Here is a 56471-nt window from a genome sequence, read left to right as displayed (position 1 = left end):
CACGGTGCAGGCGACTCATCACGGTCCCGATGGGGGTGTTCATCATGTCGGCGATCTCCTGGTAGGAGAAGCCCTCGACGTCGGCGAGGTACACCGCGAGGCGGAAGTCCTCGGGCAGCGCCTGCAGCGCGTCCTTCACGGTGCTGTCGGGCAGGTGGTCGATGGCCTCGGCCTCGGCCGATCGGCTCGACGAGGCCGTGGTCGACTCGGCGCCGCCGAGCTGCCAGTCCTCCAGGTCGTCGATGGTGCCCTGGTACGGCTCGCGCTGCTTCTTGCGGTACGTGTTGATGAAGGTGTTCGTGAGGATGCGGTACAGCCAGGCCTTCAGGTTCGTGCCCTGCGTGAACTGCGCGAAGGCCGCGTACGCCTTGACGAACGTCTCCTGGACGAGGTCCTGCGCGTCGGCGGGATTCTTCGTCATGCGCAGCGCGGCCGCGTACAGCTGGTCGAGGAAGGGCAGCGCCTGCTCCTCGAAGAGCTCGCCGAGGGGGCGGTGCTCGTCGGTCGCGGAGGCGTCCATCTGGTCGGCAGTCATCACCGGCCATCCTAGGCCGTCGGGTCGGACCCCCGCCCCGGAGGCGACCGGGCGTTCCAGGACCGCGGACGTCACACGCACCATCTCCTTCTGTCGGCCGAGCGCTACTGTTGGTAACCGATGCAGATCTCGAGGTATTCCGCACCGGAGTTCGATCCGTACGGCGACAACCGCCAGACCGAGACGGACGACGGATGGCTCGCGCCGGTCGCGACCGCACCGCTCGACGCCGTGCTGGCTCTGCCCGGCTCGAAGTCGCTCACCAATCGCGAGCTCGTGCTCGCCGCCCTGGCCGACGGACCCTCGCGCCTGCGCGCGCCGCTCTGGTCCCGCGACAGCGAGTTGATGGTCGAGGCCCTGCGCGCGCTCGGCACCCGGTTCGAGCGGGTCGCCGGCGAGGGTGCCTTCGGCGACGACCTCGTCGTGACGCCCGCCCAGGAGCTCACCGGATCCACCACGATCGACTGCGGTCTCGCCGGCACCGTGATGCGATTCCTGCCGCCGGTGGCCGCCCTCGCACTCGGCCCGACGACCTTCGACGGCGACGAGTACGCGCGCAAGCGCCCGATGTCGGGCGTCATCGACGGCCTGCACGGCCTCGGCGTCGACCTCGATGACGACCGGCGCGGCACGCTCCCGTTCACCGTGCACGGCACCGGCCGCGTCCCGGGCGGCACGCTCGAGATCGACGCGTCGGCCTCGAGCCAGTTCGTGTCGGCGCTGCTGCTCTCGGCCGCGCGCTTCGACCACGGACTCGACCTGCGCCACACGGGCGACCGCGTGCCGAGCGCTCCGCACATCGAGATGACCATCGCGACCCTCGGGGCGCGCGGCGTCGACGTCGCGACGCCAGAGCCCGGGCGCTGGGTGGTCTCCCCCGGCCCGATCCGCGCGATCGACGTCGACATCGAACCCGATCTCTCGAACGCCGCGCCGTTCCTGATCGCCGCGCTCGTCGCCGGCGGCCGCGTGTCGATCACGGGCTGGCCTGATCGAACCACGCAGGTCGGGGCCCAGCTGGCCGACCTCCTGCCGCGATTCGGCGCGACGGTCGAGCGCTCGGGCGACCGGGTCACGGTGCGCGGGCCCGAACGCGGCACCGACGGCGGCCGGGGCATCCGCGGCGTCGACCTCGACCTCTCGGAGGCCGGCGAGCTGGCGCCGAACCTCGTCGCACTGGCGGCCCTGGCCGACACCCCGAGCACGATCACGGGCATCGGGCACATCCGCCACCACGAGACCGACCGGCTGGCGGCGCTCGCGACCGAGATCAACGGGCTCGGCGGCCGCGTGACCGAGCTCGACGACGGCCTGCGCATCGAACCTGCGACGCTCCACGGCGGGCCCTGGCGAGCCTACGCCGACCACCGGATGGCGACATCGGGCGCGATCATCGGCCTCGCGGTACCCGGCGTGGTCGTGGATGACATCGGCACGACCTCGAAGACCCTCCCCCAGTTCCCGGAACTCTGGGAGCGACTGCGGGCATGAGCTGGTGGGAGACGGACGACGACGAGGACGAGCCCGAGTACGACGAGGCCGACGTCCGGGTCCGGCCCAGTCGCCGCGGCAGCCGCCCGCGCACGAAGACGCGCCCCGAGCACGCCGACGCCGTCCCCGGCTCGGTGCTGGGCGTCGACCGCGGCCGCTACGCCGTGCTCGTCGACGAGGGCGGCCCCGACGAACGCGAGGTCGTCGCGGCCCGCGCGAGCGAACTGCGCCGCAAGTCGGTCGTCACCGGCGACCGGGTGGACCTCGTCGGCGACACCACCGGCGAGCCCGGCACCCTCTCGCGCATCGTGCGCGTCGGCGAACGGACGACCCTGCTGCGCCGCAGCGCCGACGACACCGACGAGGTCGAACGGGTCATCGTCGCGAATGCCGACCAGATGCTGATCGTCATCGCGGCCGCGAACCCCGAGCCGCGCACGCGCCTGGTCGACCGGTACCTGGTCGCGGCCTACGACGCCGGCATCGAGCCGCTGCTGTGCGTCACGAAGACCGACCTCGCCGACCCCGCACCCTTCCTCGAGAACTTCGCGGGCCTCGACATCCCGGTCTTCCTCAGCGGACGCGAACGGATGCCGCTCGAATCCATCGTCGAACGCCTCGTCGACCACCGCACCGTGTTCGTCGGCCACTCGGGCGTCGGCAAGTCGACGCTCGTCAACGCGCTGGTCCCCGACGCCCATCGCGCGACCGGCGTCGTCAACGCCGTCACCGGCCGCGGACGCCACACGTCGTCGTCGACGGTCTCGCTCCGCCTCGAATCGGACGACCGCCACGGCTGGGTGATCGACACGCCGGGCGTCCGCTCGTTCGGGCTCGGGCACATCGACCCCGCGAACATCCTGCGCGCCTTCACCGACCTGGCGGCGGTCGCCGAGCGGTGCCCGCGGGGCTGCACGCACCTGCCGGATGCCCCCGACTGCGCGATCGTCGAAGCCGTGGCGGCCGGGGAGCTCGGCGACATCGGGCGGGCACGCCTCGACTCGCTGCAGCGCCTGCTCGCGACCTTCGCGCCGAGCATCGGCTCGGGTGCCGCGGGCGAAGCGGGCGCGTGAGCGAGGCATCCGGCGAACGTGCCTACGATTGAAGGCATGACCGACGCACGACTGGCCTCAGGCGACCTCGCCCCCGACTTCACGCTCCTCGACCAGGACGGCACCCCCGTCACGCTGTCGGAGCTGCGCGGCGGCACCGTGGTCCTGTACTTCTACCCCGAGGCCATGACGCCCGGCTGCACGACCGAGGCGTGCGACTTCCGCGACAGCCTGAACTCGTTCGCGAGCGCCGGCATCCGCGTGCTCGGCGTCTCGAAGGACGACACCGAGAAGCTGAAGCGCTTCGCCGAGCGCGACCACCTCAACTTCACGCTGCTCTCCGACGCCGACCTCGCGGTGCAGCAGGCCTACGGCGTCTGGGGCGAGAAGTCCCTCTACGGCAAGATCGTGGTCGGATCGATCCGCTCGACCTTCATCGTGGGCGAGGACGGCCGCATCGAGAAGGCCCTGTACAACGTGAAGGCCACCGGCCACGTCGCGCGGCTGCGCCGCGAGCTCGGGCTCGACTGACGCGGACCGCTCGGAGTAGCTACGCCGCCGGGCGGTCGGGCGAGAACGCCGCTCGCACCGGCGGCCACAGCAGGATGCCGATCACGGCGAGCGCCGGGATCAGCAGCGCCCAACCGACGTCGGGCCGCGCGAACAGCCCCTGGAACGCCCCCACCGCGATCGAGATCTGCAGGATCTGCCAGACGATCGCCGCCGACCGCGACCAGTGCGCGCGCCGGAGCGACGCGACCGCGACCGCGACCGTCCAGACCGCGGCGATGACGGCGATCACGATGAGGGCGATCGCCGTCGCGTACGACGAGGGCGCGAGCGCGAGCAGGTCGACGACGAGCCATCCGACGATGGCGACCATCATCGCGGCCTCGAGGAACAGCACCGTGCTGAGCACCATGAGCGCGACTCGGGGGTCGGCCTGCTCGGTGGGGGGCACCGGCCCCGAACCGTTCGTTCCAGGTGCGCCCGGGTCGTGGTCGTCGCGTCGATTCACAGCGTTATCCCATGCACGACTATTGATTCGCCTTCCGCGCTATGCCACCATTTATGAGGCCGAATTGATGCTCACAGGGACGTGAGCCGATCAGTTCCTGATCCTACTTCCCGAGATTCGGCTTTCCCCCCGCAGTCCGGCCGATCTCGGCCCGTGCGCACGCGTGCGCACACTGCGATCCGAAGTTAGCAAGGAGCATCTCCATGGATTGGCGCGACAAAGCCGCCTGCCTGACGGCCGACCCCGAACTGTTCTTCCCGGTCGGCAACACCGGTCCGGCCGTCGACCAGATCGAGAAGGCGAAGGCCGTGTGCGCGCGCTGCACCGTCACGGAGATCTGCCTGCAGTACGCCCTCGAGACCGGCCAGGATTCGGGCGTCTGGGGCGGCCTCAGCGAAGACGAGCGCCGCGCCCTCAAGCGCCGCGCCGCCCGCGCTCGCCGCGCCGGCTGACGAACCACTGACGACGGATGCCTCGCCCCGGGGCATCCGTCGTTCCATGTCCGGCGGCGGGCGGTCGAGCGGGCGTCGGCCCGCTACGGCGAGCGCCGGCCCCCTACGGCGAGCGTCGGCCCGCTACGGCGGGCGTCGGCCCGGCTCAGACCTCGGCGATCCAGCGCAGCGGGATCTCGACGGTCACCTCGGTGCCGCTGCCGACGAGGGTGTGCCAGTCGATGGTGCCGCCGAGCTCGCCCTGGATGAGCGTGCGGACGATCTGCGTGCCCAGCCCCTCGCCGACCTTCCCCTCGGGAAGACCCGACCCCGTGTCGCGCACCCGCACCGTCAGCATCTCGGCCGATCGCGAGGCGTGCACCTCGACGTCGCCCTCCTGGCCGGCGAGCCCGTGCTCGACCGCGTTCGTCACGAGCTCGGTGAGCGCGAGGGCCAGCGGCGTCGCGTACTCGCTCGGCAGCACCCCGAAGGTGCCCGTCTTCTTCGGATGGGCCGTCGTGTTGTGGGCCGCGGCGACCTCGGCCACCAGCAGCAGCACGCGGTCGAAGACCTCGTCGAAGTCGACGTTCTGGGCGACGCCCGTCGACAGCGTGTCGTGCACGACCGCGATCGCGCCGACCCGGCGCATCGCCTGGGTGAGCGCCTCGCGCGCCTCGTCGGAGTGCGTGCGCCGCGCCTGGATGCGCAGCAGCGAGGCGACGGTCTGCAGGTTGTTCTTGACGCGGTGGTGGATCTCGCGGATCGTCGCGTCCTTCGTGATGAGCTCCTGCTCCTGGTGGCGGAGTTCGGTGACGTCGCGGATCAGCACGATCGCGCCGATGCGCTCACCACGGTGGCGGATCGGGATGGCCCGCAACGACACCGTCACGCCCCGCGAGTCGACCTCGGTGCGCCACGGCGCCCGACCCGTGACGACCAACGGCAGCGACTCGTCGACGACGAGCTTGCCCGCGAGCAGGCGAGTGGTCACCTCGGCCAGCGACTGGCCCTCGAGCTCGTCGTCGAACCCCATGCGGTTGAACGCCGAGAGCGCGTTGGGGCTCGCGAAGGTGGTCACGCCGTCGACGTCGAGCCGGATCAGGCCGTCGTTGGCCCGCGGCGCACCGCGACGAGGGCCGGTGGGCGCGCCGAGGTCGGGGAAGTCCCCCGAGGCGATCATCTGGAACAGCTCGCTCGCGCAGTCGTTGAACGTCAATTCCTGGCGGCTCGGCGTGCGCGTCGCGCTGAGGTTGGTGTGGCGGGTGATGACGGCGACCGGCTCGGGCACGAGGTCGGTGCCCGTCGAGGCGACCCGACGCATGACGGGCACGGCCCGCATGCGCGTGGGCATCTCCTCGTACCAGTCGGGTGAGGAGGAGTCGACGATGCGGGCGGTCTCGAACGCCTCCGACACGAGGTCGCGCCACTGCGGCTTGATGGCCTGGCCGATGAAGTCGCGGTAGAAGAGCGTCGCCGCGCTCGACGGGCGCGCGTGCGCGACCGCCACGAACTCCTCCTGCGCCGACGGCACCCAGAGCACGATGTCGGCGAAGGCGAGGTCGGCGAGCAACTGCAGGTCGCCGACGAGCATGTGCAGCCAGTCGACGTCGGCCTGACTGCTGCGGCCCTGGGCGAGGACGAGTTCACTGAGGGTCGACACGCCCTCCAGCGTAGTGCCGGGCGGCGGTCATGACGCCGCAGCGCGGGGCGCCCTCGCGGTGAGCAGCGCACGCGCCGCTCGCGAGCGGCCGCGCGGCTCGGCGACGGGTGCGTAGCGGGTGAGCGCGAAGTCGCGGATCGCGGTGCGCAGCGGCGACCGCGGAGCGGCATCGCGGAGGGTCCGGGCGGTGAGGATCGCGGCATCCGCCGCGCGGCCGTCGTGCGGGAGCATCGTGACATCGGCGATGCCCGCGAAACGCCGCATGGTCTGGCGGATCTGCGCGTGCGCGTCGATGCCCAGCGCGCTGCTGCGCACCCGGTTCGCGACGACGTCGACCCGCTCGGCGTCGACGTGCTCGATCAGCTCGGCGTGCCCGCGCAGCAGGCGCGAGAGCCCCACGGGGTCTGCCACGCCCACGGCGACGACGCGGTCGGCGGCGGCCAGGGTGGCGAACGTGGCGGCGTTGCGCCTCGGCGCGAACTGGTCGCTCGTGAGCTCCTCGTCGCGCTCGAGGCTGAAGCCCGTGTCGACGACGACGTACTCGGCCCACGCGCGCAGGCCGGCGAGTGCGGCGGTCACGCGCGACTCCGAGAGCTCGGGCCAGCGGCTGGGCCCCACGAGTCCGGACAGCACGTCGAACGACGCGCGCGGCGAGGAGTAGCGCTGGGCGAGGCGCTCGATCTCGGTGCGGTCGAGCCCGTCGGCCCCGGCGAGCCGGCAGGCCGCCGCGAAGCCCGGTGCCTCGTCGAGCAGGCCCAGCGTTGCGGCGATCGCCCCGCCGTACGGGTCGGCGTCGACGAGCACGACGCGATGACCGGCCGCGGCCAGCTCGGCCGCCAGGTTGACCGACACGAGGGTGCGGCCGGGCGCCCCGCCCGGCCCCCACACCGCGATGACCGACACGGACGGCTCGCCGGACGCTCGGCTTGCTCCGCCGCGGGAGGCCCCGTCGGCGATGCCGCTGCCGGCATCGCCGACCCGCGACGGCACGGGCACCCCGCCTGAGACGAGCCGCTCGACGTCGGACCACGCCGAGTCCGCCGGGAGCACCTCGTGCAGGCCGATGCGGGACGCGAGCGCGCGCTCGCGGTCGTCGGACGCGAGCGCGATCAATCGGATGCCTCGGACGTCGCAGGCCTGCAGCAGCTCGGGGCTCAGCGTGCCGCGACCGGCGCCCACGATCACGAGGTCGGGCGCCAGCCGGTCGAGGCTCTCGACGACGTCGCGCCAGCCGACGAGTCGCGCGAGGATCGTGTGGCCCGCCTCGACCATGTCGGCGAGCAGCCGGTCTTCGGTTCCGGTGTCGAGTGCCAGGGCGAGGCGCGCCATCAGTCGGTGCGCTCCGTACGGGCGCCGACCAGGTCGAGCGCGCCGCCCGCGGCCAGCGCCTGGAGCACGCCGGCCACCTTCTCGCGCGGTACGAGCAGCTCGACCGAGACGCCGCCGTCGGCCACGACGCCGTCGGCCTCGATCACGCCGCGGATCTCGGCGTCGGACACCAGCACCGCGGGTGGCTCGTAGCCGCCGCGCTCGATCGGCTTCGCCGACCACAGGTCGACCCGTGCCCCCGCGCCCACGCCGCTCGGGAGCGGTGCGCGCAGGGGCACGACGACGACGGCGGAGTCGTCGTCGGCCCGGTGGGCGATCGCGGCGAGCGGCACGAGCTCGCCAGCGCCGATCGTGCGCGCGGCGACCACGCCGTCGTCGGGGAGGTCGCCCGCGACGAGGTACCGGTCGGCGGCGTCGCCGAGGCGCACGGAGGCGATCGCGAGGTCGGATGCCTCGATCCTGGCCCCGGTCGGCACCGTCTCCTGCACGACGTAGACCTCGGTGGCGGTGTCGAGGCCGGTCACCAGCGCCCAGACGCCGACCGTGGATCCGGCGATCAGGACGAGGCCGATCGCCAGTCTGGGGTCGAAGCGGACGGCCCCGCGGTCGCGGCGGTCCTCACGTGCCATGGTGCTCCCTTCACGGCCGTCGGCCGACGGCCGTACCCCGGCCGGAGACCATCGTCACCCGTTGCCGAGAGGTTGCCGGGAAGTTATCCACACGCGCCGGCCGGCCGGCCGCAGGCCTCGATAATCGAGGCATGACCAATCCCGGTTCGGGCGAGATCGGCCGATTCCTCTCCGTCGCCGACGCCGCCGAGTTGCTCTCGGTCGACGTCGCGGCGGTCGACGGCCTGATCCGGTCCGGCGAGCTCCCGGCGATCCGGGTCGGGCGCTCCGGTCCGTGGCGCATCGAGCGCACGCAGATCGAACTGTGGATCCAGGAGCGCTACGAAGACACCCGCCGTCATGCCGCGTGGCAGGAGGGCGAGTTCTCGTCGACGCTCGACCTCTCCCCCGCCGGGGTGGTCTCCCCGCTCCGCCCGGTCGACTGAGCGCGTCCCGCGCGCCCCGGTCGATCGGTCAGTCGAAGGTGACAAGGCGGATCGCGTCCAGGGCGACGATCCGGTAGCCCTGCAGGTCGACGTCGCGTCTCGCGACGCCCGGCTCGTGCAGGGCGAGGTCGACGTGATCGCGGGCCACGCGGTCGAGGGTCCCGGTGAGCTCCCCATCGTCGGTGGAGACCGCGACGGGCGCCCGGCGCCGCGCGAGGTCGCGCAGCACGAACGCCAGCGGGATGCGATCGGCGACCGCAGAGGATGCCTCGGCCGCGGGTTCCAGGCTCCGGTCGAGCTGGTCGCGGCCGGGCAGGATCGCCGTGACGGCCGCGAGGGGCACGACGCACCGGGGTGCCGTCCGGTGGCCGACGAGCTCCGCGCTCATCCAATCTCGGCCGAACGAGACCGGACGCGCCTGCACGAGGGTGCCGCCGCGCAGCAGGAGGCGCACCGCCTCGGGGCCGCCGGCGAGCGCTCGAAGGCGGTCGCGCAGCGTCAGCCGGCTGAGGCGCAACCGTTCCTCCTCGAGGGCGAGCGCGCGCTCCTCGGCCTGCTGCTCCTGGTCGAGCTGCCACCCGAGATCGTCGAACAGCAGGTCCCAGCGCATGCAGTGACGCTAGTCGGGCTCTCACGCGCGAGCGGGACGTTCTCCACAGTCGTCGAAAATGCTTGACACGGAAACGGAGTCGAGAATAGCTTTCCTCACAGGATCACCCGAGTCCCCCACTTCGGGGGTGATCCCGCGGGCCCGAACCCCCGCGTCCTCCCCCTACAGGAGCAAGACGATGACCGCTGCCCCCGCCGCCCTCTCCGAGCGCCTCGCGAGCGCCCCGCGCTACCGCGTCGACGACGACGAGTACTTCGCGCGGCAGCGCACGTCGCGCAGCGACCTGCCCGATCCCGACGCGCTGCTGAGCAGCCTCACGCACTGCGTGCTCGAGGCGCTGGCCGGCGCGCGAGACCTCGAACAGGTCGCCCGCTGGGTGACCGACGACGTGTACCGAGGCCTGCAGAAGCGCGTCGTCCTCGCCGCCCGTGCGCGCCGCGCCCGTGGGGTCAGCCCGCAGCGCCCGGTGTTCAACGTCGGCAACATCCACCGCACCGAGCCGGCCGACGGCATCGTCGAAGCGGTGGTCATGGTGCACCAGCGGCATCGCTCGCGCGCCGTGGCGATCCGGCTCGAGGGGCTCGACTCGCGCTGGCGCGCGAGCGCCATCACCGTTCTCTGAAGAGCCGGTGCCGGGCCCTGACCCGAAGTCCCGGCACGCGCTCCGAAACGCCAGAAGCCGCACCGCCCGACGGCGGTGCGGCTTCTGGCGCGACCGGGCTCAGCGGCCGCCGCGCTCCTGCGCGCGCCGCGCGGCCCGGTTCTGCGGCTCCTGGGCACCCTGCACGTCGGCGGCCTTGCCGAAGGCGCCGCGCTGGGCCGGTGCGGCGGGCTCCTGCGGGGCCTGCTGCTGCGCGACCGCGCGGCGGGCGCGCTGGGTCGCCGCCTGCTGCACCTGGCCGCGCTGGTTGCGCACCTCGACGCCGCCCGAGTCGCTCGGAGCCGAGTAGCTCAGCTTGTCGTCGGGTGCCGACTGGCGGTTCAGTCCCTTCGCCTCGATCGTGGGCGAGGCACCGCCGGTGGGCGCGACCTCGACCTCGAGGTTGAACAGGAAGCCGACCGTCTCCTCGCGGATCGAGCCCATCATCTGCTGGAACATGGCGTAGCCCTCGCGCTGGTACTCGACCAGCGGGTCGCGCTGCGCCATCGCCCGGAGGCCGATGCCGTCCTTCAGGTAGTCCATCTCGTAGAGGTGGTCGCGCCAGCGGCGGTCGATCACCGAGAGCACCACCCGGCGCTCGAGCTCGCGCATCGCGGGGCTGCCGAGCTGCTCCTCGCGTCGCTGGTACGCGAGCTTCGCGTCCGACAGGATCTCGCGGCGGATGAAGTCGCGGTTCACGCGGCCCTTCTCGCCGGCCTCCGCGACGACCTCGTCGATCGTGATGCCGATCGGGTAGAGCGTCTTGAGCTCGGTCCAGAGCGCGTCGAAGTCCCACTCGTCGGGGTTGCCCTCGGCCGTGTGCTCGTCGAGGACCTCGTCGATCACGTCCTCGAGGAACTTCTGCGTGCGCTCGTGCAGGTCGTCGCCCTCGAGGATGTGCCGGCGGTCGGTGTAGATGGCCTCGCGCTGGCGGTTCAGGACGTCGTCGTACTTCAACACGTTCTTGCGGATCTCGGCGTTGCGCGCTTCGACCTGCGACTGCGCCGAGCGGATGGCGCGGGTCACGACCTTGGACTCGATGGCGACGTCATCGGGGACGCCGCGCGCCATGAGGCTCTCGGCTGCGCCGGCGTTGAACAGTCGCATCAGGTCGTCGGTGAGCGAGAGGTAGAACCGGCTCTCGCCGGGGTCGCCCTGACGGCCCGAGCGGCCGCGCAGCTGGTTGTCGATGCGGCGGGACTCGTGCCGCTCGGTGCCGAGCACGTAGAGCCCGCCGGCAGCGGCCACCTTCTCGGCCTCGACGGCCACCTCGGCCTTGACGGCCTCGAACACGGCGTCCCAGGCGGCCTCGTACTCCTCGGGGGTGTCGACCGGCGAGAGACCCTTCTCGTGCATGCGCTGCACCGCGATGAACTCGGCATTGCCGCCGAGCATGATGTCGGTGCCGCGGCCGGCCATGTTCGTCGCGACCGTGACGGCGCCGAACCGGCCCGCCTGCGCGACGATCGCCGCCTCACGGGCGTGGTTCTTCGCGTTCAGCACCTCGTGCCGCACGCCCTTCTTGGCGAGCAGGCGCGAGAGGTACTCGCTCTTCTCCACGCTCGTCGTACCGACGAGCACGGGCTGGCCCTTGGCGTGCCGCTCGACGATGTCCTCCACGACCTGCGCGAACTTCGACTCCTCGTTCTTGTAGACGAGGTCGGGCTGGTCGAGGCGGATCATCGGCCGGTTCGTCGGGATGGCCACCACGCCGAGCTTGTAGGTCGCCATGAACTCGGCGGCCTCGGTCTCGGCAGTACCGGTCATGCCCGACAGCTTGTCGTAGAGGCGGAAGTAGTTCTGGAGGGTGACCGTGGCGAGGGTCTGGTTCTCGGCCTTGACCTGCACGCCCTCCTTCGCCTCGATCGCCTGGTGGATGCCCTCGTTGTACCGGCGGCCTACGAGGATGCGACCCGTGTGCTCGTCGACGATGAGCACCTCGCCGTTCATCACGACGTAGTCCTTGTCGCGCTTGAACAGGGCGTTCGCCTTGATCGAATTGTTCAGGAACGAGATCAGCGGCGTGTTCGCCGACTCGTAGAGGTTGTCGATGCCGAGGTAGTCCTCGACCTTGGCGATGCCGGGCTCGAGCACGCCGACCGTGCGCTTCTTCTCATCGACCTCGAAGTCCTCGCCGGGCACGAGCCGCTGCGCGAGACGCGCGAACTCCGTGAACCAGCGGTTGGCCTCGCCGGAGGCCGGGCCCGAGATGATCAGCGGCGTGCGTGCCTCGTCGATCAGGATCGAGTCGACCTCGTCGACGATGGCGAAGTGGTGGCCGCGCTGCACCATGTCGGCGGACTGCCACGCCATGTTGTCGCGCAGGTAGTCGAAGCCGAACTCGTTGTTCGTGCCGTAGGTGATGTCGGCCGCGTACTGCTCGCGTCGCTGCGCGGGGGTCTGCCCGGCGACGATGCATCCGGTCGTCATGCCGAGCGCTCGGAACACGCGACCCATGAGCTCCGACTGGTAGCTCGCGAGGAAGTCGTTGACCGTGATCACGTGCACGCCGCGGCTGGTGAGCGCGTTCAGGTACGCCGCCGTGGTCGCCACGAGGGTCTTGCCCTCACCGGTGCGCATCTCGGCGATGTTGCCGAGGTGCAGGGCCGCACCGCCCATCAGCTGGACGTCGAAGTGCCGCAGGCCGATCGTGCGCCGGCTGGCCTCGCGCACGGCGGCGAACGCCTCGGGCAGCAGGTCGTCGAGGGATTCGCCGTTCGCGTAGCGCTCGCGCAGCTCGACGGTCTCGTGCTTGAGTTCCTCGTCGGTGAGTCCCTCGAAGTCGTCCTCGAGCGCGTTGATGGCCTTGGCGTAGTTCTCGAGCCGCTTCAGGGTTCGGCCCTCGCCGACGCGGAGGACCTTTTCCAGAATCGAAGCCACGAATGCTCTCCTGTCATCGTCGGGCGCGCAGGCCTCGGGGTGAGCCGGGCACGCCGCATGCCGCCTGTGCAGACGGTCATAGTAGCCATGCTAGTGGCCCGTTCGCTGACAGAAGCCCCGGCGGGGACATCCGCGGATGCCGCCGCCGGGGCCCGGTCTGATGCGTCGGGTTCGTCGTCGCGCCGACAGGGCGGTCCGCCCGCCCGCGTTCGTCAGGCGCTGACGCGCTCGCGCTCGGGCGTCGCGTCGCCTGCGGTCTCGCCGTGCTCGTCGAGGCCGATGAGCCCGTAGTCCCAGCCCTTCCGGCGGTAGACCACGCTCGGGCGACCGGTCTCCTGGTCGACGAACAGGTAGAAGTCGTGGCCGACGAGCTCCATGAAGTAGAGCGCGTCGTCGACGGTCATGGGCGTCGAGGCGAACACCTTGCGCCGGATCACGACCGGGCAGTAGACATCGTCCTCCTCGTGCGCGGGCTCCTCCACGACCGGGATGCTTCCGGTGCGGACGGCCTCGAGCACGTCGACCCCGGCGGCCTGCACGCCGACACCGCTGAAGCCGTCGTCGGCGGCCTCGCGCAGCGAGGTGGGCCGGCGGGAGCCGCCGCGGTGGACCTTGCGCCGGTCCTTGGCCCGGCGGACGCGCTCGAGCAGTCGGCCGAGCGCGACATCGAACGCCGCGTACTTGTCGGAGCCGTCGGCTTCGGCGCGTACGACCGGCCCGCGTCCGACGAGGGTCAACTCGACGCGGTCGGGCCCGGGGTTGCCGTTCTTCTCACTGTGACGCGAGAGCTTCACGTCGAAGGAGATCGCGCGTTCGTTGAGATGGCTGACCTTCTCGGCCTTCTCGGCGACGTAGGCGCGGAATCGGTCGGTCACCCCGATGTTGCGTCCGACGATGTTCACTTCCATGACGACCTCCATCCACCGGCGTGTCACCCGGATCAGAAGGGTGGATCGACCACGCCTGTCCTGACACCGTACGCCCCTCACCCCGAGAAGTCACGGAGTGTTTCCCGCGTCTTCGGCGAGTCGCATCCGAGCCGGCGGTGCCGGTTCCTCCGCCTCGGGAAACCGGCGCGGGGTCTGCGCCAGCACGGCGGCGCCGACGACCTCGGCGCCCGCGGCGCGGAGCGCGCGGGCCGCCTCGGCGAGGGTCGCGCCGGTGGTCAGCACGTCGTCGACGAGCAGGAACCGGCGCCCTTCGAGCGGATGCCGCGCCGCGAGCCCGCCGGCCGCGTTCGCCCGTCGCGCCTCGATGCCCAGCGCCGACTGGTCGACCCGGGTGCGGGCGAGCCGCAGCGCGGGCGTCGCGCGGAGGCCCGCCGCCGCGAGGAGCCTCGGCACCGGCCGGTAGCCCCTCGCCCGCACCGATGCGGCCGTCGACGGGATGGCGCAGAGGTCGACGGGCGGGTCGGCGCCGGCGTGCGCGGTGAGCGAGCCGCGGGTGATCGCCTCCGCCATCGCCTCGCGTACCGCGGCCAGCAACGCGCCGGCGAGCGCGGGGAAGGCGTCGGTGCGGCCGCCGTCCTTCGCCGCGCCGATCACGTGTGCGACGGCACCGCCGTACTCGAGGCCCGCCCAGACCCGGAGCCCCGATCGCTCGACCACGTGCGGGGCGGGGGCGAGCAGCACGCGGCAGTCGTCGCAGACCGGCCGATCGGCGCGACCGCAGCCCGTACAGGTCACCGGGAGCACGAGCGCGAGCGCATCGCGAACCGCCTCGGCCGCGACGGCGGCCGCGACGGCGACGGGACCGGATCCGGCGACGAAGGGCCCGAACGCGAGCGGTGGCATCCCTCCATCGTCGAGGCCGCGTCGGTGCCGTTGCTTCGCGTCCGGGGCATCCGTGGAACGCGTGAGCCCCGGGGCGTCGGTGCAGGAGCGGTCAGCGGGGCTGCTGCGACGCGAGGAGCTGGATGCCGCCGCGCTGCGCCTGCCAGCCCTGGCCCGACCGCGTCACCAGGTTGCCGTCCGCCGTGCGGACGCGCAGGTCGCCGACGCTGTTGCCGCCGCTGAGCTCGACCCCGCCGACCGGGCCGGTGCGCCCGGTGTCGGGCACGCCGCCGATCGTCTGGAGGATCAGGCGCGTGCCCTCGCCGACGGCGGTGAGCGACGCGACCTGGCGGTCGTCGATCCACGCGATGTCCTGCGGCACGCCGTCGACGGACGCCAGCTCGAGCGTCACCTGGCCGAGCTCGACGGGCACGCCGTCGTCGTCCCGCACGATCGACGCGGCGACGAAGCGGGTACGGTCGCCATCGGCGAGCAGCGCGATCACGCGCGTGGTGTCGCGCGAGATCTCGAGCGCCGCGATCTGCGTGCCGGTCCAGGGCACCGCGAACGGCACCGACGCGGTGCCGTCGGGCGTGAAGACCGTCAGCTCGTCGGGCGAGCCGCGGGGAACCGACCAGACCATGCCGTAGCCGTCGATCGCCGGCACGATGAGGCCGTCGCGCGGGTCGAGCGCCGCGGTCTCCTCACCCGCGGTCACGANCCGACCAGACCATGCCGTAGCCGTCGATCGCCGGCACGATGAGGCCGTCGCGCGGGTCGAGCGCCGCGGTCTCCTCACCCGCGGTCACGAGCGCCACCCCGTCGGCGGCGCGCACGGCGACCTGCTCGCCGCCCGGGCCGACCGCTGCGCCGGTCGGCGCGAGGGCGGCGACCTGCTCCGACACGCCCTCGATCGGCGTGATCGTCTCGCCCGACACGCCGAGGTGGCCGAACGTCTCGCCGTCGAAGACCACGGGCCGGGCGGGCACGAGCGGGTCGATCTCGGGCGGGTCGGGCACCGCATCGACGCCCTGCGGGACACCGTTCACCGCGAGGTCGACGCCGCCGATGCCGTTCACGCCGATGAGGCTCTGCTCGAGCTGGAACTGCATGAGCTGCACGGCCCTCGCCTGCTCGGTGGAGACGCCCGTGAGGTCGACGGCAGCATCACCGTCGGCGACCGGCACGGCGTCGGCCGCGAGTTCGGCGCCTTCGGGGAACGCGGAGGCCACGCCCGGATCGAGCCATTCGGCGGGGCCGGCGAGCAGCGCCCGCACGATCTTGGTCTGCACCGCCTCGCCGCCGGCGAACCAGCGCACGTCGGGTACGGCGTACCGCTCGGTGGGGTCGAGGAAGGTCAGGTCGTGGGCGCGGAAGACGCGGGCGAAGTTCGAGGCGTCGATCAGGATGCCCTGCGGTGCCGACGCGATGCGCCACTCGCCGTCGACCTGCGCGAACGTGTACTCGAGCGTGACCGGGGCGCTCGAGGAGGCGATCGCGTACTGGCCGTTCGGGCCGAGCTCGGCCGCCGGCGCGACGTCGACGCGCATCGTCTCGGCTCCGGTCGCCTCGTAGTCGCGTGAGGCGAGCTGGTCGATGGTCGCCCCGTCGTCGGCGCGCCACTCGGCGGCGAACTCGGGCGTGAGGAACTCGCGGGCGACCCCGTAGTTGCTGCGGGCATCGGTCGCGGCGTCGATGAAGCCGCGCAGGATCTGCTCCTGCGACTCGCCGCCCTGCGGACCCGAGGCACGCAGCTCGCGATCGAGGGGCTCGGACCGCGCCGGAGCCTCGCCGCGGTGCACGGTGCCGGAGTCGGGGATGCTCGCGCACGCGGCGAGCGCGGCGACCGCCGCCACTGCGACCGCCGTGATCCGAAGCGCCCTACGCATCGCGCACCTCCATGCTGCGGGTGTCGGCGGGGACGGCGGGTTCGGCCGGTCCGCTCGCGTCTGGGTCGGCGGGGGGCAGCGGCAGCGGCGAACCGGTCACCGCGACGCCCGCCACCCGGGGCAGCGTGAGCCGGAAGACGCTGCCGATGCCCGGCTGCGACCATACGTCGAGGGAGCCGCCGTGGGCCACCGCGTCCTCGAGGGAGATCGCGAGGCCGAGGCCCGTGCCGCCGATCGTGCGCATGCGGCTCGGGTCCGCGCGCCAGAACCGGTCGAACACGCGCTCGACCTCCTCCTCGGTCATGCCGAGCCCGTAGTCGCGCACGCTGAGCGCGACGGCCTGCGCATCGCTGTCGACCGAGACCACGATGGGCCGCCCTTCGCCGTGCTCGATCGCATTGCCGAGGAGGTTGCGCACGATGCGGCGGACCCGGCGCGGATCCACGTCGCACTCGAGGTGACCGCCCGGCGCCACGAGACGCAGTTCGCTGCCGCGCTCGCTGGCCAGCTGGTGCATCGACTCGATCGCGTCGCCGGCGAGGTGCACGAGGTTGGTCGGCTCGGTCGCGAGTTCGACGGATCCGGCGTCGTACCGGCTGATCTCGAGGAGGTCGGCGAGCAGGTGCTCGAACCGTACGGTCTGGGTGTGCAGCAGCTCCACGGTGCGCGAGGTCGGACCCTCGAACTCCTCGCGCTGGCCGTAGAGGACATCGCCGGCCAGCCGGATCGTGGTGAGCGGCGTGCGGAGCTCGTGCGAGACGTCCGACACGAAGCGCTGCTGCATGACCGACAGCTCGGCGAGCTCGCGGATGCGCGCCTGGAGCGTGTCGGCCATGCCGTTGAAGCTCGCCGCGAGGGTGGCGAGCTCGTCTTCGCCCTTCTCGGGCATGCGGACGCCGAGGTCGCCGGCGGCCAGCCGGCGGCTCGTCGCGGCCACGGTGCGCACCGGCTCGATCACCCAGCGCACGACGAGCAGCGTGATGGCGCCGAGCAGCACGAGCAGCGCGACCGCTCCCGCGATGCCGACGGCCTGCATGAACGCGAGGGTCGCGTCGGCGTCGGCGAAGCTGTACGCGATGTACAGCTCGTACGTGCCGGCGCTCGGGACCTCGAGGTCAGTGCCGACCACCACGCCGGGCTCGTCGCCGTCGCTCGTCGGCAGCGGCACCGACTGCCAGTACTGCTCGCCCGGGTTCGCCTGCACGCTCGCGCGCAGGTCGTCGCTCACGAGGCCCGACATCGACCTCGACAGCTGGTCCTGCGGCGCGTTCTCGTTCGCGGGCTGGCCGGGTTCCCGGAACACCGCGATCGTGCCGCTGCCGGACACGGTTCCGACGGTGTTGAAGACCTGGTCCATCACCAGCTGCAACGCCGCCTGGTCGGAGGCATCCGAGGCGTCGACCAGGTTCTGCGCGGACTCGGCGGCGTCGGCGGACTCGGCCAGTGCGCGGTCGAGGCCCGACTGGAACAGGTTGGATGCCACGCTGAACGTGATGTAGACCCCGATCACGAGGATCGCGAGCCCCGACAGGCTGATGGTGAGCACGACCGTGCGGAACTGCAGCGAGCGACGCCACAGCGCGGCGACGCGCTCCCGTGCGGCGACGATGCGACCACGGATGCCCCGTCCGGCGGTGCCGGCGGGAGTCGGGGTCGGCTCACCCGCCATCGGGGGACCCTAGGTCGTCGCGCCGGCGCGGTAGCCGACGCCGCGCACGGTCTGCACGATGCGCGGGTTGTCGGGGTCGTGCTCGACCTTCGCGCGCAGCCGCTGCACGTGGACGTTGACGAGCCGCGTGTCGGCCTTGTAGTGGTAGCCCCAGACCTGCTCGAGCAGCATCTCGCGCGTGAAGACCTGCTGCGGCTTCGAGGCGAGCGCGAGCAGCAGGTCGAACTCGAGCGGGGTGAGGTTGATGCGCTCATCGCCGCGACGCACCTCGTGACCGGCGGCGTCGATCACCAGGTCGCCGATCGAGATGGTCTCGACGAGCGACTCGGGCGCCGGACGCAGCCGCGTGCGGATGCGCGCCACCAGCTCCTTCGGGTTGAACGGCTTCACCATGTAGTCGTCGGCACCCGACTCGAGGCCCTTGACCACGTCGGCCGTGTCGGACTTCGCGGTGAGCATGATGATGGGCGTACCCGACTCGGCGCGGATGCGACCGCAGACCTCGATGCCGTCGACACCGGGCAGCATGAGGTCGAGCAGCACGAGGTCGGGCTTCGTGTCGCGGAAGGCCTGGAGCGCCGAGGCGCCGTCGGCGCAGAAGGCGGGGTCGAAGCCCTCGGTGCGCAGGACGATGCCGATCATCTCGGCGAGGGCCGTGTCGTCGTCGACGACGAGTACGCGTGCGGTCATGGGTTCGTTCCCGTTCCTGGCCGCGCGGGCGCGGCGGTGCTGATCGGCACCAGCGTAGCCGTTCGGGCCCGTGAGTCGGCCGAAAGCCCACAGCCCGCGGTGGAGAGCCCGACAGCGGGCGGGCGCGATGTGCGAGCATGGGGACCTGCGGCGGAAGGAGTGGACGGCGAGTGTCCGATCGAGCTTGGCAGGCCCCCGATGCGGCCGGCGCGCCGCCCGCCGTCCCGCCGGTGGCGCCCCCCGTCGGCCCGCCCGGAGCCCAGCCTCCCGGCCCGCCGCCCGGCTGGGCGGCCCCTCCCCCCGGTCCGCCCCCTGGCTGGGCCTCGGCTCCTCCGGGCCCGCCGCCCGGGTGGGCGCCGCCGCCCAAGCCCGGACTCATCCCGCTCCGCCCGCTCTCGTTCGGCACGCTGCTGTGGGCGCCCTTCCGCACGCTGCGCCGCAACCCGGCCGCGACCTTCGGCAGCGGCCTCGTCGTACAGCTCGCCTCGCTGCTCGTCTCCGCCGCCGTCATGGTGCCGTTCTTCGTCTTCGTGCTCTCGCGCACGACGCAGGCCACCTTCGAGAACCAAGACGAGATCCTCACCGGCGGCATCGCGGCGTTCCTCCTCGCGATGCTGGTGCCGACGCTGGTGGGCATGGTGCTGGGCGCGTTCCTGCAGGGCGTCATGGTCGTCGAGGTCGCGACCGGCACGCTCGGCGAGCGTCTCCGCTTCGGCGCGCTCTGGCGACGCGCGGCGACGCGCATCTGGCCGCTCCTCGGCTGGACGGCGATGCTCGGCCTCGGCGCCGCGCTGCTGGTGGTGCTCGGCATCGGCGCCGTGCTGTTCGGTCTCGCGGTCGGCGGCCCGGTCGGCGCGCTCGTCGCCGGGCTCCTCGTGTTCGTCGGCGCCCTCGGGGTCGGCGCCCTCTGGGTCTGGATCGGCACGAAGGTCGCGCTGGTGCCGAGCGTGATCGTGCTCGAGCGACGGGGCATCCGCGACGCCGTCCGCCGATCGTGGCAGCTGACCGACGGGGCCTTCTGGCGGACGTTCGGCACGCTCGCCCTCGTCACGGTGATCCTCACCTTCGCGGCCCAGGTCGTGACCCAGCCGTTCTCACTCGTCGGCGGCATCCTCGCGGGCCTGCTCGACCCCACCGGCAGCTCCGACACGGCGATGGTGGTGCTCATCGTGGTGTACGCGATCACGATCCTGCTGACGCTGCTGATCGGCGCGATCACCGCCGTCGTGCAGGCGGCCCTGGTCGCCGTCATCACGATCGACCTGCGCATGCGCAAGGAGGGTCTCGACCTCGACCTGCAGCGACACGTCGAGCTGCGCGATGCCGGCCGGCCGGTGGGCGATCCGTACGCGCCGCCCCCCGGGGCCCCCGCTCCGGCCGTGGCGCCGACCCGGCCGCCCGGCGCCACGGTGTGACGGCGTGATCGCCGTCGCCGACATCCCCGTCGAGCCCGACGCGCCCGAGGCGCGCCGTTGGGTGCTCGAGGAGCTGTCGCGTCCCGAGTACCGCGAGGCCGAGCCCACCTGGTTCGACCGGCTCGCGGTTGCGGTGCGCGACTGGCTCGCCGACCTCTTGAGCGGCAGCGGCGGCCTCTCGGGCGACGTCGTGCTGGCACTCGTCGTCGTGCTCGTGATCGCCGCCGTCGTCGTGGGGCTGCTGGTCTTCGGCGTGCCGCGGCTGCGTCGCAGACGCCGTGCGTCCGCCACTCCCCTGTTCGACGACGGCGACACGCGCACGCTCGCCGAGCTGCGCCGCGCCGCCGATGCCGCCGCGGCCGCGGGCCGGTACGACCTCGCCGTCGAAGAGCGGTTCCGGGCCATCGTGCGCGCGCTCGCCGACCGCGAGCTCCTCAGGCCGAGCCCCGGTACGACCGCCCACGGCTTCGCGCGCTCGGCGACGACCGCCTTCCCGACGTTCTCGGACCGCCTGGCCGACGCGGCCGACGCGTTCGACGCCGTGCGCTACCTCGGACGGGCCGGCACGGCCGACGAAGCGAGCCGGCTCGCTTCGCTCGACCGCGACCTCGGGGCCGCGGCTCCAGCGACTCCCGCCGGGCTCGCCGGGCTCGCCCGCGAAGCCGCCGGTCCCGCCGACGGCGACACCGCCGTCGAACGCACCGGAGCGCCGGCATGAGCGCGACGGCGACCGCGAGCAACCGAGCGCCCGCGACGGCCCCGGCGGTCGCCCGCACGCCGACCCTCGGCGCTCGCCTGCGGCGCGGTCGCACCTGGCTCGTCATCGCGCTGGTCATGCTCGCCGGCGGCGGCCTCCTGCTCGTCCTCCGCGGGTTCGGCGGTGCCGTGGCGGGCGTGCCGGTCGGTCCCGCCGATGCCTCGCCGGTCGGCTCGAAGGCGCTCGTGCAGGTCCTGCGCGCGCAGGGCGTCGAGGTCGTGGAGGCGCGCACCCTCGGGCAGGCGATCGACGCGGGCGGCGCCGACACCACGGTGCTCCTGCACGACGCCCAGGGCCTGCTCGGCGACGACGACCTCCGCGACCTCGCGGCGGCGACCGACCGGCTCGTCGTGGCCGCACCCGACTTCGCGTCGCTCGACGCGCTCGCACCGGGCGTCCGCCACGCGGGCGCGGCACCGGGCGCCCTCGACCGCCCCGGCTGCGACCTGCCCGCGGCGCAGCGCGCCGGCGAGCTCTCGCCCGGGCAGCGCCTCTTCACGATCGACGATGACGCCGCCGGCGACGGCTGGGTCGGATGCTTCGCCGACGAGCAGTTCGGATTCGCCGTCGCGGCCGGCCCGTCGCCCGAGGGTGCCGAGCTCGCGCTCGTGGGCTCGGTCACGCCCTTCCAGAACCAGTCCATCGACGAGTCGGGCAACGCGGCCCTGGCCCTCGGGCTGCTCGGAGCGGAACCGCGCCTCGTCTGGTACCTGCCGGGGCCCGCCGACGCGCCGGCCGGGGGCCCGACGCTGGGCGAGCTCACGCCGGGCTGGGTCAGCCCGGTGCTCGTCCTCGCCGCCCTCGTCACCGTCGTCGCCGGGCTGTGGCGCGGACGACGCCTCGGGCGCCTCGTCGTCGAAGACCTTCCGGTCCACGTGCCGGCCGGTGAGACGGCCGCCGGGCGCGCCCGGCTCTACGCGGGAGCCGCTTCGCGGCAGCACGCGCTCGACCAGATCCGCGTCGCCACCATCCGCAGGCTCGCGACGGCCCTGCGGCTTCCGGCCGCGGCATCCGTCGACGACGTGATCGGAGCGACGGCGACGGCGCTGCGCACCGACCCGATCGCCGTCCGCCGGCTCCTCGTCGACGAGGACCCCCTCGGCGACGCGCGATTCGTCGACCTCGCGCGCGACCTCGACCGGCTCGAACGCGACGTGCGCGCGATCTCACGGCCCGCGCACCCCGAGCACCCAGAGCACCCCGAGGCGCTCGACCGCCTCGACCGACCCGACCCCCCAGGAAGGCGACCATGACCGACCAGATCCCGACCGACGACGAGCTCCGGGCCGCCCTCGACCGCGTGCGCACCGAGGTGGGCAAGGCGGTCGTCGGGCAGGAGGGTGCCGTCACGGGCCTCATCATCGCCCTGCTCGCGCACGGCCACGTCCTCCTCGAGGGCGTGCCCGGCGTGGCGAAGACGCTGCTCGTGCGCACCCTCAGCCGGACCCTGCGGCTCGAGACGCACCGCGTGCAGTTCACGCCCGACCTGATGCCCGGCGACGTGACGGGCTCGCTCGCGTACGACCCGCGCACGGGCGAGTTCGCGTTCCGCGAGGGGCCGGTCTTCACGAACATCCTGCTCGCCGACGAGATCAACCGGACCCCGCCGAAGACGCAGTCGGCCCTGCTCGAGGCGATGGAGGAACGCCAGGTCTCGGCCGACGGCGTGACGATGCCGCTGCCCGACCCGTTCCTCGTCGCGGCGACGCAGAACCCGATCGAGTACGAGGGCACGTACTCGCTGCCCGAGGCGCAGCTCGACCGCTTCCTGCTCAAGCTCGTCCTCGACGTCCCCGAGCGATCGGCCGAGGTCTCGATGCTTCGCCGGCACGCCGACGGGTTCGACCCGCACGACCTCGCCGCGGCGGGCGTGACGCCCGTGATCGGCGCCAGCGAGCTCGCGGCCGCACGGGCCGCGGCCGCCCGGGTCGGCGTCTCCGACGACGTGCTGGCCTATCTCGTCGATCTCGCGCGCGCGACCCGGGTGAGCCCCTCGCTCCGGCTCGGCGTCAGCCCCCGCGGCGTCGCCGGGCTGCTCACCGCGTCGAAGGCGTGGGCGTGGCTCACGGGCTACGACTCGGTGATCCCCGACCACGTGCAGGCCATGCTGCTGCCCGTCTGGCGGCACCGCGTGCAGCTGCGGCCCGAGGCCGAGCTCGAGGGCGTCTCGGTCGACCAGGTGCTGCGCGGCATCATGCAGCAGGTGCAGGTGCCGCTCTGACATGGCGGTCTCCGGTCGATTCGTCTGGCTCGTCGCGGCGGGCGTCATCCCCGTCGTGCTCGCGGGCCTCGCCGACGCGGGCGCTGCCTGGCTCGCGCTCGTGGGCTGGCTGCTCATCGCCGTCGGCATCGCGAGCGTCGATCTCTCGCTCGCGGCGTCGCCGCGCCGGGTCGCGCTCGCTCGCGAGCTCCCCGAGCGGGTTCGGCTCGGGGAGACGGTCGAGTCGTCGCTGATCGTGCAGAACCTCGGCCCGCGCCTGCTGCGCGCCGTCGTGCGCGATGCCTGGCAGCCGTCGGCGGGGGCATCCCGCAACGCTCGCGGGCATCTCGAGGTGCCACCCGGCGAACGACGGCGGATGACCCTCAGCCTGACGCCGCGCCGACGCGGCGACCGCCGCGTCGCCGACGTCACGATCCGCGCGGCCGGTCCGCTGGGACTCTGGGCGAGGCAGGCCACGCTGGCCGCACCGGGGCGGCTGCGCGTCCTGCCGCCGTTCGACTCGCGCGTGCACCTGCCGTCTCGGCTCACCCGGCTGCGCGAGCTCGACGGCCGCACGCCCCTGCTCGTTCGCGGCCAGGGCAGCGAGTTCGACACCATCCGCGAGTACGTGCGCGGCGACGACGTGCGCTCGATCGACTGGCGGGCGACCGCCCGCCGCCCCGACCCCGAGGCTCCGGGCTCGGCCCGGCTCATGGTGCGCACGTGGCGACCCGAGCGCGATCGCCGCATCGTCATCGTGGTCGACACGTCGCGCACGGCCGCCGCGCGCATCGCCGACGAGCCGCGGCTCGATACGGCGTTCGAGGCGTCGCTGCTGCTGGCGGCCCTGGCGTCCCACGCGGGCGACCGCGTCGACTTCCTCGCCTTCGACCGGCGGGTGCGCGGCCTCGTGCACGGCGCGACCTCGGGCGACCTGCTCGCGCGCATGGTCGACGCGATGGCGACGATCGACGCCGAGCTGATCGAGGCGGACTGGGCCTCGGTGCCCGGCCAGGTCCGCCGCCTGACGGCGCACCGCGCGCTCGTCGTGCTGCTGACCGGCGCCGACTCCCCCGGCACGGCGCGCGGGCTCCTCGCGATGCTGCCGCAGCTGACGACACGGCACTCGGTGATCGTCGCCTCGGTCGCCGATCCCGACCTGGTCGCGGCGACCCGCGAACGCGGCGGCCTCGACGAGGCCTACCGTGCGGCAGCCGCCGAGCGGGCTCTGCTGGACACCACTCGGTTGGCCGATGCGGTGCGTCGCCTCGGCGCCGAGGTCGTCACCGCGCCGCCCGCCGCGCTGCCGCCGGCGCTCGCCGATCGCTACCTCGAGCTGAAGGCCGCCGGGCGGCTCTGAGGGCGCCGCGCGCGGCTCGCGCTGCGATCCAGCGGGCCTCGCCCCCGACTCATCCCGCGACGATGCGCCGCGCGCCGGCGTCGATCGCCTCGAGGTCGCCGGTCGCGCCGTCGGCAGCGGCCCGGCGGCCGAGCACGAGCATGTAGGCCAGCAGCGCGGCCAGCGCGAGCACGCCGATGCCGATCTTCACCGGCCACGGCCACGGCGCGGGCGTCACGAACGCCTCGATGAGCCCGGCGATGAACAGGAAGAACACGAGCCCGATGGCGACCCCGAATAGCGCCCGGGCGTCTTCGGCGAGCGCTTCGCCGCGGGTCCGCGCGCCCGGCGCGACCCAGCTCCAGAAGATGCGCAACCCGCCGGCCGCGGCGATGAAGACGCAGGTCAGCTCGAGCAGCCCGTGCGGGGCGATGTGCAGGAAGAACGCGTCGGCCTCGTCGTAGGCGATCATGACCGCCGCGCTCGTGCCCACGTTGATCGCGTTCTGCAGGATGACGTACGGCACCCACACGCCGGTGATGCCGAAGGCGATGCACTGCGCGGCGATCCAGGCGTTGTTGGTCCAGACCGATCCGGCGAACGACGCGGCCGGATGCTCCGAGTAGTACGCGACGAAACCCTCCTCGGCGATCTGGCGGAGCTCGGCCTCGGTGCCCAGGTTCGCGAGGGCGCGCGGATCGCCGGCGAGCCACCACGCCACGAGCGACGCCACGGCGACCGTGGCGACGGCGACGGCGAGCGTCAGCCAGCGCAGCCGGTACATCGCCGCGGGCAGCGAGCGCACCGCGAAGCGCGTGAACTGCGCGAGCGGATTCTCGGGAGCCCCGGTGAACCGCAGCCTCGCGCGGGCGAGCGAGATGGAGAGGCGGTCGCCGAGCGCCGACGAACCCGCGGTCGCCTGGATGAGCGAGAGATCGGATGCCGCGGCCTGGTACCGCTCGATGAGTTCGTCGGCTTCGGCGCCCGACAGCCGGCCGGTCGACCGCGCGAGCTCGTCGAGCCGGCGCCATTCGTCGTGGCGGGAGGTGGCGAGGGCGTCGAGGTCCATATCTGCTTGAATACTAGCCATGTCCGAGCCCTGGTCCGCCGACCGGTTCGCGCCCGCGGGCGCCGACGATCCCCTCGTCACCGGTGAGGCCGTCGCGCTCGACGTGCGCCCGGCGAGCGCCCTGATCCGCGCGGGCGGCACGGCGATCGACGTGATCGTGAGCGTGGTGCTCCTGGTCGGCGTCGTTCTCGCGATCAACGGCCTCCGGCTCGACGAGGCGGCGTGGCGCGCGGTCGGCATCTCGGCGCTCGTGGTGGTGCTCGTCGTCGTGCCGACCACCGTCGAGACCGCTTCGCGCGGACGCTCGCTGGGCAAGCTCGCGCTGGGGCTCCGGGTGGTCCGCGACGACGGCGGGGCGATCGGGCTGCGCCACGCGTTCGTGCGCGCGCTCACGGGCGTGCTCGAGATCTACCTCACGTTCGGCGGCCTGGCCGCACTCGTGGGGTTCCTGAATCCGTCGTCGAAGCGACTCGGCGATCTCCTCGCGGGCACGCACGCCCAGGTCGAGCGCGCGCCGCGCGTGCCCACGCAGGCCTTCGGCGTGCCCACGGCGCTGCTCGGCTGGGCGACGGTCGCCGACGTGGGCCGACTGCCCGACACGCTCGAGCGCCGGGTCGCGTCGTTCTTCGCCAACGTGGGCCACCTCGTGCCGGCGAGCCGGGCCCGAGTCGCGGCATCCCTCGCCGCCGAGGTCGCGCCGTACGTCGAGCCGGTGCCCGACGCTCCGGCCGAACTCTTCCTCGCGGGCGTGGTCGCGCTGCGGCGCGAACGCGACCTCGCCGCCCTGCGGCTCGAGCGCGAGCGCCTCGACGCGCTCGCGCCCGTGCTCGACGGCACCCCGGTCGGCTTCCCGCGTCGCTGAACCGACCGGCGGGATGCCCCGGGGCGGCGCCCGTCAGTACCGGTAGTGGTCGACCTTGTAGGGCCCGGCGACCGGCACGCCGATGTAGGCGGCCTGCTCGGGGGTGAGCTCGGTCAGCTCGACGCCCAGCGCATCGAGGTGCAGTCGCGCGACCTTCTCGTCGAGGTGCTTGGGCAGGACGTAGACGCCGACCGGGTACGACTCGGGCCGGGTCCACAGCTCGATCTGGGCGAGCACCTGGTTGGTGAACGAGTTCGACATCACGAACGAGGGATGCCCCGTCGCATTGCCGAGGTTCATCAGGCGGCCCTCGCTCAGCACGAGCACGCTGCGGCCGGTCGGCAGGCGCCACTCGTGCACCTGCGGCTTGATCTCGATGCGCTCGGCGCCCTCGAGGGATTCGAGGCCGGCCATGTCGATCTCGTTGTCGAAGTGGCCGACGTTGGCGACGATCGCGAGATGCTTGAGCCCGAGCAGGTGCTCGAGGCGCACGACGTCCTTGTTGCCGGTGCCCGTGACGAGGATGTCGACTTCGCCGATGACCGACTCGAGGCGCGAGACCTGGTAGCCGTCCATCGCGGCCTGGAGCGCGCAGATCGGGTCGACCTCCGAGACGATCACCCGCGCGCCCTGGCCGCGCAGCGCCTCGGCGGCACCCTTGCCCACGTCGCCGTACCCGCAGACGAACGCGACCTTGCCGCCCATCAGCACGTCGGTCGCGCGGTTGAGTCCGTCGGGCAGCGAGTGTCGGATGCCGTACTTGTTGTCGAACTTCGACTTGGTGACCGAGTCGTTGACGTTGATCGCCGGGAACTGCAGGCCACCCTCGGCGTGCAGTTCGTAGAGGCGGTGCACGCCCGTGGTGGTCTCCTCGGTGACGCCGCGGATCTCGGCGGCGATGCGGGTCCAGCGGTCGGCGCTCAGCTCGAGGGACCGGCGGAGCGTGTCGAGCACCACGCGGTACTCGTGGCTCGCGTCGGCCGGCGTCTCGGGGACCTGTCCGGCGGCCTCGAAGCGCGCGCCCTCGTGGACGAGCAGCGTCGCGTCGCCGCCGTCGTCGAGGATCATGTTGGGCCCGGTCCAGTCGGCACCGGCCGCGGCGGCCTCGGCCGACCAGTCGAAGATGCGGTCGGTGCACCACCAGTACTCCTCGAGCGACTCGCCCTTCCAGGCGAACACCGGAACCCCGCGCGGCTCGTCGACCGTGCCGTCGGGACCCACGACGATCGCGGCAGCGGCCTCGTCCTGGGTGGAGAAGATGTTGCAGCTCGCCCAGCGCACCTGCGCGCCGAGCGCGACGAGGGTCTCGATGAGCACGGCCGTCTGCACGGTCATGTGCAGGCTGCCGGCGATGCGGGCGCCGGCGAGCGGCTGGGACGCCCCGAACTCATCGCGCAGTGCCATGAGGCCCGGCATCTCGTTCTCGGCGAGACGGAGCTGATGGCGACCCGCCTCGGCGAGGGCGAGGTCGGCGACCTTGAACGGGAGGGCGGTGGTCTCGGCGAGGGTCATGTGGCAATCATCGCAGACCGCACCCGGCTGACCCAGCGGAGGCCCTCGGCCTAGCCGCGGATGAGCGCGAGCACCTCGTCGCGGATGCGCTCCATGGTCGGGGCGTCGGCGCCCTCGACGTTCAGCCGGAGCAGCGGCTCGGTGTTGGAGGGCCGCACGTTGAACCACCAGAACGGCTCGTTCTCGGCGGTGACGCCCGTGACGGTGAGGCCGTCGAACTCGTCGAAGTCGGCGCGACCGGTGAACGCCTCGACGATGCGCGTGTACGCCGAGGGCACGTCGTCGACCGTCGAGTTGATCTCGCCCGACATCGCGTACGGCGTGAACCGCGCGGCGAGCTCCGACAGCGGCGCCTCCTGCGAGCCGAACTCGGCGAGCACGTGCATCGCGGCGAGCATGCCGTTGTCGGCGCCCCAGAAGTCGCGGAAGTAGTAGTGCGCCGAGTGCTCGCCGCCGAAGACGGCGCCGGTCTCGGCCATGCGGTCCTTGATGAGCGAGTGGCCCACGCGCGTGCGCACGGGCGTCGCCCCCGCGCCCGCGATCGTCTCGGGGACGACCCACGAGGTGATCAGGTTGTGGATGACGTCGACGTCGGTCTCGCCGGCAGCGTGCACGCGCGCGATCTCGCGCAGGGCGACGATCGCGGCCACGGCCGAGGGGTTCACGGCTCCCCCGCGCTCGTCGACGACGAAGCACCGATCGGCATCGCCATCGAACGCGAGGCCGAGGTCGGCGCCGTGTTCGACCACGGCGCGCTGGAGGTCGACCAGGTTCGCGGGCTCGAGCGGGTTGGCCTCGTGGTTCGGGAACGTGCCGTCGAGCTCGAAGTAGAGGGGCACGATCTCGAGCGGCAGCGCGGGTAGCCCCGCGGCCTCGCCGAGCACGGCCGGAACCGTGAGGCCGCCCATGCCGTTGCCGGCGTCGACGACGACCTTGAGCGGCCGGATGCCGGCGAGGTCGACGAGCGAGCGCAGGTACGCCGCGTAGTCGGCGAGCACGTCGGCGTTCGTCACCGTGCCGGGCTCGGCGACGGTTTCGATGCCGTGCTCGAGGAAGGCGGCGGCACGGTCGCGGATGCTCGCGAGGCCGGTGTCGAGCGAGATCCCCTGGGCCCCGGCGCGCGAGAACTTGATGCCGTTGTACGCGGCCGGGTTGTGGCTCGCCGTGAACATGGCGGCGGGCGCGTCGAGCGAGCCCGACGCGAAGTAGCTCTCGTCGGTCGAGCACAGGCCGATGGCGACGACGTCGGCGCCGCGCGCGGTCGCGCCGCGCGCGAAGGCGGCTGCGAAGCCCGGCGACGAGTCGCGCATGTCGTGGCCGACGACGACCCGGCCGCCCGCGGCCCCGACCTCGTCGACGAAGCCTGCCCCGAGCGCCTCGACGACCGATTCGGTCAGGCCCTCGCCCACGATGCCGCGGACGTCGTAGGCCTTGACGATGGCGTCGAGTGAGGCGGAATGCGGGGTCGAGCTCGGCGAATTCACGCCTTGAAACCTACCTCACCGAGCGGCAGGTGCCGCACGACCTGCCAGCCCCGCGGCGCCGAGGTGCGTTCGGCATGGCGCGCGCAGAGGTCGTACCCGTGGGGCTCGCGGCGCGGCGCGAGGGGGCCGAGCACGGCGAGCGAATCGGCGTAGTCGTAGGTGAGCGTCGCGACCGCCTCGGCGGTGCATGCGATTCGCGAACAACGTCTCATGGCAGGAACAGACTAGCGACGAGCGTGGACATTACGATGGATCGCATGCCCCGCCCACGCCGTGTCGCGTCCACGCCGAGGTCGCCGCGGCGACTCGCCCGAGATCGGCACGGTCGCGGGCTCCGCTCGCCCGTCACCGGGCCGCACCTGCCGCTGCTGCGCACGCGCATCGACGAGTTCGACCTGACGATCGCGACGACCGCGTCGTACCTGCGCAGCCTCTGGCCCGAACTCGAGGACGCCGTCTTCGAGGTCGCGCAGGGGCCGGCCGAGGCCATCCACGACGACCACGTCGACCGGTGGAAGGTCTACCACGACGAGCGTCGCATCATCTTCTACCGGCTGCCGATCGTGCGGTTCCTCCGACTGCAGGAGGGCGAGGAGCGCGACGAGAAGCTGCTCGTCGAGTCGTGCGTCTACCGCGCCGTCGCCGACCTGCTGGGCAAGGATCCCTGGGAGCTCTCGCCCGGTCGGTACCGGCACCTCTGACGGGCGACCGCGCGGCGGCTCAGTTCGGGAAGACGCGGATCGGCGCGTCCTGCGGCCCCGGCGGCTCCACGGGAGCAGCCGCGATCGTGCGGCCGCCGTCGTACACGACAGACGCGTGCAGCCCGTCGGCGTCGCGGATGACGGCGCCGTCGTCGCCGTCCAGTTCGACGGATGTCGCGCCGCCCGCATCGACCTCCACCTCGCGCTCCGAGCCCGCGAGGTCGAGGATGGCCGTGACCGGGGCATCCGTCGGATTCGACAGGTGCAGCACGGGTGACGCGGCATCCGCGATCGCGACCGCGATCTCGCCGGCCAGCGGCGACGACGCCGGGAACCAGGCGAAGTCGCCGGGCTCGCCGAGCGATTGCGTGTCGCCCGTCGCCGGCACGGGCGCGACGCTCGTGCGCGCCGCCGCGACCACCGGGACATCCGATTCGACGTCGAGCGTGTAGGTGCCCGCGCGCAACTCGCCCAGCGGAACGTCGGTGACCTCGCCCGGGATGAGCTCGGCGTCGATCGTGGTGCCCGCTCCGCCCTGCCCGGGGACGACGCCCACGGTGACCTCAGCGGGCTCGTCGCCCGGCACGAAGAGGCGCAGCACCGGGAACCCGTCGCCGTCGAGGTGGTCCTCGTCGACGGCGACGCCGCCCGACTCCGCGACGAGCACGCCCGTGATGTGCTGCGTCTGCGCGGGCGCGGCCGTCGCGCCGACGAGGTCGACTCCGGCCGGCAGCAGCCCGTCGATCGCGGTCTGCTGGAGGCTCGCGGCGATGCGGCCGCCGGTCGCGACGACGTGCACGACGGGCGACGCGAGGTTCGGGGCGAGCCCCGCGAGCGACACGACCCGCTGCTCGAACGGCGGCACCTGGATGCCCAGTGCCGACGGCGCGTCGACGGCTCCGGCCTCACCGGAGACCCGGAGGTCGACCGTCGCCGCGACGTCGGTCGGGTTCGCGAGCAGCACGAGCGTCGTGCGTCCGAGTGCCGTGGACCCGCCGACGAGCCACGACTCGGCCACGGCGTCGCGGCACGCGGCGACCGCGAGGCCCGCGATCGTCTCGGTCTCGGCCTCCTGCGACTGCGCGCCGGCGAGCAGCCCGGCCGCGACCTCGCCCGGTTCGGCGACGAGGGCCACGGCCTGGCCGTCGGAGCCCGCCTCGCGATTGGCGGGGTTCTCGAGCGGCGCCTCCTCGACGAGTGCGCTCGGCGGTTCGGCCACGGTCACGAGGTCGGCTGAGCCGAAGGAGGTCGCGTTCGTCGCCGCGGCCGCGTCGTCGGCGAGTTCGAGCAGCGGCCCCGGGCACACGCGCACCTGCCGGCTCTCCGCCGGCTCCACGACGACGGATGCCGCGTCGGCACGGTACTCGGGCCAGGGGGCCTGCAGGCCGGCGAAGACGAGGACGCCGCCCGCCGCGAGCGCGCCGACCGCGGCGAGGGTGCGCAGTCCAGCGCCGATGAGTGGTCGTCTAGCCACGGTCGTCTCCCTTCGGGGCTTCGGGGGCTTCGGGCTCGGATGGATCGGATCGATCGGAGGCGTCCGGTTCCGCCGGCGCGTCCAGCTCCTCGGCGGGCCCATCCGGCTCCGCCGGCGCATCCGGCTCCTCGGCGGGCCCATCCGGCTCGAGTGGTTCCTCCACCGGCGCATCCGGCTCGGTGGGAGCATCGGCGGCGCCCGGCGGAACCTCGACCACCGTGCGCCGACGCGGGCGCCGCGGACGACGCGTGCGGGGCTCGCGGACCGCACGTCGGTCGGCCTCGCGCCCGACACCCGCGGGGATCGACAGCAGGAGCGCTGCGCCGAGCACGACGAGTTGCACCACGGTCCACACGACGGTGGCCGACCCGCCGGCGTCGGCGGGGATCGCCGCGGCGGGTGCCGGCGACGGCGCGTCCCGGAACCGCCACAGCGTGCCGAATGCGGTCTCGGCCACCGGTGTCAGCGCGGCGTTGCCGTCGAGCGCGGCGCGGGCCCGCTCGGCGGTCGCCGCCGCGCGGCGTCCGTCCGACTCGTCGCCGGGGGCGAGCAGCACGAACGTCGTGCCGAACTCCGTCACGGCGGCCTCGGCGTCGAATCCGCTCCGCGAGGCGAGGTTGCCGGCGAGCTCGGCGAGCCGCTCCTCGTCGTCGGTGAGGCCGCGTCGCGTCGCGTCGAGCGTCGACGCGTCGTCGAGGGTCGTTCCGGCGCCGTGCTCGAGCCACGCCCGGAGGCTTCCGTCCTCGAGCGGCGCGAGGCGCAGCGTGGCCACCCGTGGGTCGTCGTCGGCCTCGGCGACGACGACGGCCGGCAGTTCGCGCTCGGCTGCAGGCCCCACCGGCACGCGACCGCTCACGAGGGAGGCGGCGAGCGGCAGCACCAGCACGACCGCCGCGATCCAGGCGATCGCGCCGACGCCGGCCGCCCCGCGGCGCATCGCGTCGAGCGCGACGACCGCGGCGATCACCAGGCCGAACCAGGCGAGGCTCTGGCCGGCGCCCGTCCAGATGGCGACGGCGTCGGCACCGGTCGTGGCCACCGAGACGTGCGCCGCCGCGACGGCGGTCGCGAAGCCGGCCGCCGCCGCGGCGAGCGCGAGCAGGGCCGCGCGCAGTCGCCGACGTCCTGCCGCCACGGATGCCGCGGCGAGGAGCACGAGCGGGGCGACGAGGCCGATCGCCGGCCAGATGGGCTCCCACGGGAAGCCGAGCCACGAGACGACGACGCCCCACGCGCCGTCCGATCCGCCGGGGAACCCGAGCGCGAGCCATCCGGGCGCAGGTACGGCCGACGGCACCGGGAGGCCGGCGTCGGCGAGCAGCCCGAGCGGCGTTCCGCGCTGCACCTGGTCCCAGATCAGCGGCGCGGCGAGCGCGAGCGCGGGCAGGGGCACGAGCAGGTACCGGATCGCGGCTCGGCCGCTCACCGCCATCGCCACGACCCAGCCGAGCAGGAGCGCGGGCGTGAGGCTCGGCGCCGCGGCGACGACCGCGGCGAAGAGCAGGCTCGCCGTCGCGGCGGAGGCCCAGCTCGTGGCCGCCCCGAGAGCTGCGAAGACCAGCCAGCCGAGCAGGGCGTGCGCGAGCACGGCTCCCGGACGTCCGTCGCCGATCGCGACGAGGAACGGCGGTGCGGCGACCCAGGCGATCGCCGCGAACGTGCGGACGGCGCCGCGCTCGGTCAGCCGAGAGGCCGCGAACCAGGCGCCGAGCGCCGCGGCCGGTACGGCGATCAGCCAGAGCAGCACCATCGCGTACGACGGCGACCAGAACGTGATCGAGCCGAGCACCGCGAGGATGCCGGCGAACGGGTCGGCGGCTCCCACGAATCCGGCGCCGACGTCGCGCCAGCCGTAGGCCGCATTGGCCCACAGCTCGCCGAGGTCGCTCGAGAGCGGGGCGAGCGCACCGCCGGCCACGCCGGCCGCCGCGAGCAACCACGGCAGCAGGACGACGGATGCCACGAGCGAGCCGAGCAGCACCCAGCCACCGCCCGTGCCGAGGAACTGCAGATCCTCCGAGCGGCCCCTGGCGCGCGCCCTCCTCGCCTCCGCGGCCGCGCGCCGCCGGCGCCGCACCTCGTCGGGCGGCACCCGCAGCGGGGCGATCGCCGACCAGCCGACGGTCTTGCCGCGGCGGAGGGTTCCACGCGCCCGCGCGACCCGGCCGAACGCGAACATAGCGCCGAGCGCGGCGGCGAACTCGCCTGCGATGGCGCCCGGCGCCTTGAGCAGCAGCAGTCCGATCGACCGCACGAGCGCGAGGGGCAGGAGGCTGAGCCAGTGCAACGGCATCACGAGGGCCGGCGCGTACACGAGGCGCCGGTGCAGTTCGGCCGACCGCGCGATGCGACGGGCCCGCCGGGCCGTGCGGCCGCGACCGACGGCCTGACCCGCGACGCCGGTCTCCGCGACGTCGACACGGGCCGCGGGCACGACGCTCACGCGATGGCCGGCCAGGCGCGCCCGCAGGGAGAAGTCGAGGGCGTCGTCGGCGACGGGCAGGCCGGGGTCGAATCCGCCGAGCGATCGCCAGACCGCGTGGCGCACGAGCAGCCCAGCCGGGTCGAGGCCGAGGACGTCGCTGACCTCGTCGTGCTGGCCCTGGTCGAGTTCGTCGGCGACCAGGTCGATCGTGCGGCCGAACCGGGTGATCGAGCGGCCGAGGTGCGCGATGCGGTCGGGGGCGTCCCAGCGCATGAGCTTGGGTCCGGCCACCGCCACGGAGCGCTCGGTCTCGAGCGTCGCGACCAGCGTGGCGAGCGCGTCGGGCGCCGGCGCCGAGTCCTCGGCGAGCAGCCACAGCGCCGCACGCTCGTCGGCCGGGGCTTCCAGCACGCGGTCGGCGGCGCGCACGGCCTCGCCGAACGAGGCCCGCGTCGACAGGCGCACGACGTGGCTCGCCGATTCCGGGATGAGCTCGTCGGCGGAGGCATCCGCGTCGTCGAGGACGACGATCAGTTCGTCGGGAGCCTGCTGCTGGGCGTCGATGGCGGCGAGCGTGCGCCGAAGGCGGTCGCCGCCGCGGTGCACGACGAGGATGGCGGTGACTCGAGGGAACATCGGGGCCACTCTAGGCTCGAGGCCGCACTCGGGCGCCGTCTGCGTCGGGCGTGCCGCGAACCGGTCGGTCCGCGGCACGCGACGCCCGTCGGGGCTTCCCTCGGATGACTCGTCGGTGCTGCTCAGCCGGCACGCTTGCGGAGCTTGCGCCGCTCGCGTTCGGAGAGCCCGCCCCAGATGCCGAACCGCTCATCGTTGGCGAGCGCGTACTCGAGGCAACGTGCACGGACCTCGCAGCCCGTGCAGATCTTCTTCGCGTCGCGGGTCGATCCGCCCTTCTCGGGGAAGAAGGCCTCCGGATCGGTCTGCGCGCACAGCGCGTCGCTCTGCCAGGCCAGCGGATCATCGTCGACGTTCCCCCGAACGCTCGGAACGCCGAGGCGAACCGGATCGACGAACCAATCCTCAGGTACCCCAGAACGATATTCAGGATTGCCCATATCGTCTCCCACCCAGTTGTACCGACCGCCACGGGGGCGTGTCATGACAATTACACCGGTGTAATTCGGAGGCGTCAAGTCGCGAACCCTAAACCTTCGATCATCGCTCGAGGCTTGGCGACGCGCGCGACACGCCGAGGGCGTGTCCGAGTCGTGATCCGGATGCCGCTCGGCGGGGGCCTCAGGCGCTCGCGCGACGGGCCGACCAGGCGCTCTCGACCATCTCGGCAAGCGTGTGCCGCATGCGCCAGCCGAGGTCGCGCGCGGCCCGCTCGCCCGACGCGACGATGCGCGCCGGGTCGCCTGTGCGGCGCGGCGCGATCTCGGGGGTGAAGTCGATGCCGGTCACCTCGGCGACCGCCCGCATGATCTGCCCCACCGAGACGCCGTCGCCCGACCCGAGGTTGTAGACGGGTTCGAGCGGCTCGCCCGCGTCGAGCTTCTCGGCGGCGACCACGTGGGCCTCGGCCAGGTCGGCGACGTGGATGTAGTCGCGCACGCACGTGCCGTCGGGCGTCGGGTAGTCATCGCCGTTGATGCGGGGCACGCGGCCGTCGAGCAGCGCGTCGAAGACGAGCGGGAAGAGGTTGTGGGGGCTGACGTCGTAGACCTCGTCGGAGCCGGAGCCGACGACGTTGAAGTAGCGCAGCGACGTGTGCGCGAGCCCCGTGGCACGGGCCTGGTCGGCGATCAGCCACTCGCCGATGAGCTTGGACTCGCCGTACGGCGACTCGGGGTGCTTCGACGTCTCCTCGGTGACGAGGTCGACGTCGGGCGTCCCGTAGACGGCGGCGCTCGACGAGAAGACGATCCGCTCGACGCCGGCCTGCGCCATCGCGGCGAGGAGGGTCGCGGTGCCCGTGACGTTCTGCTGGTAAGTGTGCAGCGGCCGCTGCACGGAGACGCCGGCGTACTTGAAGCCGGCCAGGTGCACGACGCCCGTGACGGGGAACCGCTCGAACGTCTCGAGCAGCTGCGCGCCGTCGAGGATGGTGCCCTGCACGAGCCGCGTGCCCTCCGGGAGGAAGGCGTGCCGCCCCGACGAGAGATCGTCGACGACGACGGTGTCGATGCCCTTCGCCTGGAACGCACGCACGACGTGCGCCCCGATGTATCCGGCACCCCCGGTGACCAGCCAGCTCATGCCCGCCTTCCCGGCCCCGGCACCTCCGGAGCCCCACCGATCGTACCGGGCGGCGCGGAGGGGCGGCGCGGGTCACCGGTCACACGTCGGCGAGCGTGCGGTGCTCGACGTGCCGGAGCCGGTCGCCCACCTCGGGCAGGCCGTAGCCGTCGTGCGAGACGAGGCGGAGGGTCGCGACGGCACCGGAGACGGTGAGTGCGACGACGATCACGAGGAGGATGAGTTCAGCCATGGCAGAAACGCTACGGATTGCCAAATCCTGCCGACAGTGGCAGAGTGCCACTTGTACGGATGATTCCTGCCAATCACCCTCCCACCACCTTCATCACCGGGTTCAGCGCCGGCGAACCGACCAGAGAGGCCGCCATGCTCCAGACCGTCGCCTGCATCGCCCTTCCCCAGATGGCGCCCTTCGAGTTCGGCGTCATCTGCGAGGTGTTCGGCATCGACCGATCCGAACAGGGCGGGCCGACCTTCGACTTCCACGTCGTGGCCGCCGACCCCGGCCCCGTCTCGACGAAGCTCGGCTTCCACATCGTCGTCGACGAGGGCCTCGACGCCGCGCGCACCGCCGACCTCGTCGCCGTGCCGGCCTCCCTCATCGACTCGCCGCCCGACGAGCGCGTCCTCGAGGTCATCCGCGACGCCGCCGCGCGCGGGGCCTGGGTCCTCTCGGTCTGTTCCGGCGCCTTCACGCTCGGGCACGCGGGCGTCCTCGACGGCCGCCGCGCGACGACGCACTGGATGTACACCGACCGCATGGCCGAACTGTTCCCCGACACCGAGGTCGACCCCGACGTGCTCTTCGTGCAGGACGGGCGGATCGTCACCGGCGCCGGCACCGCGGCCGGCATCGACGCGGCCCTGCACATCGTGCGCACGGAGCTCGGCCAGTCGGCGGCGAACATCATCGCGCGCCGCATGGTCGTACCGCCGCAGCGCGACGGCGGCCAGTCGCAGTTCATCCAGACCCCGGTCGCCGAGTGCCGCAGCGACTCGTTCGCGCGCATCACCGAGTGGATGGTCGAGCACCTCGACGAGGACCTCACGGTCGACCTGCTCGCCCGTAAGGCGCTGATGTCGCCGCGCACCTTCGCGCGCAAGTTCCGCGCCGAGACCGGCACCACGCCGAACGCGTGGCTCAACCGGCAGCGACTGCTGCGCGCCCAGCAACTGCTCGAGGAGACCGACTTCACGCTCGAGGAAGTCGCGCGCGAGACCGGCTTCGGGCAGGCCGCGGTGATGCGCCACCACTTCCTGAAGGTGCTGCAGACGACGCCGACGGCCTACCGACGACTGTTCGGCGTGCGCACCCGAGTCGAGCCGTCGCGCGCCGACCTGGCCGTCGCCGGCTGAGCTCCCGGCGGCCTCGGCGGCCTCGGCGGCCTACGCCGGCCGCGTGCCCGTCGTCGCGACCCAAGCGACGCCGGCGCCGGTCACGTGCAGCACGCGTTCGTCGGGCGTGACGTAGACCGCTCCCCCGCGGCCGATCGACGACCGGCCGAGCTCGCCGGTGATCTCGACGCCATCGCCCTCGACGAGCACGATCGCCGGTCCGGTCAGCTCGACGCGCGAGGCATCCGTCATCGGCTCGACGCGGTAGAGCGCGAAGTCGGGAACATCGGGGCGGAACGCGGTGACGCCCGGGGCGACCGGCTCGGGCGCGAGCAGCGGCGGTGCGATGGGCGTGAAGTCGAGCACGTCCACGAGCTCGCTCACATCGATGTGCTTGGGCGTGAGCCCGCCGCGCAGCACGTTGTCGCTCGCGGCCATGAGCTCGATGCCGAGCCCTCGGAGGTAGGCGTGGATGTTGCCGGCGCGAAGGTACAGCGCCTCGCCGCGGGCGAGCCGCACGCGGTTCAGCAGCAGCGAGATCACGATGCCGGGGTCGCCCGGGTAGCTCGTCGCGAGGTCGGCCACCGTCGCGAACGACAACGCGTGCACGGATGCCGCCGCGGCCTCGCTCGCGGCCAGCCGCACGACCCGCTCGACGACCCAGGTCGCCTGACCCGTGTCGCCGCCGCGGCCGTCGCGGAGCAGCCACTCCACGGTGCCCTCGAGGCCGTCGTCGGCGAGATGCCCCTCGAGCAGGTCGAGCGCGCCGGGCTCGGGCCGCTCGTCGGCGGCGTCGGTCGCCCGCAGCACCGCGAGGATGTCCCGGACCTCGTCGAGCGGGCGGAACCCCGACAGCGCGTCGAACGTCTCGCTCAGCGCGACGATGAGCTCGGGCTTGTGGAACGCGTCCTTGTAGTTGCGGTCGAACGCGTCGATCGGCACGCCGTCGGCCTCCTCGCGCGCGAAGCCGGCCCGGGCCTGCTCGGGCGTCGGGTGCGCCTGCAGCGACAGCGGCCCGCCCGCCGCGAGGAGCTTCAGCAGGAAGGGCAGGCGGGCGCCGTCGGCCGCGAGTTCGGGGCCGAGGGCCGCCTCGGGGTCTGCCGCGATCCACTCGGCGAGGTCTCCGGCGCCACCCGTCTGCGACGGGTCGGCGATGACCGCCGGCGAGCCCGGGTGCGCACCGAGCCACAGCTCGGCCTCGGGTCCGCCGGAGGGCGGGGTGCCGAGGAATCCGGCGATGTCGTCGGTCGAACCCCACGCGTAGTCGCGGGGCGTGTTGCGGATCGGCACAAACATGCGCGAGGGTCCTTTCGGCGGGTTTGTCCCAAGCTACCAACCGCTTCGAACGCGGGGCGACGCCCGACCTAGGCTCGAGGCATCCGTCGATGCAGAGGAGCTGCCATGCCATTCGAACCGCTCGCGAGCGACTTCTACTCGTACGAGAGCACGCTGCTCACCGAGCGCGAGCGCGAGGAGATCGCCCGGTTGCGGGCCTGGCTCGAGGCCGACGTCAAGCCGATCATCGGCGGCTACTGGGAGCGCGCCGAGTTCCCGATGCAGATCGTGCAGCCGCTCGCCGACCTGGGCGTGCTCTCCTACGCGTGGGACGAGACGAGGACGTTCGAGAACTCCGCGGTGTTCCGCGGGTTCGTCGCGCTCGAGCTCGCGCGGGTGGATGCCTCGGTCGGCACGTTCGTGGGCGTGCAGAACGGCCTCGCGACCGGGTCCATCTCGATCGCGGGATCAAAGGAGCAGCGCGAGGAGTGGATCCCGAAGCTCGCGTCGGGCGAGGTCATCGGCGCGTTCGGGCTCACCGAGCCGTTCTCGGGCTCCGACTCGGCCCGGGGACTGCGCACGACCGCGCGCCGCGAGGGCGACGAGTGGGTCCTCAACGGCGCCAAGCGCTGGATCGGGAACGCCACGTTCTCGGATATCACGATCATCTGGGCGAAGGACGAGGCCGACGGCCAGGTCAAGGGCTTCATCGTGCCGACCACGACGCCCGGGTACACGGCCACCAAGATCGAGGGCAAGATCAGCCTGCGGCCCGTGCAGAACGCCGACATCACCCTCACCGACGTGCACGTGCCCGAATCGCTGCGGCTCCAGAACGCGAACTCGTTCCGCGACACGGCGGCCGTGCTGCGCGCCACCCGCGCCGAGGTCGCGTGGGCGGCCGTCGGCACCGCCGTGGGCGCGTACGAGGCCGCCGTCGCCTACGCCAAGCAGCGCGAGCAGTTCGGCCGGCCGATCGGCTCGCACCAGCTCATCCAGGAGCACCTCGTCAACGGCCTCGGCAACATCACCGCCTCGCTCGGCATGGTCGTGCGCGCGTCGCAACTGCAGGACGCCGGCGAGCTGCGCGACGAGCACTCGGCCCTCGCCAAGGCGTATGCCACCTCGCGCATGCGCGAGACCGTCGCCTGGGCGCGCGAGGCCTGCGGCGGCAACGGCATCGTGCTCGAGTACGACGTCGCCCGCTTCTTCGCCGACGCCGAGGCGCTCTACTCCTACGAGGGCACGCGCGAGATGAACACGCTCATCGTGGGCCGGGCGATCACCGGCGAGGCCGCGTTCGTCTGATCGACGCGGCACGTCGCCCGCGGGTCGCCCCGCGATAGCCTTGGACCCATGACCCCCGACCGCCGCCGCGCCCTGGTCGGCGCCTTCGCGACGTTCGCGCTGTTCACGCTGCTCGCGGGCCAGTTCTGGCGGAACCTCCTCGGCTGGTGGGGCTTCGGGGTGGTGGCCGTGCTGGTGCTCGTCGGCGCCGTGTGGCTCGTGCTCGAGACGCGGCCGCGGTGGATCTGGCGACGGGTCCCGAAGTCGACCATCGCGTTCCTCGGCCTCGCGACCCTCTCGATCGCGTGGTCGGCCTATCCGGCGGCATCCGTGCTCGGCGTCGCGACCACGCTGGTGACCGCCTTCGTCGGCATCGCGCTCGTGCTCTGCCTCGACTGGAACCGGTTCGTCGGCGCCCTCGCGGCGGCGATCAAGTGGGTGCTCGGCCTCTCGATCGCGTTCGAGCTCTGGGTCGCGCTGTTCGTTCGCGAGCCGGTGCTGCCGAACTTCCCCGACTTCGATCCCGCGGCCTACGCCGACGGCGAGCGGGTGCCGATGGCGTTCTACTGGTCGCGCGCCCTGCTCTTCGAAGGCGGCCCGGTCGAGGGCATCGTCGCGAGCCGCAACCTGCTGGGCATGGTCGCGCTGCTCGGCGCCGTCGTGTTCGGCGCACTCCTCGCCTCGGGTGGCATCCGCCGGGGCCGCGGCATCGCGTGGCTCGTCGTCGCCGGCCTCATGCTCGTGCTCACGCGCTCGGCGACGGTGACCCTCGTCGGCGTGCTCGTGCTGGTCGCCCTCGGCTTCGCGATCTGGGCGCGCCGGCGCGGACCCGAGCGTCGGCGACTCGTCTACGCGACCGCAGGGTTCGCGCTCGTGGCATCCGTCGCCCTGCTCATCGCCTTCTGGGGCACCCTGCTCGCGGCGTTCGGCAAGAGCGAAGACGTCACGGGCCGATTCGACATCTGGAACGCGGTCATCGGCCTCGCCGGCGAACGCCCCTGGTTCGGCTGGGGATGGATGAGCTACTGGCAGCCGTGGGCCGAGCCGTTCGGCACGCTCGCGGAGCGCAACGGCGTGTTCTACCTGCAGGCCCACAACGCGTGGCTCGACGTGTGGGTGCAACTCGGCATCGTCGGCGTCCTCGCGTTCGCCTCGGTCGTCATCGGCGCGCTGTGGCGATCGTGGTTCCTCGCCGTCGACCAGCCGAGGGATGCCACGGGCGCACCGCGCCCGTACACCGCGGCCGCGTTCATCCCGCTGCTCCTGCTCGTCGCCCTCATCGGCCAGAGCCTCGCCGAGAGCCGCATCCTCGTCGAGGGCGGGTTCGCCCTGCTGTTGGCCATCGCGTGGGCCACCAAGCGCCGGCAGTGGGAGCACGAGCCGCTGCCCGCACCGCACGCGCGGCCGCGCCTCGCCGACGAACGCCCGGGCGCGACGCGCTCGCCCGGCTCGCCCCGCTCGACCCGCTCGCCCTTCTCGCCTCGCTCCAGCCGCGCCCGATGACCGACGACCCGCGCGGCACGCGCCTGTGGACGGCGACGCGGAGCGCCGTCGGGTCGGCCCGATTCGCGCAGGCGCTCACGCTGATCGCGGTCGGCCTCGCGTTCTCGACGCACGCGATCGTCGCGCTCATCGGCTGGCCCGGGCTGCTCGCCGCGCTCGCGACCCTCATCGTGCTCTCGGGGCTCTCGCTGGTGGCCAGGTGGCGGGCGGTCGAGTGGTACGGCATCCTGCCGCTGACCATCCTCGTCTTCCTCGCCTGGTGCGCGGCATCCGTCATCTGGAGCGACACGAGCTGGCTCACGGCGACCCGCGTCGCCTACCTCATCGCGTTCGCCGTGCTCGGCGTCTACATCGCGCTCATGCGCGACACGATCCAGATCGTGCGCGCGTTCGCGGACGTGATGCGGGTCCTCCTCGGCGTCTCGCTCGGCCTCGAGATCCTCTCGGGCATCCTGCTCGACCTGCCGATCGCCTTCCTCGGCATCACCGGCGACCTCGCCCGCCTCGGGCCGGTCCAGGGCATCTTCGGCACCCGCAACATGCTCGGGTTCGTCGCCCTCATCGCCCTGCTCACCTTCATCGTCGAGTGGCGCACGAAGATCTCGAACCGCGCCAAGGCGTTCGGGTCGATGGCCCTCGCCGGCATCTGCGTCGTGCTCTCGGGCTCGCCGACGACCTGGATCTCGCTCGGTGCAGCGCTCGTCGCCCTCGCCGCGCTGTACGGCCTGCGCCGTGCACAGCCCGCAACCCGCTGGCGCTGGCAGATCGGGCTCCTGAGCGCCGGCTTCGTGATCCTCGTCGTGGCCTGGCTGCTGCGGCTGCGCATCATCGAGCTGCTCGACGCGCGCGCCGAGTTCGACGTCCGCCTCGACGTCTGGCGCGAGGCATCCCGTTACCTCGCCGTGAACCCGCTCCAGGGCTGGGGCTGGTACGGCGAGTGGCCCGACCGGGTACCGTTCGTCTGGGTCGAGCAGATGACCGGACGCGACCACGCCTCGGCGCTCAGCGCCTATATCGACGTGTACTTCCAGGTCGGCGTCATCGGGCTGTTGCTCTTCGCCGCCCTCATCCTCGTCGCCCTCGTGCGCGCCTGGCTGCTCGCCTCGTCGCGACGAAGCCCCGTCTACCTGTGGCCCGCGCTCATGCTCGTGGTCATCGCCGTGACCAGCTTCGCCGAGAGCTTCGCGATCACCGAGGGCGGGTGGATGCTGCTCGTGGTGTGCGCGGTGAAGGCGGCGAGGGACATGAGCTGGCGGGATGCGTTGAGCCGGCCGGGGGTGTCAGCGCCGGCGACCGGCGAGCGACTCTAGGACCGGTCGTCGTCGTCAGACCGGCTGAACGAGGTCGCGGAGGACGTCCTGCGCTCCCAAGCCGAAGCGCGAGTACCGCCCGGTGCGCCACTCCCCGAGCACGGGCGCGATGCGCTGCACGCGGCGTCGTGGAAGATCGCGGCGAACGAGTTCGTGCTGCACCTTCTCGTCGACCTCGCGGATGAATCGCTGATCGGTCGGGGCGAATTCCGCCGCTCGTGCGGCAAGCGCTTCGGCACGTGCCAGCAGCCGAGCGTTGCGGTCGCTCCGGGGTTCGCGGAGCCGGCTCAGCTTGCCGTCGAGTTCGAGCTTGGTGACGCCGATCTGGTTGCCGCCGTGCTGCCGGTAGTCGATGAGGGGCGCGTCGATCACCACGAGGCCGCCCGTGACCGATGCGACGATCGCGAGCCACTCGTCGTGGACCCAGCTCGCAGGAAACGGAGCGGCGCGCTCGACGAGTTCACGGCGCACCGCCATCGTCGCCCCGGTGAACAGATTCCGCTTGAGGAGTTCGCTCGATGCCCCTCCGGCCGCGATCCGGGCGAGCAGGCCTTCGTCGATGCCGAGCGTATCGAAGAGGGAATGCGGGAGGGGGGCGCCGTGCTCGTCCACGAGCCGGGCATCGGATGCCACGAGCTGGAGCTCAGGGTCGGTGGCGAAGCAGGCGAGCGCGTCGGCGACACGATCGACATGCCAGCGGTCGTCTTGATCGCACAGCAGGATCAGATCGCCGGTCGCAGCCTGCAACGCCTGCGCAAAGTTCCCCGTCACGCCGAGCGGCGAGTCGTTCCGGAGCACGATCAGCGTCGGCACGGGGCGGCCGTCGTCACCGGCAGCTGCGACCGCCTGCTCGGCGACCCCGATCGTCGAGTCGCGCGACGCGTCGTCGGAGAGCACGATCTCGTCGACAGGATGCGATTGATCGAGGATGCTCCGGAGCTGCTCGCCGAGGAAGCGTTCGCCGTTGTGCGTGCCCAGTGCGACGGAGATGCGTGGCACCTGCATTGAGCCTCGACCTGGTCCGCGTTCGGGCACCGCTCAATTCCTCCTGAGGCCGACCTTGAGTGCGCCGAGGAACATTCCGGCCATGATCGTCTGCGCGCCGAGCATCATGAAGAGTGCCGAGAGGATCGCCACGCGGATCGCCGAACTCTGGTCGAGCGGCCCGAACCCCGTTCCAGCCCAAATCGAGAACTGGACGATGGCGATGACGAGACCGACCACGAACAGGCCGAGTCCGGCCAAGGCGCCGCTCTCGAGACTGATCCGGCGTTCGAGCCGGTCGAAACTGCGAGACCGCGGGATGTTGAAGCCCTCATGCTGGGCATAGATCTTCGTGAGGATGCCGAGCACGATCGCCTGGTAGCCGACCACGGCCAATGCAGCCAGGTACGTCTGCGTGATCTCGGACATGCCGACGTCGCCGATGACGATCGGGCCGAAGGCCAGGACGAGGGTCCCGAAGAAGCCGAGGAGGAAGGCGACCGCGCCGGGGATGAGGAACAGCCAGCGCGGGCTGAAGATGAGCAGGAACCGCAGGTGCCGCCATCCGTCGCGCCAACTCCGCAGGTGCGGCGGTCGGCTCCGGCCGTCCTTCTCGAGGGTCGTCGGCACCTCGGAGACGCGCAGGCCGCCGAGCGTGGACTTGACGACGACCTCGCTCGCGAACTCCATGCCCGTGGTCTGCAGGTGCAGGTTGAGGATGGCCTGCCGGTTGAAACCCCGGAGACCGCAGTGGAAGTCGCCGATCGGCGAGCGGAACAGGACCCGACCGATCCAGGACAGCACCGGATTGCCCAGGTACTTGTGCAGCGGCGGCATCGCGCCCTCGGCGATCCCGCCCTGGAACCGGTTGCCCATCACCAGTTGGTCGCCCGCTCGAAGGCGACCGACGAACGGGTCGAGGTTCGAGAAGTCGTACGAGTCGTCGGCGTCGCCCATGATTACGTAGTCACCGCGCGCCGCCTCGATGCCGCCCATGAGCGCGGCGCCGTAGCCCTTCACGGGAATGTCGACCACGCGCGCACCGTGCGCCCGTGCGATCTCCTGCGAGCCATCGGTCGATCCGTTGTCGGCGACCACGACCTCACCGACGACCCCGCTCCGACGAAGGTAGCCCTGCGCCTTGTCGATGCAGACGGCGAGTGTCTCGGCCTCGTTGAGGCAGGGCATGACGATCGAGAGTTCGATCGCCTCGGTCGAGGTGGTCATGACGGGTCCTGTCGGATGCGGGGAAGGGCCCCATCATCGTACAGAATGATCCATTGTGGATCTTGCGCTGATCGTGGCGACTCTCGGAAGGGTCGAGCGTATCGAGCGACTCCTCCGATCGCTCGACGGCCGCCTGCAGCCGCGTGACCAACTGGTGATCGTCGCCCAGGGCGAATACGAGGCGATCCAGTCGCTCGTCGAGGGCTTCGACGCCGCAGGGGCGTCGGTCATCGTGACCTCCTCGGCTCGCGGCGCCTCCCGAGGGCGCAACGTCGGCGTCGGCGCGCTGAACGCCGACGGCGATCCGCTCCTGCTGTTCCCGAATGACTCGACGTGGTTCCCCGCGCGCAGCATCGAAGGGCTTCGTGCGCTCCCCGATGCCTTCCGGGCTGGGGCACTCACGGTCGTCGACGAGCACGGTGCGAAGTTCTCGCTGCCTGCGGCCGGTACGCCGCTCGATCGGTGGAACGTCTGGACGGTCATCGAGATGGGCGTGCTGGTGCGGCGATCGGTATTCGACGAGGTCGGCGGCTTCGACGTCGAGATCGGCACCGGAGCGGATACGCCGTGGCAGGCGGGCGAAGCGACGGACCTCCTCCTGCGGCTCCGCGAGCGTCTTCCCGCCGTCGCAGCCTCCTTCCGGTGGCTTCCCCCGGAGATCACCGTCGGCGGGATCACCGACGCCGCGGGTCTGTCTCATGCGGAACGCCGTCGCAAGCTCCGCGCCTACGGCCGTGGAATGGGCCGAGTCGTCGCGCGCTGGCGGTATCCGCTCTGGTGGCGCCTCGCCTTCACGGGCGGAGGGTTGGCCTTCGGCGTGAGGCATCGGGCGACGAACGAACCCGGCGACGGCTGGTGGGTCTTCCTCGGACGATTCGAAGGTTGGATCGGCCGGCCGCTCGGTTCAGGTCGCACGACGGCGGTCAGCCGATGACCGCCGGCCTGCCGGGGCCGACGCGCATGCGTCGTGCGACGATGAGCGCCGTCACGTTGCTCGGGGGCGTCTCGCTCGCCGTCATCCCCGCGGCGACCGTCTCGATCTCGTCTCGTCTCTTCACCACCGCCGAGCAGGGCGTGATCGCGGTGGCGGTGATGGTTGCGACGTTCGTCGGACAACTCGCCTTCGCGGTCATCGTCGAGTCGCGGCTGTCCTCCGCGGCGACCGAACGGCGAGTCGTGTTCCCCGTCTGGCTCGCGGCGATCGCCATCGTCGCCGGAGTGGCGCTCGTCATCGCCGGCCCGAACGCGCTGGTGCTCTGCATCTGCCTCCCCGTCCTCATCGCCGGCCTCGAGGTCGGTCGAGGCGTTTCCGTCGCGGAACGACTCGACACGCGCGAGGTCTGGGCCTCGGTGCTGGTCGGTGCCGGCGCCCTCTTCGGGGTGCTGGCCGCATTCGGACGTGCGGACTGGGCGCTCACGCCCCTGGTGACCGGAATCCTCGCCGCGACCGTCGTGCGGTGCCTCCCCGTCGCCCATCGAGCTTCGCGTCCGCAGGGTCGCATCCTGGGCTGGGTGGTCGCCGACACGGCGATCACCGGAGCGGTCTACCCCTTGCTGAACGCCATGATCCTGGCGTTTCTCGGCCCTGCCGATGCCGTCGTCTTCACGGCGCTCGCCACCGTCTCGGGACTGCTCGCGATCCCGCTGAACTTCCTGCGTCTCCGACTCCTGAAGGAGCACTCCACGCTCGACATCCTCGTCTCCGCGGGAGCTGTCCTCGCAGCCTTCGTCGCGTTGCTGGTCCTCGAGGCAGTGGGGGCGTTCGACTTCGTCTTCGGTTCGGCCTGGTCGTCGCAGTCGACGCTGCTCCCACTCGTGCTGGCCTGCGCTTGGCGAGCGGCCTCACTCGCGACGACGATCCCGTTCGCGGCGCTCCGGCGCATGGGCGAGGCCGGCCTCGTGACCGGCCTGCGTGCAGTGGTGTCCCTAGTCACCTTCGGGTTCGCGGCCATCGGACTCGCGATGCAGAGCCTGCCCGCCGTGTTCACCGGACTCCTCATCGCCGAGCTCATCTCGGCGATCGTCTACGAATGGGGACGGCGCGCGCGGCTCGCGCAGAACCTTAACGGGGCCCGTCGCCGTCGGGAAGAAGGGCCGTCGTGAGTCGATCCCTGGTGCTGGTCGACCTCCTGTTCTTCACCGGGCGCAAGGGAGGTATGGAGTCCTACGTGCGGGAGTTGTACTCGCGTTACACGGAGGACGATCCGGACTTCGCGTTCGCGGCGTTCGCCTCGACCGAACTCGTCGAGGCGGGCGCGCCCTGGTTCCCCGGGTCGGTCATCGACTCGGGTCTCAGCGGTGAGGATCGCGTCGCCTGGGCGCGCGGCGAGCTGTTCGCCGTCTCGCGTGCGGCGCGTCGCGTCGGAGCGGCATTGATTCACGCACCGGCGAACCTCGGGCCCGCGAGGTCCGCGGTCCCCGTCGTGCTCACGATCCACGACCTCCTGCCGTTCCGGCACCCGGAGTACGTGCCGGGGCCCTATGCGGGAGTGCTTCGGACGATGAACCGCCTCGCGGCCCGGGCGGCCGCTCGCGTGCTCACGGTGAGCGAGTCGTCGGCTGACGACATCCGGCGATACCTGCACGTTCCCGACTCGCGCATCGACGTCGTTCCGCTGGCAGGGTCGGCGTCGGGCGCCACGGCGCCCGCGAAGGGGTCGAGCCGGAGCGGCGACCTCCTGCTGTCGGTCGGCAATCGGATGCCGCACAAGAACTTCCCCCGGCTCCTCGAGGCGTTGGCGACCATCCGGAAGCCGGACCGGCCGAGGCTCGTCATCACCGGCAGCCACGGCGACGACCCGCTCCGCGCCGACGTCGAGCGCCTCGGCCTCGCCGATCACGTCGAACTGCGCGGGTGGGTGACCGCGGATGAACTCGACCGCCTCTACCGTGACGCGACCGCCTATGTGTTCCCCACGCGGTTCGAGGGATTCGGCCTTCCTGCACTCGAGGCCATGACGCGAGGGTGCCCGCTCATCGCATCGGACCTCCCGGTCATCCGCGAGATCGCGGGCGATGCCGCGATCTATACCGACACGACGGATGCGCAGGCGCTCGCCGACGCGATCGTGCACGTGACCGGCGACGCGAAGCTGCGCCAGCGGATGTCGCGCGCCGGACTCGACCGAGCGAGCGAGTTCTCATGGGAGCGCACGGCGGCCGGCACCCGTCGGGTGTTCGCCGAGGAACTCGCGACGACCGCCAGCTGAGAGGATCGGCGCTTCGGGAGCGTCTCGAGCGCGACCGCTGCTCGCTCAGCCGCGACGACGGCGGCCGGCACGCAGCGCCGCTGCGCGCGCGAGGAGCTCGTCCACCGAGCGGGCGAGTCCGTGCTCCGACCGTGCCTGCTCGAACCACGCCAGCGTGCTCCGACGCATCGGTTCGCCGGCGAGGACGACGCGGGCGATGGCGTCGCCGAGCACGCGGGGCGACGCGTCCGCGGCGACCTCGCCGTTGACGCCGTCGACGACCAGTTCCGCCGCGGCGTTGTCCTCCCCGGCGACCACCACACTCGGCGTGGCAGCGGCCGCGGCCTCCGCCACGACGAGTCCGAAGCCCTCGCGCGCCGACGGGTTGACCAGGACGCTCGCCTCGCGATACCGGCGCCGGAGCTCGGCGTCGTCGATACGTCCGAGCAGGTGCACCTCGTTCGCGATGCCGGCCGCCCCGGCTGCACGCCTCACCGCGTCCGTCTCGGGTCCGCTTCCCGCGATGAACGCCCGGAGGTGGGGCACCGTCGTTCGGGCATGCGCCAACGCCGCCGGGATCGCATCGACCCGCTTGTCAGCGATGTGCCGCCCGACGAACAGCACCGCCGGTGCCTTCGGCGCGACGGTGGTCGCGAGCGGTTCGTCGGATGCGAGGTCGACCAGCCCCAGCACGAGCGGGTCGACGCGACGACGGTACCCCCGCAGCCGGCGCGCGGTGAACCCGCTGTTGACCGTGACGATACGGCCGACGTGCACCGCGGCCGACTGCAGCAGCCAGGCGATCGTCCCGGTGACGGCCCCGGCGTACCCTCGCCACTTGCGCCACGACCACACCTCGAGCCAGTCGACCGCGAGTACCGTTCCCGAACCGAGGAGGGCGAACCGGGCCGCGAAGACATTGAGCACCGGCAGCGCGGCGACCACGACCAGGTCGTACGAATGACGCCGGCGGACGAAATGACGGAAGAGACCGAACGCGAAGCCCACGGCGCTGCTCGTCGTCCTCGTCCCGCCAGGGTCGTAGATGTCGCCACGCCACACCCCAGCGATGTCGAACGGCGCGTGCGGAGCGGCATCCGTCGCCCAGTCGGAGCGCGTGACGTAGGTGACATGGTTGCCACGCTCGACGAACAGCTCCGCCATCCGACGGTAGACCCGCTCGCCGCCGCCGGTGTGAACCGGGTACAGGCAGTCGTAGGCGATGGCGACGCGCATGGGCTCAGGCATCCGCACCGCTCCGGGCCATCGACTCACCGCGAGCGATGGTGCGGGAGTGCATCCAGACTCCGACGACCAGGAGGGCACTGACGGCCGCGTATGCGGCGACCAGCAGTGGCCACCCGCCCGGCGGCTGCCAGCCCGGATCGGCGAGCATCTCGCCGAGCGGGCTGCCCCACCCGATCACGTAACGGACCAGCACGAGCGCGAACGCGAGCAGGCCGAACCCGGCGAGCGCCGCCCCCAGCAACGGAGTCATCCTCGGTGCCAGGAATCCGATGCGAGCGGCGCCTCGGTCGCGGCTGAGCAGCCACGCCACGACGATGAGCACGCCGTGGTAGAGGAACAGCCCGTACCGGCCCTGCCAGATGATGCCGGTCTGGTGCACGCTGTAGCCCTGTACCAGCGCGGGCACGAGCAGCGCGACCGCCACGACGCCGACGGCGACCGCCGCCGAGCGACGACCGGTCGCCGCGAGACCGAGGACGAGCAGCACCGTGACGGCCCCGACGATCGGCCAGTAGACCCACACGGGCAACGGCATGTCGAACCAGCCGAAGTAGCCGAGCGCCTGCTGCAGGTGGTCGGGCATCGTTCGGATCATGTAGGCGAAGCCTTGGAGGAAACTGCCGTTCACGAGGGGCGCATCGGATGCCTCGGCCTGATTGGAGAGGCTGCCGCCGAACAGCGTCCAGCCCAGTGAGAAGAGTCCACCGACCGCGACGGCACCGATCCACACGTAGCTCGTCGCCGTCGTGAACAGCCGCCGCGTCGCGCGCCACCCGACGGCGACGAGGCAGACCGCGACCACGACGACCAACCACAGCGGACCGAGGGCACGCGCGTTCACGAGGAGGACCGCCGCCGCGACGACGATGCCCCACAACCCCGCCCGAGGCAGACCGAGCGGACCCGGATCGTCGCGATCGAAGGACTCGAGCAATCGAAGCAGCGCGGCCCACAGCGCGACGGCCGCAGCGACCTCAGCACCGTTCGGGTTCACCGCGCCGAAGAGGTACGCGGTCATGGGCGCCGCGGCGAACGCCATGCCGACGGGCATCCATCGCGCTTGCGAGCCGCTCGTCGCCGCGAAGTAGCCCAGGCCCACGAACGCGGCGCAGAGCAGCGCACTCGCGATGCGCATGCCGTAGATGGCCGCCGATCCGTCCATCAGCAGGCTCGGCCAGCCGATCAGGAAGTAGTAGACGGGGTTGTACGCGCCGACCCAGGTGTTGAACCAGGGCTGGGTGTCCGCTCCCCCGAACTCGGGCGCGCACCCGGCGTCGACCTCCGGATGCGTCGCGTAGCACAGCACATCCTGGCTGTAGCCGTAGCCCGCCGGGAGGTCTACGACGATGTGGCGAACGTCGGGAAGCGTGTAGCCGACGATCTGGCCGCGCGCCTGCGCGATCGCCTTCGTCGCGTGCGCGTTCTCGTCGGGAATGCTGAAGACGGGGCTGGCGAGCGCCCAGAGGATGCCGAACAGCGCGGTGATCGCGAACGGAAGGACGAAGGCGAGCGAGTGACGACCGCTGCGGCGCCCGCCGCTCACTGCGCGATTCCCGAACGCGCCGTCCAGGCTTCGACCGCCACACGGATCTCACGGTCGGGAATGCTCGAGAGGTCGGCGACCCCGCCCGCGTAGACGACGGCGAGCACATCGGTCAGCGCTGGTTCCACGCCCGAACGCTCCATGCCGACGACGTTCGCGCCACGGACCCGCGCGGGATTTCCGAAGGCCTTCGCGTACGGCGGCAGGTCCGTCGTCACGACCGACCCCATGCCGACCATGGACCCGCGGCCGATCTCGCGGAACTGGTGCACGCTCGTTCCCAGCCCGAGGTTGGCACCCGCTCCGATCCTGACGTGGCCCGCGAGCAGGACACTCGACGCGAGGGTGACACCGGCGCCGAGTTCGCCGTCGTGGGCGACATACACCTGGTTCATGAGGAACACATCGTCGCCGATGCGCGTCTCGGACTTCCAGCCCTGGTGGATCTGCACGTACTCGCGAATGGTCGTGCGGTCGCCGATCCGGACCCCGTTGCCGGCCGGCTCGCCCTCCTCACGCGGATGCGGATGGGACCTCACCTCCGGCGGTGCGCCGATCACCGCCCCGGCGCCGATCCAGTTGTCGTCACCGATCACGACCGGTCCGGTGATCACCGCGAACGGGCCGACGACATTGCGCTCGCCGAGTCGCACGTCGCCGGTGATCACAGCCGTGGGGTGGATGGTGTTCACTTCGGCGCCTCCACCGATTCGTCGCTCGATCTGCCGTGCTCGTAACGAACCTCCTCGCGGAGGTACTCCAGCTGCTCCCGCGCGAGCCGACGCCGCATGAGCAATACGAACACGATGGCGACGCCGGCAGCGATCAGATCCCCGAGCGTGAAGAGCATGCGCGAGACCAGGCTGATCGCCGTGGCCTGCGACACCGTGAGGAGCACGCCCATGGCGCCGATCAGGATCGCTTCGCGAACGCCGATGCCCGAAGGCAGGAAGAACGCGAGAAGTCCGAGGGTGAATCCGAGCGAGATGGCACCGGTCAGGAGGATGAGCGTCCCGAGGTCGGGGTCGACGAGGGAATTGACGAGAACCCACAGATGCAGGCCGTACGCGACGTACGAAAGCAGCGACCAGCCCAGTGCACCGAGCACCGCCCGCCACGTGACGCGGTGTTCCAGCGGCGGTCGCCGGAAGAGCTTCAAGACCGCAGAGGCGAGCCAGGTCATGATTCGCGGGTGCAGGCACACGAGCCCGATCGGCAACAGCACGAAGAGCCAGAGCGTCCATTCATGACCCTCGACGACGACCGGCAACGCCAGGCCGCCGAGGATCAGCGATGCGACGACACCGATACCCGCCGCGTACAGCGCGGTGACGAGGACCCGGGGCCGAAGAATGCCGTACTGGCGGCCGAGCTCCATCTGCATCACGTACGACCACACCGAGCCGGGAACGTACTTGCCGAGCTGTCCCACGAGCAGCACCTGCGACGCCCGGAGCAGAGGTACCTTCGGGCCGAGGCCGTTCAGGATGGTGACCCAGCTCAGCGTTCCGAACGCCAGCCCCACCAACACGAGCGCAAGGGAAAGCGCGAGCGACGGCCAGGAGATCACCGCGATGGTCTCCTGCACGTCCTGCCACTGTCCGGCGAGGTAGTAGACCGCGAAGCCGACCACGACGATGACGAGGGCATATCGGATGATCAGGAGCGTCTTCGGCGACACCGAGGGCTTTCGAGGCATTTCAACTTCCGTCTCGGCTCCGGTGCGACCCATGCAGAGAGTGACATGATCGAATGGCACCGCAGACGCCCATAGAATGTTCGGGGCGCATCGACGCCCATGGACGCTGCCACCGGAGAAACAGGCTTCATGATACCAATCACCGTCGTCGAACTCGGACCCGAGGTCGAACGCCTCGTCCTCGAGACCCTCAGGTCAGGCGGCATCGCCCAAGGCCCGCGAGTCGCCGAGTTCGAGAGGAGATTCGCGGACCTCGTCGGGGCGAAGCACGCCGTAGCCGTCAACAACGGCACGACCTCGCTGATCGCCTCATTGGCTGTGCTCGACCTGGAACCCGGCGACGAAGTCATCACCAGTCCGTTCACGTTCGTTGCGACGCTGAACGCGATCCTCGCTGCCGGCGCAACGGCACGCTTCGCGGACATCTCGGACGATGACTTCAACATCACCGCCGCCTCCGTTCGATCGACGGTCGGCGATCGAACGCGTGTCCTCATGCCCGTCCACCTCTACGGCCAGACAGCCGACATGGACGGGATCACGGCGATCGCCTCCGAGCACGGCCTCGCGATCGTCGAAGACGCGGCGCAGGCGCACGGCGCAACCTACCGGGGTCGCGGCGCGGGCACGTTCGGCCTCGGTTCCTTCTCGTTCTACGCGACCAAGAACCTCACGACCGGTGAGGGCGGCATCGTCACGACCGACGACGACGTGCTTGCAGACCGACTCCGCGTGCTGCGCAACCAGGGCATGCGCGCCAGGTACCAGTACGAGGTCGCCGGCAACAATTGGCGCATGACCGATCTGCAGGCTGCGGTCGGCCTTCCCCAGCTCTCCGGATACGACGACGTCGTCGTCAAGCGGCACGCGAACGCCACCAGGCTTGCAGCAGGTCTGGCCGCCGTCCCGGGCATCATCCCGCCTCGACAACTCGAGGGCCGTCGACATGTCTGGCACCAGTTCACCGTCCGCGTGACTCGTGAGGCCGGCATCGAGCGCGACGAGTTCGTTGCGAAGCTCGGCGAGCGCGGAATCGGATGCGGCGTGTACTATCCGAAGCTCGTGTTCGACTACGAGCCCTACCGCAACCGCCACGACGTCATCATCGAGGAGTATCCCGTCGCCGAACGGATCGTGACCGAAGTCGTCTCCCTTCCGGTCCATACCCACCTGACCGACTCCGATCTCGACCAGATCGTCGAGACGGTCGCCGACGTCATCGGAGCTGCCTGAACATGGCAGTGCCCCGTATCATGCTCATCGGCGCCGGTTCGATGGGTTCGCTCCACGCACGTGTGATCGCGCAGTCCGCCGAAGCGGACCTCGCCGTGATCGTCGACGGACGTGAAGACGTCGGCCGCGCTGTCGCAGACCGCTACGGGTCGGACTGGGCCCCTGATCTCTCGCGCATCGACACCGTCGACGCCGTTGTCATCGCGGCGTCCACGGAAGCCCACTTCGACCTCGCCAGATCGGTGCTCGAAGCCGACAAGCCGCTGCTCGTCGAGAAGCCCGTCGCCGACAGCCTCGAGAAGACGATCGCCGTTCTCGATCTCGCCGCGCAGCGGCAGGTGCCCCTGATGTGCGGTCTCCTCGAGAGATTCAATCCGGCGGTCATGACGGCGAAGGCCCTCGTCGACGATCCGAAGTTCATCACCGCGACGCGGCATTCGCCGTATGCTCCGCGCATTCGAACCGGAGTCGGCTGGGATCTGCTGGTGCACGACGTCGATCTCGCCAGCAGGTTCCTCGGCGGCGACCCGAGCGCCATCACCGGCGCCCTGGGGCAGTTCCACCCGATGTCCGTTCCGGGCGCTGAGGACGTGGCAGAAGCCATCCTCACATTCGACGGCGGCCGAGTCGCGCATGTGTCCGCAAGTCGCGTCGGGCAACGCAAGATCCGGACGATGAGCGTTCATGACCTCGACAAGCTCATCGAAATCGACCTGCTGCGCCGCGATGTGACCGTATACCGGCACGTCTCGGACCAGGCCGCAGACACCGAAGGGCGCGGGTACCGACAACAGACCGTCATCGAAATCCCCGAGTTGGTGACAGCCCGCGAACCGCTCGCTGCCCAGCTCGAGCACTTCGTGGGCCTGATCGAAGGACGCGTGGACGCGGATGCGGAACGAGCCTCGCTTCTTCCGGCTCACCGGATCGTCGAATCGCTGAAGAGCGCCTCGTCCGCCAACGTCGAACAATGACGTCCCGGCGACGGTTCGACGTGGGCCGGCGCGTGGCTGGATGGACGACCTACTTGGAGGCACCCGCCGACGGGCTACCTCGGTATGGAGTCCTCCTCTGGCCGATGGCCGTGATCGCGCTCCTGCTCGCGGTACTGACATTCCTTGGCATCACCGGCAGTTCGTCGGGAGTACTCTGGCCGGTCTTCTACGACGGCGCTGACCCTTCCGCCATCGCAGGCGAGCCTCGCCCCGTGCGCAGCGACGAGTGGTACGTCCAGACGGTGTGGACGATCTCTCAGGTCCAACTCGGCCTCCCGGTCGTGAACCCGGTCCTCCCGGGGGGAATGAACACGACCATCCAGCATGATCTGCCTTCGCTGGACTGGTCGGTCGTGTTCCGGCCGGAACTCGTCGGCTTCTCATTCCTGCCGCTCGATGCCGCGATGGCTCTGAAGTGGTGGCTACCGCCGGCCGTCCTACTCTGCGCCGCCTACGCGTTCTTCCTGACCTTGATGCGGGAGCGCCCGGTCATGGCGATGGCGCTCGCGATCAGCTTCTACTTGTCGCCCTTCATCCAGTGGTGGCATCTCTCGGCAACGTCATTGACGCCGGCCTGGGCGTTCTGCGTGATGACCGCTTGCGTCTGGCTCACCAGAGGGTCGCGTCCGCGCGCTGGCCTGGTTCTCGCAGCCATCGTCGCTTACCTCACCGTCGCTGTCGGCATGCTCATCTACGTGCCGTTCATCGTGCCGTGCGCCCTGGTGGCCATCGCGTTCTGCGTCGGTGTGGTCGTGACGGCGATCGACTCGCCCCTCCGCGTCCGGATCCGACGTCTCTTGCCGCTTGCGGCTGCCGCAGCTTCGGCCATCGGAGTGCTCGCAATCTGGTTGTTCACGCGTCTGGAATCAGTGCAGCAATTCCTCGGCACCCGCTATCCCGGGGAACGAATCCAAGCCACGGGCGCAGGCACGATCGCGGATTCCACGGCGCTGCTGGCAGCACCGTTTTCCACCGGCATGGCAGAGGCCAAGGGAGGCATCCTCGGTGCGAATGAGTCGGAAGCATCCACGTTCGTGCTCGTGGGGCTATTCCTCGCCGTGCCGATCGCGTGGGGCTGGATGCGTTCGGTTCGCGAACGCGGTCTCCGCGGCAGTGACTGGATCGCTGGCTCGACGCTCGTAGTCGCGCTGCTATTCCTGGCGTTCTACACGGTGCCGGGGTGGGACGCCGTGGCAAGACTCGTCTTCCTCGATCGCACGACCGTGCCTCGGATGCGAATCGGCATTGGACTGCTGAGCTTCGTCATGCTCGCCGTATTCATCACCCGTACACTTCCCGCGCTAGCTCCTCGGCGGCGCTTTCCTTGGCCAATCGTGCTCACCACGGCGGGGCTGGCAGTCGTCGTCTACGGTTTCCTCGTTCAGCGCCTCGTGAGCGCCGGCTCGCCGATCATCCACACTGATCGCGAGTGGATCCTCGGACTCGGCGCGGTACTCGTCTCGATC

Annotated in this window: 52 protein-coding genes (2 of these 52 cut by a window edge); 23 read left to right on the top strand and 29 right to left on the bottom strand. The window is 71.8% G+C overall.

The genetic code is table 11. The annotated features are described in order from the left end of the window. Nucleotides 1-535, bottom strand: the 5' portion of a protein-coding gene (locus GE115_RS12160) for a sigma-70 family RNA polymerase sigma factor (protein ID WP_172979877.1). Its footprint begins 95 nt before the window's first position; the window shows 535 of its 630 coding nt (coding positions 1-535); the start codon lies at nt 533-535; its stop codon lies beyond the left edge, outside the window. Between the two features lie 120 nt (nt 536-655). Here GE115_RS12160 and aroA point away from each other — a divergent pair, with 120 nt between their 5' ends. Genes aroA through bcp form a run of 3 tightly spaced genes read left to right on the top strand, consistent with a single transcriptional unit; the run spans nt 656 to nt 3609 of the window. Then, complete coding sequence (gene aroA, locus GE115_RS12155; RefSeq protein WP_153685050.1) at nt 656-2026, top strand: 3-phosphoshikimate 1-carboxyvinyltransferase; 1371 nt, start codon at nt 656-658, stop codon at nt 2024-2026. Continuing rightward, on the top strand, nt 2023-3099 hold the full coding sequence (gene rsgA, locus GE115_RS12150; protein ID WP_153685049.1) for a ribosome small subunit-dependent GTPase A: 1077 nt from the start codon (nt 2023-2025) through the stop codon (nt 3097-3099). The genes aroA and rsgA overlap by 4 nt, the downstream gene beginning before the upstream one ends. 36 nt (nt 3100-3135) lie before the next feature. Continuing rightward, a complete protein-coding gene (gene bcp, locus GE115_RS12145) occupies nt 3136-3609 on the top strand; it encodes a thioredoxin-dependent thiol peroxidase (RefSeq protein ID WP_153685048.1) in 474 nt (157 codons plus the stop codon). A gap of 19 nt (nt 3610-3628) precedes the next feature. Here the strand turns inward: bcp and GE115_RS12140 are convergent, their stop codons facing one another. Then, the gene (locus GE115_RS12140) at nt 3629-4096 is read right to left on the bottom strand and encodes a hypothetical protein (RefSeq protein ID WP_153685047.1); all 468 of its coding nucleotides are present in this window, start codon (nt 4094-4096) and stop codon (nt 3629-3631) included. Between the two features lie 203 nt (nt 4097-4299). On the opposite strand from GE115_RS12140, the gene GE115_RS12135 reads away from it, so the two are divergent. Beyond that, complete coding sequence (locus tag GE115_RS12135; RefSeq protein ID WP_055859573.1) at nt 4300-4548, top strand: WhiB family transcriptional regulator; 249 nt, start codon at nt 4300-4302, stop codon at nt 4546-4548. A gap of 145 nt (nt 4549-4693) precedes the next feature. Here GE115_RS12135 and GE115_RS12130 read toward each other — a convergent pair whose 3' ends face one another. From GE115_RS12130 to GE115_RS12120, 3 genes are read right to left on the bottom strand one after another with little or no spacing between them, the layout of a single operon-like run. Next, a complete protein-coding gene (locus GE115_RS12130; protein WP_312855120.1) occupies nt 4694-6187 on the bottom strand; it encodes a sensor histidine kinase in 1494 nt (497 codons plus the stop codon). A gap of 27 nt (nt 6188-6214) precedes the next feature. Further along, entirely contained in the window at nt 6215-7516 is a 1302-nt protein-coding gene (locus GE115_RS12125; protein ID WP_153685046.1) for a CpaE/TadZ family protein, read from the bottom strand. Continuing rightward, nucleotides 7516-8145, bottom strand: a complete 630-nt coding sequence (locus tag GE115_RS12120) for a hypothetical protein (protein WP_153685045.1) — start codon at nt 8143-8145, stop codon at nt 7516-7518. Before GE115_RS12120 ends, GE115_RS12125 begins: the two co-directional genes overlap by 1 nt. A gap of 131 nt (nt 8146-8276) precedes the next feature. Between GE115_RS12120 and GE115_RS12115 the strand changes: the two genes are divergently transcribed. After that, the gene (locus tag GE115_RS12115) at nt 8277-8570 is read left to right on the top strand and encodes a helix-turn-helix domain-containing protein (RefSeq protein WP_153685044.1); all 294 of its coding nucleotides are present in this window, start codon (nt 8277-8279) and stop codon (nt 8568-8570) included. Nucleotides 8571-8598: 28 nt separating this feature from the next. On the opposite strand, the gene GE115_RS12110 is transcribed toward GE115_RS12115, so the two are convergent. Next, nucleotides 8599-9180: a hypothetical protein gene (locus GE115_RS12110; RefSeq protein ID WP_153685043.1), complete on the bottom strand. Its 582-nt coding sequence runs from the start codon at nt 9178-9180 to the stop codon at nt 8599-8601. A 178-nt stretch (nt 9181-9358) separates the two neighbouring features. On the opposite strand from GE115_RS12110, the gene GE115_RS12105 reads away from it, so the two are divergent. Then, on the top strand, nt 9359-9802 hold the full coding sequence (locus tag GE115_RS12105; protein ID WP_246190730.1) for an Rv3235 family protein: 444 nt from the start codon (nt 9359-9361) through the stop codon (nt 9800-9802). A 99-nt stretch (nt 9803-9901) separates the two neighbouring features. On the opposite strand, the gene secA is transcribed toward GE115_RS12105, so the two are convergent. The 7 genes from secA to mtrA all read right to left on the bottom strand — a co-directional run bounded on the left by secA (nt 9902) and on the right by mtrA (nt 18720). After that, nucleotides 9902-12700, bottom strand: coding sequence for a preprotein translocase subunit SecA (gene secA, locus GE115_RS12100; RefSeq protein WP_312855119.1), 2799 nt, complete (start codon nt 12698-12700; stop codon nt 9902-9904). A 212-nt stretch (nt 12701-12912) separates the two neighbouring features. Beyond that, entirely contained in the window at nt 12913-13608 is a 696-nt protein-coding gene (hpf, locus tag GE115_RS12095; protein WP_153685040.1) for a ribosome hibernation-promoting factor, HPF/YfiA family, read from the bottom strand. Between the two features lie 90 nt (nt 13609-13698). Next, nucleotides 13699-14493 carry a ComF family protein gene (locus GE115_RS12090; protein WP_153685039.1) on the bottom strand — a complete coding sequence of 265 codons (795 nt, stop codon included), beginning with the start codon at nt 14491-14493 and terminating at the stop codon, nt 13699-13701. A gap of 91 nt (nt 14494-14584) precedes the next feature. Next, nucleotides 14585-15190 (bottom strand): LpqB family beta-propeller domain-containing protein, encoded by a 606-nt coding sequence (locus GE115_RS12085; protein ID WP_312855118.1) that lies wholly within the window; start codon nt 15188-15190, stop codon nt 14585-14587. Next, a complete protein-coding gene (locus GE115_RS12080; protein WP_153685038.1) occupies nt 15177-16361 on the bottom strand; it encodes an LpqB family beta-propeller domain-containing protein in 1185 nt (394 codons plus the stop codon). The genes GE115_RS12085 and GE115_RS12080 overlap by 14 nt, the downstream gene beginning before the upstream one ends. Beyond that, nucleotides 16354-18030, bottom strand: coding sequence for an MtrAB system histidine kinase MtrB (mtrB, locus tag GE115_RS12075; protein ID WP_153685037.1), 1677 nt, complete (start codon nt 18028-18030; stop codon nt 16354-16356). The genes GE115_RS12080 and mtrB overlap by 8 nt, the downstream gene beginning before the upstream one ends. Before the next feature lie 9 nt (nt 18031-18039). Then, nucleotides 18040-18720 (bottom strand): MtrAB system response regulator MtrA, encoded by a 681-nt coding sequence (gene mtrA / locus GE115_RS12070; protein ID WP_153685036.1) that lies wholly within the window; start codon nt 18718-18720, stop codon nt 18040-18042. Nucleotides 18721-18890: 170 nt separating this feature from the next. On the opposite strand from mtrA, the gene GE115_RS19255 reads away from it, so the two are divergent. Genes GE115_RS19255 through GE115_RS12045 form a run of 5 tightly spaced genes read left to right on the top strand, consistent with a single transcriptional unit; the run spans nt 18891 to nt 24452 of the window. Then, nucleotides 18891-20135 carry a glycerophosphoryl diester phosphodiesterase membrane domain-containing protein gene (locus GE115_RS19255; protein ID WP_153685035.1) on the top strand — a complete coding sequence of 415 codons (1245 nt, stop codon included), beginning with the start codon at nt 18891-18893 and terminating at the stop codon, nt 20133-20135. 4 nt (nt 20136-20139) lie between these two features. Next, nucleotides 20140-20853: a DUF4129 domain-containing protein gene (locus tag GE115_RS12060; RefSeq protein ID WP_312855117.1), complete on the top strand. Its 714-nt coding sequence runs from the start codon at nt 20140-20142 to the stop codon at nt 20851-20853. Further along, nucleotides 20850-22145 (top strand): DUF4350 domain-containing protein, encoded by a 1296-nt coding sequence (locus GE115_RS12055; protein ID WP_153685033.1) that lies wholly within the window; start codon nt 20850-20852, stop codon nt 22143-22145. Before GE115_RS12060 ends, GE115_RS12055 begins: the two co-directional genes overlap by 4 nt. Next, nucleotides 22142-23113, top strand: coding sequence for an AAA family ATPase (locus GE115_RS12050; RefSeq protein WP_153685032.1), 972 nt, complete (start codon nt 22142-22144; stop codon nt 23111-23113). Before GE115_RS12055 ends, GE115_RS12050 begins: the two co-directional genes overlap by 4 nt. 1 nt (nt 23114) lies before the next feature. Then, on the top strand, nt 23115-24452 hold the full coding sequence (locus GE115_RS12045) for a DUF58 domain-containing protein (RefSeq protein WP_153685031.1): 1338 nt from the start codon (nt 23115-23117) through the stop codon (nt 24450-24452). 49 nt (nt 24453-24501) lie between these two features. Here GE115_RS12045 and GE115_RS12040 read toward each other — a convergent pair whose 3' ends face one another. After that, a complete protein-coding gene (locus GE115_RS12040; protein WP_153685030.1) occupies nt 24502-25500 on the bottom strand; it encodes a stage II sporulation protein M in 999 nt (332 codons plus the stop codon). Nucleotides 25501-25519: 19 nt separating this feature from the next. Between GE115_RS12040 and GE115_RS12035 the strand changes: the two genes are divergently transcribed. Then, complete coding sequence (locus tag GE115_RS12035; protein ID WP_153685029.1) at nt 25520-26362, top strand: RDD family protein; 843 nt, start codon at nt 25520-25522, stop codon at nt 26360-26362. Between the two features lie 33 nt (nt 26363-26395). On the opposite strand, the gene ahcY is transcribed toward GE115_RS12035, so the two are convergent. The 3 genes from ahcY to GE115_RS12020 are packed head-to-tail and all read right to left on the bottom strand — an operon-like array spanning nt 26396 to nt 29570. Next, nucleotides 26396-27874, bottom strand: coding sequence for an adenosylhomocysteinase (gene ahcY, locus GE115_RS12030; protein WP_153685028.1), 1479 nt, complete (start codon nt 27872-27874; stop codon nt 26396-26398). Nucleotides 27875-27924: 50 nt separating this feature from the next. Next, nucleotides 27925-29358, bottom strand: a complete 1434-nt coding sequence (locus GE115_RS12025) for a phosphomannomutase/phosphoglucomutase (RefSeq protein ID WP_312855116.1) — start codon at nt 29356-29358, stop codon at nt 27925-27927. Beyond that, the gene (locus tag GE115_RS12020; protein WP_153685027.1) at nt 29355-29570 is read right to left on the bottom strand and encodes a DUF3499 family protein; all 216 of its coding nucleotides are present in this window, start codon (nt 29568-29570) and stop codon (nt 29355-29357) included. Before GE115_RS12020 ends, GE115_RS12025 begins: the two co-directional genes overlap by 4 nt. Nucleotides 29571-29615: 45 nt before the next feature. Here GE115_RS12020 and GE115_RS12015 point away from each other — a divergent pair, with 45 nt between their 5' ends. After that, nucleotides 29616-30059, top strand: a complete 444-nt coding sequence (locus GE115_RS12015; RefSeq protein ID WP_153685026.1) for a hypothetical protein — start codon at nt 29616-29618, stop codon at nt 30057-30059. 19 nt (nt 30060-30078) lie between these two features. On the opposite strand, the gene GE115_RS12010 is transcribed toward GE115_RS12015, so the two are convergent. The 5 genes from GE115_RS12010 to GE115_RS11990 all read right to left on the bottom strand — a co-directional run bounded on the left by GE115_RS12010 (nt 30079) and on the right by GE115_RS11990 (nt 36410). Then, the gene (locus GE115_RS12010) at nt 30079-31533 is read right to left on the bottom strand and encodes a DUF5719 family protein (RefSeq protein ID WP_153685025.1); all 1455 of its coding nucleotides are present in this window, start codon (nt 31531-31533) and stop codon (nt 30079-30081) included. Continuing rightward, on the bottom strand, nt 31526-34594 hold the full coding sequence (locus tag GE115_RS12005) for a glycosyltransferase family 2 protein (RefSeq protein ID WP_153685024.1): 3069 nt from the start codon (nt 34592-34594) through the stop codon (nt 31526-31528). The genes GE115_RS12010 and GE115_RS12005 overlap by 8 nt, the downstream gene beginning before the upstream one ends. A gap of 122 nt (nt 34595-34716) precedes the next feature. Further along, the gene (locus tag GE115_RS12000) at nt 34717-35034 is read right to left on the bottom strand and encodes a WhiB family transcriptional regulator (RefSeq protein ID WP_153685073.1); all 318 of its coding nucleotides are present in this window, start codon (nt 35032-35034) and stop codon (nt 34717-34719) included. Nucleotides 35035-35215: 181 nt separating this feature from the next. Next, entirely contained in the window at nt 35216-36178 is a 963-nt protein-coding gene (gene galE, locus GE115_RS11995) for a UDP-glucose 4-epimerase GalE (RefSeq protein WP_153685023.1), read from the bottom strand. Nucleotides 36179-36257: 79 nt separating this feature from the next. Then, the gene (locus GE115_RS11990; RefSeq protein ID WP_153685022.1) at nt 36258-36410 is read right to left on the bottom strand and encodes a hypothetical protein; all 153 of its coding nucleotides are present in this window, start codon (nt 36408-36410) and stop codon (nt 36258-36260) included. A 134-nt stretch (nt 36411-36544) separates the two neighbouring features. On the opposite strand from GE115_RS11990, the gene GE115_RS11985 reads away from it, so the two are divergent. After that, on the top strand, nt 36545-37534 hold the full coding sequence (locus tag GE115_RS11985) for a GlxA family transcriptional regulator (RefSeq protein WP_153685021.1): 990 nt from the start codon (nt 36545-36547) through the stop codon (nt 37532-37534). 30 nt (nt 37535-37564) lie between these two features. On the opposite strand, the gene manA is transcribed toward GE115_RS11985, so the two are convergent. Further along, on the bottom strand, nt 37565-38809 hold the full coding sequence (gene manA, locus GE115_RS11980; RefSeq protein ID WP_153685020.1) for a mannose-6-phosphate isomerase, class I: 1245 nt from the start codon (nt 38807-38809) through the stop codon (nt 37565-37567). A 105-nt stretch (nt 38810-38914) separates the two neighbouring features. On the opposite strand from manA, the gene GE115_RS11975 reads away from it, so the two are divergent. The 3 genes from GE115_RS11975 to GE115_RS11965 are packed head-to-tail and all read left to right on the top strand — an operon-like array spanning nt 38915 to nt 42888. After that, nucleotides 38915-40096: an acyl-CoA dehydrogenase family protein gene (locus GE115_RS11975; RefSeq protein WP_153685019.1), complete on the top strand. Its 1182-nt coding sequence runs from the start codon at nt 38915-38917 to the stop codon at nt 40094-40096. A 48-nt stretch (nt 40097-40144) separates the two neighbouring features. Continuing rightward, nucleotides 40145-41578 (top strand): O-antigen ligase family protein, encoded by a 1434-nt coding sequence (locus GE115_RS11970; RefSeq protein WP_153685018.1) that lies wholly within the window; start codon nt 40145-40147, stop codon nt 41576-41578. Continuing rightward, nucleotides 41575-42888 carry an O-antigen ligase family protein gene (locus GE115_RS11965; RefSeq protein WP_153685017.1) on the top strand — a complete coding sequence of 438 codons (1314 nt, stop codon included), beginning with the start codon at nt 41575-41577 and terminating at the stop codon, nt 42886-42888. Before GE115_RS11970 ends, GE115_RS11965 begins: the two co-directional genes overlap by 4 nt. 15 nt (nt 42889-42903) lie before the next feature. Here the strand turns inward: GE115_RS11965 and GE115_RS11960 are convergent, their stop codons facing one another. Then, nucleotides 42904-43887 carry a glycosyltransferase family 2 protein gene (locus tag GE115_RS11960; protein WP_376765713.1) on the bottom strand — a complete coding sequence of 328 codons (984 nt, stop codon included), beginning with the start codon at nt 43885-43887 and terminating at the stop codon, nt 42904-42906. A gap of 39 nt (nt 43888-43926) precedes the next feature. Then, the gene (locus GE115_RS11955; protein WP_153685015.1) at nt 43927-45099 is read right to left on the bottom strand and encodes a glycosyltransferase family 2 protein; all 1173 of its coding nucleotides are present in this window, start codon (nt 45097-45099) and stop codon (nt 43927-43929) included. A 55-nt stretch (nt 45100-45154) separates the two neighbouring features. On the opposite strand from GE115_RS11955, the gene GE115_RS11950 reads away from it, so the two are divergent. From GE115_RS11950 to GE115_RS11940, 3 genes are read left to right on the top strand one after another with little or no spacing between them, the layout of a single operon-like run. Continuing rightward, entirely contained in the window at nt 45155-46033 is an 879-nt protein-coding gene (locus GE115_RS11950) for a glycosyltransferase family 2 protein (RefSeq protein ID WP_153685014.1), read from the top strand. Beyond that, nucleotides 46030-47202 carry a hypothetical protein gene (locus tag GE115_RS11945; protein WP_153685013.1) on the top strand — a complete coding sequence of 391 codons (1173 nt, stop codon included), beginning with the start codon at nt 46030-46032 and terminating at the stop codon, nt 47200-47202. The genes GE115_RS11950 and GE115_RS11945 overlap by 4 nt, the downstream gene beginning before the upstream one ends. Beyond that, on the top strand, nt 47199-48308 hold the full coding sequence (locus GE115_RS11940) for a glycosyltransferase family 4 protein (protein WP_153685012.1): 1110 nt from the start codon (nt 47199-47201) through the stop codon (nt 48306-48308). Before GE115_RS11945 ends, GE115_RS11940 begins: the two co-directional genes overlap by 4 nt. A gap of 45 nt (nt 48309-48353) precedes the next feature. On the opposite strand, the gene GE115_RS11935 is transcribed toward GE115_RS11940, so the two are convergent. The 4 genes from GE115_RS11935 to GE115_RS11920 are packed head-to-tail and all read right to left on the bottom strand — an operon-like array spanning nt 48354 to nt 52810. After that, nucleotides 48354-49535, bottom strand: a complete 1182-nt coding sequence (locus GE115_RS11935; protein WP_153685011.1) for a glycosyltransferase family 4 protein — start codon at nt 49533-49535, stop codon at nt 48354-48356. Then, entirely contained in the window at nt 49528-51078 is a 1551-nt protein-coding gene (locus GE115_RS11930; RefSeq protein WP_172979876.1) for a DUF2142 domain-containing protein, read from the bottom strand. Before GE115_RS11930 ends, GE115_RS11935 begins: the two co-directional genes overlap by 8 nt. Then, nucleotides 51075-51770: an LbetaH domain-containing protein gene (locus GE115_RS19250; protein ID WP_153685009.1), complete on the bottom strand. Its 696-nt coding sequence runs from the start codon at nt 51768-51770 to the stop codon at nt 51075-51077. Before GE115_RS19250 ends, GE115_RS11930 begins: the two co-directional genes overlap by 4 nt. After that, complete coding sequence (locus tag GE115_RS11920) at nt 51767-52810, bottom strand: lysylphosphatidylglycerol synthase transmembrane domain-containing protein (protein ID WP_153685008.1); 1044 nt, start codon at nt 52808-52810, stop codon at nt 51767-51769. The genes GE115_RS19250 and GE115_RS11920 overlap by 4 nt, the downstream gene beginning before the upstream one ends. Nucleotides 52811-52906: 96 nt before the next feature. On the opposite strand from GE115_RS11920, the gene GE115_RS11915 reads away from it, so the two are divergent. The 3 genes from GE115_RS11915 to GE115_RS11905 all read left to right on the top strand — a co-directional run. Next, nucleotides 52907-54010: a DegT/DnrJ/EryC1/StrS family aminotransferase gene (locus GE115_RS11915; protein ID WP_153685007.1), complete on the top strand. Its 1104-nt coding sequence runs from the start codon at nt 52907-52909 to the stop codon at nt 54008-54010. 2 nt (nt 54011-54012) lie between these two features. Further along, nucleotides 54013-54984: a Gfo/Idh/MocA family protein gene (locus tag GE115_RS11910; protein WP_153685006.1), complete on the top strand. Its 972-nt coding sequence runs from the start codon at nt 54013-54015 to the stop codon at nt 54982-54984. A 104-nt stretch (nt 54985-55088) separates the two neighbouring features. Beyond that, nucleotides 55089-56471, top strand: the 5' portion of a protein-coding gene (locus GE115_RS11905) for a DUF7657 domain-containing protein (RefSeq protein ID WP_153685005.1). The gene runs 531 nt beyond the window's last position; the window shows 1383 of its 1914 coding nt (coding positions 1-1383); it begins with the start codon at nt 55089-55091; its stop codon lies off the right edge, out of view.

It is taken from the genome of Agromyces agglutinans (assembly GCF_009647605.1).
In the GTDB taxonomy this organism is placed as follows: Bacteria; Actinomycetota; Actinomycetes; order Actinomycetales; family Microbacteriaceae; genus Agromyces; species Agromyces agglutinans.
Note: the sequence above shows the minus strand (reverse complement) of the source record. Positions and strands in the feature narration are given on the sequence as shown.

Coding starts and splice junctions, on each gene's coding strand:
- aroA (WP_153685050.1), top strand. CDS start 656: ATGCAGATCTCGAGGTATTCCGCACCGGAGTTCGATCCGTACGGCGAC.
- rsgA (WP_153685049.1), top strand. CDS start 2,023: ATGAGCTGGTGGGAGACGGACGACGACGAGGACGAGCCCGAGTACGAC.
- bcp (WP_153685048.1), top strand. CDS start 3,136: ATGACCGACGCACGACTGGCCTCAGGCGACCTCGCCCCCGACTTCACG.
- GE115_RS12135 (WP_055859573.1), top strand. CDS start 4,300: ATGGATTGGCGCGACAAAGCCGCCTGCCTGACGGCCGACCCCGAACTG.
- GE115_RS12125 (WP_153685046.1), bottom strand. CDS start 7,516: ATGGCGCGCCTCGCCCTGGCACTCGACACCGGAACCGAAGACCGGCTG.
- GE115_RS12120 (WP_153685045.1), bottom strand. CDS start 8,145: ATGGCACGTGAGGACCGCCGCGACCGCGGGGCCGTCCGCTTCGACCCC.
- GE115_RS12115 (WP_153685044.1), top strand. CDS start 8,277: ATGACCAATCCCGGTTCGGGCGAGATCGGCCGATTCCTCTCCGTCGCC.
- GE115_RS12110 (WP_153685043.1), bottom strand. CDS start 9,180: ATGCGCTGGGACCTGCTGTTCGACGATCTCGGGTGGCAGCTCGACCAG.
- GE115_RS12105 (WP_246190730.1), top strand. CDS start 9,359: ATGACCGCTGCCCCCGCCGCCCTCTCCGAGCGCCTCGCGAGCGCCCCG.
- hpf (WP_153685040.1), bottom strand. CDS start 13,608: ATGGAAGTGAACATCGTCGGACGCAACATCGGGGTGACCGACCGATTC.
- GE115_RS12090 (WP_153685039.1), bottom strand. CDS start 14,493: ATGCCACCGCTCGCGTTCGGGCCCTTCGTCGCCGGATCCGGTCCCGTC.
- mtrB (WP_153685037.1), bottom strand. CDS start 18,030: ATGGCGGGTGAGCCGACCCCGACTCCCGCCGGCACCGCCGGACGGGGC.
- mtrA (WP_153685036.1), bottom strand. CDS start 18,720: ATGACCGCACGCGTACTCGTCGTCGACGACGACACGGCCCTCGCCGAG.
- GE115_RS12055 (WP_153685033.1), top strand. CDS start 20,850: ATGAGCGCGACGGCGACCGCGAGCAACCGAGCGCCCGCGACGGCCCCG.
- GE115_RS12050 (WP_153685032.1), top strand. CDS start 22,142: ATGACCGACCAGATCCCGACCGACGACGAGCTCCGGGCCGCCCTCGAC.
- GE115_RS12045 (WP_153685031.1), top strand. CDS start 23,115: ATGGCGGTCTCCGGTCGATTCGTCTGGCTCGTCGCGGCGGGCGTCATC.
- GE115_RS12040 (WP_153685030.1), bottom strand. CDS start 25,500: ATGGACCTCGACGCCCTCGCCACCTCCCGCCACGACGAATGGCGCCGG.
- GE115_RS12035 (WP_153685029.1), top strand. CDS start 25,520: ATGTCCGAGCCCTGGTCCGCCGACCGGTTCGCGCCCGCGGGCGCCGAC.
- ahcY (WP_153685028.1), bottom strand. CDS start 27,874: ATGACCCTCGCCGAGACCACCGCCCTCCCGTTCAAGGTCGCCGACCTC.
- GE115_RS12020 (WP_153685027.1), bottom strand. CDS start 29,570: ATGAGACGTTGTTCGCGAATCGCATGCACCGCCGAGGCGGTCGCGACG.
- GE115_RS12015 (WP_153685026.1), top strand. CDS start 29,616: ATGCCCCGCCCACGCCGTGTCGCGTCCACGCCGAGGTCGCCGCGGCGA.
- GE115_RS12005 (WP_153685024.1), bottom strand. CDS start 34,594: ATGTTCCCTCGAGTCACCGCCATCCTCGTCGTGCACCGCGGCGGCGAC.
- GE115_RS12000 (WP_153685073.1), bottom strand. CDS start 35,034: ATGGGCAATCCTGAATATCGTTCTGGGGTACCTGAGGATTGGTTCGTC.
- galE (WP_153685023.1), bottom strand. CDS start 36,178: ATGAGCTGGCTGGTCACCGGGGGTGCCGGATACATCGGGGCGCACGTC.
- GE115_RS11990 (WP_153685022.1), bottom strand. CDS start 36,410: ATGGCTGAACTCATCCTCCTCGTGATCGTCGTCGCACTCACCGTCTCC.
- GE115_RS11985 (WP_153685021.1), top strand. CDS start 36,545: ATGCTCCAGACCGTCGCCTGCATCGCCCTTCCCCAGATGGCGCCCTTC.
- manA (WP_153685020.1), bottom strand. CDS start 38,809: ATGTTTGTGCCGATCCGCAACACGCCCCGCGACTACGCGTGGGGTTCG.
- GE115_RS11975 (WP_153685019.1), top strand. CDS start 38,915: ATGCCATTCGAACCGCTCGCGAGCGACTTCTACTCGTACGAGAGCACG.
- GE115_RS11970 (WP_153685018.1), top strand. CDS start 40,145: ATGACCCCCGACCGCCGCCGCGCCCTGGTCGGCGCCTTCGCGACGTTC.
- GE115_RS11965 (WP_153685017.1), top strand. CDS start 41,575: ATGACCGACGACCCGCGCGGCACGCGCCTGTGGACGGCGACGCGGAGC.
- GE115_RS11955 (WP_153685015.1), bottom strand. CDS start 45,099: ATGACCACCTCGACCGAGGCGATCGAACTCTCGATCGTCATGCCCTGC.
- GE115_RS11945 (WP_153685013.1), top strand. CDS start 46,030: ATGACCGCCGGCCTGCCGGGGCCGACGCGCATGCGTCGTGCGACGATG.
- GE115_RS11935 (WP_153685011.1), bottom strand. CDS start 49,535: ATGCCTGAGCCCATGCGCGTCGCCATCGCCTACGACTGCCTGTACCCG.
- GE115_RS11920 (WP_153685008.1), bottom strand. CDS start 52,810: ATGGGTCGCACCGGAGCCGAGACGGAAGTTGAAATGCCTCGAAAGCCC.
- GE115_RS11915 (WP_153685007.1), top strand. CDS start 52,907: ATGATACCAATCACCGTCGTCGAACTCGGACCCGAGGTCGAACGCCTC.
- GE115_RS11910 (WP_153685006.1), top strand. CDS start 54,013: ATGGCAGTGCCCCGTATCATGCTCATCGGCGCCGGTTCGATGGGTTCG.